Source organism: Streptomyces herbicida (genome assembly GCF_032656585.1).
Taxonomy (GTDB): domain Bacteria; phylum Actinomycetota; class Actinomycetes; order Streptomycetales; family Streptomycetaceae; genus Streptomyces; species Streptomyces herbicida.
In genome coordinates, this window is record NZ_JAUYWJ010000007.1 from 175580 (window position 1) to 232728 (window position 57149).

At 71.7% G+C, this 57149-nt stretch carries 49 protein-coding genes and 1 pseudogene; 23 read left to right on the forward strand and 27 right to left on the reverse strand.

Translation table 11 applies throughout. The features are described from left to right. Positions 1-544 precede the first annotated feature (544 nt). Positions 545-2737: a germacradienol/geosmin synthase Cyc2 gene (cyc2, locus tag Q8A52_RS16925; protein ID WP_316752883.1), complete on the forward strand. Its 2193-nt coding sequence runs from the start codon at positions 545-547 to the stop codon at positions 2735-2737. Here the strand turns inward: cyc2 and Q8A52_RS16930 are convergent. After that, positions 2730-2939 (reverse strand): hypothetical protein, encoded by a 210-nt coding sequence (locus Q8A52_RS16930; RefSeq protein ID WP_316752885.1) that lies wholly within the window; start codon positions 2937-2939, stop codon positions 2730-2732. The two genes, cyc2 and Q8A52_RS16930, sit on opposite strands and share 8 nt — an antisense overlap. A 190-nt stretch (positions 2940-3129) precedes the next feature. On the opposite strand from Q8A52_RS16930, the gene phsA reads away from it, so the two are divergent. After that, positions 3130-5022: an O-aminophenol oxidase PhsA gene (gene phsA / locus Q8A52_RS16935; protein WP_316752887.1), complete on the forward strand. Its 1893-nt coding sequence runs from the start codon at positions 3130-3132 to the stop codon at positions 5020-5022. Here phsA and Q8A52_RS16940 read toward each other — a convergent pair. After that, the gene (locus Q8A52_RS16940) at positions 5010-5744 is read right to left on the reverse strand and encodes a CTP synthase C-terminal region-related (seleno)protein (protein ID WP_316752889.1); all 735 of its coding nucleotides are present in this window, start codon (positions 5742-5744) and stop codon (positions 5010-5012) included. The genes phsA and Q8A52_RS16940 overlap by 13 nt on opposite strands. A 93-nt stretch (positions 5745-5837) precedes the next feature. Between Q8A52_RS16940 and Q8A52_RS16945 the strand changes: the two genes are divergently transcribed. The 4 genes from Q8A52_RS16945 (at position 5838) to Q8A52_RS16960 (ending at position 9748) form a co-directional block, all read left to right on the forward strand. Next, positions 5838-6713 (forward strand): LysR family transcriptional regulator, encoded by an 876-nt coding sequence (locus Q8A52_RS16945; RefSeq protein WP_316752894.1) that lies wholly within the window; start codon positions 5838-5840, stop codon positions 6711-6713. Positions 6714-6885: 172 nt separating this feature from the next. Continuing rightward, the gene (locus Q8A52_RS16950; RefSeq protein ID WP_316752896.1) at positions 6886-7473 is read left to right on the forward strand and encodes a PDZ domain-containing protein; all 588 of its coding nucleotides are present in this window, start codon (positions 6886-6888) and stop codon (positions 7471-7473) included. A 132-nt stretch (positions 7474-7605) separates the two neighbouring features. Next, positions 7606-8733 carry an aminopeptidase P family protein gene (locus Q8A52_RS16955; RefSeq protein WP_316752898.1) on the forward strand — a complete coding sequence of 376 codons (1128 nt, stop codon included), beginning with the start codon at positions 7606-7608 and terminating at the stop codon, positions 8731-8733. 70 nt (positions 8734-8803) lie between these two features. Then, positions 8804-9748 carry a phosphotransferase family protein gene (locus Q8A52_RS16960; protein WP_316752901.1) on the forward strand — a complete coding sequence of 315 codons (945 nt, stop codon included), beginning with the start codon at positions 8804-8806 and terminating at the stop codon, positions 9746-9748. Positions 9749-9758: 10 nt separating this feature from the next. Here Q8A52_RS16960 and treZ read toward each other — a convergent pair whose 3' ends face one another. Beyond that, entirely contained in the window at positions 9759-11504 is a 1746-nt protein-coding gene (gene treZ, locus Q8A52_RS16965) for a malto-oligosyltrehalose trehalohydrolase (RefSeq protein ID WP_316752903.1), read from the reverse strand. A 175-nt stretch (positions 11505-11679) separates the two neighbouring features. Between treZ and Q8A52_RS16970 the strand changes: the two genes are divergently transcribed. The 3 genes from Q8A52_RS16970 to Q8A52_RS16980 all read left to right on the forward strand — a co-directional run bounded on the left by Q8A52_RS16970 (position 11680) and on the right by Q8A52_RS16980 (position 14198). Further along, on the forward strand, positions 11680-12231 hold the full coding sequence (locus Q8A52_RS16970) for a DUF1707 and FHA domain-containing protein (protein WP_316752905.1): 552 nt from the start codon (positions 11680-11682) through the stop codon (positions 12229-12231). Positions 12232-12450: 219 nt separating this feature from the next. Further along, positions 12451-13776, forward strand: a complete 1326-nt coding sequence (locus Q8A52_RS16975; RefSeq protein WP_316752907.1) for a M14 family zinc carboxypeptidase — start codon at positions 12451-12453, stop codon at positions 13774-13776. Next, positions 13773-14198 (forward strand): SSI family serine proteinase inhibitor, encoded by a 426-nt coding sequence (locus Q8A52_RS16980; protein WP_316752909.1) that lies wholly within the window; start codon positions 13773-13775, stop codon positions 14196-14198. Before Q8A52_RS16975 ends, Q8A52_RS16980 begins: the two co-directional genes overlap by 4 nt. Before the next feature lie 91 nt (positions 14199-14289). Here Q8A52_RS16980 and Q8A52_RS16985 read toward each other — a convergent pair whose 3' ends face one another. The 3 genes from Q8A52_RS16985 to glgX all read right to left on the reverse strand — a co-directional run bounded on the left by Q8A52_RS16985 (position 14290) and on the right by glgX (position 20372). Continuing rightward, entirely contained in the window at positions 14290-15540 is a 1251-nt protein-coding gene (locus Q8A52_RS16985) for a M14 family zinc carboxypeptidase (protein ID WP_316752911.1), read from the reverse strand. A 186-nt stretch (positions 15541-15726) separates the two neighbouring features. Next, a complete protein-coding gene (gene treY / locus Q8A52_RS16990; protein WP_316752913.1) occupies positions 15727-18096 on the reverse strand; it encodes a malto-oligosyltrehalose synthase in 2370 nt (789 codons plus the stop codon). A 146-nt stretch (positions 18097-18242) separates the two neighbouring features. Next, positions 18243-20372, reverse strand: coding sequence for a glycogen debranching protein GlgX (glgX, locus tag Q8A52_RS16995; protein ID WP_316752916.1), 2130 nt, complete (start codon positions 20370-20372; stop codon positions 18243-18245). Positions 20373-20554: 182 nt separating this feature from the next. On the opposite strand from glgX, the gene Q8A52_RS17000 reads away from it, so the two are divergent. The 4 genes from Q8A52_RS17000 to Q8A52_RS17015 all read left to right on the forward strand — a co-directional run bounded on the left by Q8A52_RS17000 (position 20555) and on the right by Q8A52_RS17015 (position 24939). Beyond that, positions 20555-21367, forward strand: a complete 813-nt coding sequence (locus tag Q8A52_RS17000; RefSeq protein WP_316752918.1) for a Tat pathway signal sequence domain protein — start codon at positions 20555-20557, stop codon at positions 21365-21367. Between the two features lie 74 nt (positions 21368-21441). Further along, a complete protein-coding gene (locus Q8A52_RS17005) occupies positions 21442-22761 on the forward strand; it encodes a copper amine oxidase (RefSeq protein WP_316752920.1) in 1320 nt (439 codons plus the stop codon). Positions 22762-22864: 103 nt separating this feature from the next. Then, positions 22865-24103, forward strand: coding sequence for an SAV2148 family HEPN domain-containing protein (locus Q8A52_RS17010; RefSeq protein ID WP_316752922.1), 1239 nt, complete (start codon positions 22865-22867; stop codon positions 24101-24103). A 104-nt stretch (positions 24104-24207) separates the two neighbouring features. Next, positions 24208-24939, forward strand: a complete 732-nt coding sequence (locus Q8A52_RS17015; protein ID WP_316752924.1) for a 3'-5' exonuclease — start codon at positions 24208-24210, stop codon at positions 24937-24939. A gap of 179 nt (positions 24940-25118) precedes the next feature. On the opposite strand, the gene Q8A52_RS17020 is transcribed toward Q8A52_RS17015, so the two are convergent. Then, complete coding sequence (locus Q8A52_RS17020) at positions 25119-26120, reverse strand: DMT family transporter (RefSeq protein ID WP_316752926.1); 1002 nt, start codon at positions 26118-26120, stop codon at positions 25119-25121. 94 nt (positions 26121-26214) lie between these two features. On the opposite strand from Q8A52_RS17020, the gene Q8A52_RS17025 reads away from it, so the two are divergent. Continuing rightward, positions 26215-27123: a LysR family transcriptional regulator gene (locus tag Q8A52_RS17025; RefSeq protein ID WP_316752928.1), complete on the forward strand. Its 909-nt coding sequence runs from the start codon at positions 26215-26217 to the stop codon at positions 27121-27123. A 23-nt stretch (positions 27124-27146) separates the two neighbouring features. On the opposite strand, the gene Q8A52_RS17030 is transcribed toward Q8A52_RS17025, so the two are convergent. Next, positions 27147-28010, reverse strand: coding sequence for a phosphotransferase enzyme family protein (locus tag Q8A52_RS17030; RefSeq protein ID WP_316752930.1), 864 nt, complete (start codon positions 28008-28010; stop codon positions 27147-27149). 163 nt (positions 28011-28173) lie between these two features. On the opposite strand from Q8A52_RS17030, the gene Q8A52_RS17035 reads away from it, so the two are divergent. The 3 genes from Q8A52_RS17035 to Q8A52_RS17045 are packed head-to-tail and all read left to right on the forward strand — an operon-like array spanning position 28174 to position 31189. Beyond that, positions 28174-29082 carry a carbohydrate ABC transporter permease gene (locus tag Q8A52_RS17035; protein WP_316752932.1) on the forward strand — a complete coding sequence of 303 codons (909 nt, stop codon included), beginning with the start codon at positions 28174-28176 and terminating at the stop codon, positions 29080-29082. Beyond that, the gene (locus Q8A52_RS17040) at positions 29079-29912 is read left to right on the forward strand and encodes a carbohydrate ABC transporter permease (RefSeq protein ID WP_316752934.1); all 834 of its coding nucleotides are present in this window, start codon (positions 29079-29081) and stop codon (positions 29910-29912) included. The genes Q8A52_RS17035 and Q8A52_RS17040 overlap by 4 nt, the downstream gene beginning before the upstream one ends. Then, a complete protein-coding gene (locus Q8A52_RS17045) occupies positions 29912-31189 on the forward strand; it encodes an ABC transporter substrate-binding protein (protein WP_316752936.1) in 1278 nt (425 codons plus the stop codon). Before Q8A52_RS17040 ends, Q8A52_RS17045 begins: the two co-directional genes overlap by 1 nt. A 171-nt stretch (positions 31190-31360) precedes the next feature. On the opposite strand, the gene Q8A52_RS17050 is transcribed toward Q8A52_RS17045, so the two are convergent. Next, positions 31361-33604 (reverse strand): MMPL family transporter, encoded by a 2244-nt coding sequence (locus Q8A52_RS17050; RefSeq protein WP_316752938.1) that lies wholly within the window; start codon positions 33602-33604, stop codon positions 31361-31363. 372 nt (positions 33605-33976) lie between these two features. On the opposite strand from Q8A52_RS17050, the gene Q8A52_RS17055 reads away from it, so the two are divergent. After that, a complete protein-coding gene (locus Q8A52_RS17055; RefSeq protein WP_316752941.1) occupies positions 33977-34528 on the forward strand; it encodes a DUF1697 domain-containing protein in 552 nt (183 codons plus the stop codon). On the opposite strand, the gene Q8A52_RS17060 is transcribed toward Q8A52_RS17055, so the two are convergent. Further along, positions 34509-35369 carry a transglutaminase domain-containing protein gene (locus tag Q8A52_RS17060; protein ID WP_316752943.1) on the reverse strand — a complete coding sequence of 287 codons (861 nt, stop codon included), beginning with the start codon at positions 35367-35369 and terminating at the stop codon, positions 34509-34511. The genes Q8A52_RS17055 and Q8A52_RS17060 overlap by 20 nt on opposite strands. Before the next feature lie 76 nt (positions 35370-35445). Between Q8A52_RS17060 and Q8A52_RS17065 the strand changes: the two are divergent. From Q8A52_RS17065 to Q8A52_RS17075, 3 genes and pseudogenes are all read left to right on the forward strand, one after another. After that, positions 35446-36507 (forward strand): annotated as a pseudogene (locus Q8A52_RS17065) (ketopantoate reductase family protein). Positions 36508-36532: 25 nt separating this feature from the next. Continuing rightward, positions 36533-37144, forward strand: a complete 612-nt coding sequence (locus tag Q8A52_RS17070; RefSeq protein WP_316752945.1) for a TIGR03086 family metal-binding protein — start codon at positions 36533-36535, stop codon at positions 37142-37144. A gap of 80 nt (positions 37145-37224) precedes the next feature. Then, positions 37225-37842, forward strand: a complete 618-nt coding sequence (locus Q8A52_RS17075; protein WP_316752946.1) for a mycothiol-dependent nitroreductase Rv2466c family protein — start codon at positions 37225-37227, stop codon at positions 37840-37842. 156 nt (positions 37843-37998) lie between these two features. Here Q8A52_RS17075 and Q8A52_RS17080 read toward each other — a convergent pair whose 3' ends face one another. Further along, a complete protein-coding gene (locus Q8A52_RS17080) occupies positions 37999-38124 on the reverse strand; it encodes a hypothetical protein (RefSeq protein WP_316752947.1) in 126 nt (41 codons plus the stop codon). 223 nt (positions 38125-38347) lie between these two features. Next, positions 38348-39652 (reverse strand): MFS transporter, encoded by a 1305-nt coding sequence (locus Q8A52_RS17085; RefSeq protein ID WP_316752949.1) that lies wholly within the window; start codon positions 39650-39652, stop codon positions 38348-38350. A 56-nt stretch (positions 39653-39708) separates the two neighbouring features. Between Q8A52_RS17085 and Q8A52_RS17090 the strand changes: the two genes are divergently transcribed. Next, positions 39709-40692: an ArsR/SmtB family transcription factor gene (locus tag Q8A52_RS17090; protein ID WP_316752952.1), complete on the forward strand. Its 984-nt coding sequence runs from the start codon at positions 39709-39711 to the stop codon at positions 40690-40692. 60 nt (positions 40693-40752) lie between these two features. On the opposite strand, the gene Q8A52_RS17095 is transcribed toward Q8A52_RS17090, so the two are convergent. From Q8A52_RS17095 to Q8A52_RS17165, 15 genes are all read right to left on the reverse strand, one after another. After that, entirely contained in the window at positions 40753-41493 is a 741-nt protein-coding gene (locus Q8A52_RS17095; RefSeq protein WP_316752953.1) for a sirohydrochlorin chelatase, read from the reverse strand. 5 nt (positions 41494-41498) lie between these two features. Beyond that, complete coding sequence (locus Q8A52_RS17100) at positions 41499-42383, reverse strand: ABC transporter permease (RefSeq protein ID WP_316752955.1); 885 nt, start codon at positions 42381-42383, stop codon at positions 41499-41501. Continuing rightward, on the reverse strand, positions 42370-43155 hold the full coding sequence (locus Q8A52_RS17105; protein WP_316752956.1) for an ABC transporter ATP-binding protein: 786 nt from the start codon (positions 43153-43155) through the stop codon (positions 42370-42372). The genes Q8A52_RS17100 and Q8A52_RS17105 overlap by 14 nt, the downstream gene beginning before the upstream one ends. Positions 43156-43189: 34 nt before the next feature. After that, positions 43190-44296, reverse strand: a complete 1107-nt coding sequence (locus Q8A52_RS17110) for an aliphatic sulfonate ABC transporter substrate-binding protein (RefSeq protein ID WP_316752958.1) — start codon at positions 44294-44296, stop codon at positions 43190-43192. A 225-nt stretch (positions 44297-44521) separates the two neighbouring features. Then, positions 44522-45856, reverse strand: a complete 1335-nt coding sequence (locus tag Q8A52_RS17115; RefSeq protein ID WP_316752960.1) for a sulfate adenylyltransferase subunit 1 — start codon at positions 45854-45856, stop codon at positions 44522-44524. Positions 45857-45858: 2 nt separating this feature from the next. After that, positions 45859-46797, reverse strand: coding sequence for a sulfate adenylyltransferase subunit CysD (gene cysD, locus Q8A52_RS17120; protein WP_316752962.1), 939 nt, complete (start codon positions 46795-46797; stop codon positions 45859-45861). Further along, positions 46794-47330 carry an adenylyl-sulfate kinase gene (cysC, locus tag Q8A52_RS17125; RefSeq protein WP_316752964.1) on the reverse strand — a complete coding sequence of 179 codons (537 nt, stop codon included), beginning with the start codon at positions 47328-47330 and terminating at the stop codon, positions 46794-46796. Before cysC ends, cysD begins: the two co-directional genes overlap by 4 nt. Positions 47331-47364: 34 nt before the next feature. Beyond that, positions 47365-48075, reverse strand: a complete 711-nt coding sequence (locus Q8A52_RS17130; protein ID WP_316752966.1) for a phosphoadenylyl-sulfate reductase — start codon at positions 48073-48075, stop codon at positions 47365-47367. Further along, positions 48072-48251, reverse strand: coding sequence for a hypothetical protein (locus Q8A52_RS17135; RefSeq protein WP_316752968.1), 180 nt, complete (start codon positions 48249-48251; stop codon positions 48072-48074). The genes Q8A52_RS17130 and Q8A52_RS17135 overlap by 4 nt, the downstream gene beginning before the upstream one ends. Continuing rightward, entirely contained in the window at positions 48248-49948 is a 1701-nt protein-coding gene (locus Q8A52_RS17140; RefSeq protein WP_316752970.1) for a nitrite/sulfite reductase, read from the reverse strand. Before Q8A52_RS17140 ends, Q8A52_RS17135 begins: the two co-directional genes overlap by 4 nt. Positions 49949-50074: 126 nt before the next feature. After that, on the reverse strand, positions 50075-50158 hold the full coding sequence (locus Q8A52_RS17145) for a putative leader peptide (RefSeq protein WP_309486338.1): 84 nt from the start codon (positions 50156-50158) through the stop codon (positions 50075-50077). A 127-nt stretch (positions 50159-50285) separates the two neighbouring features. Further along, positions 50286-50858: a GNAT family N-acetyltransferase gene (locus tag Q8A52_RS17150; RefSeq protein WP_316752972.1), complete on the reverse strand. Its 573-nt coding sequence runs from the start codon at positions 50856-50858 to the stop codon at positions 50286-50288. A 17-nt stretch (positions 50859-50875) separates the two neighbouring features. Further along, the gene (locus Q8A52_RS17155) at positions 50876-52210 is read right to left on the reverse strand and encodes a hypothetical protein (RefSeq protein WP_316752975.1); all 1335 of its coding nucleotides are present in this window, start codon (positions 52208-52210) and stop codon (positions 50876-50878) included. A gap of 187 nt (positions 52211-52397) precedes the next feature. Next, positions 52398-53672 (reverse strand): GAF domain-containing protein, encoded by a 1275-nt coding sequence (locus Q8A52_RS17160; protein ID WP_316753240.1) that lies wholly within the window; start codon positions 53670-53672, stop codon positions 52398-52400. Between the two features lie 303 nt (positions 53673-53975). Then, positions 53976-55613, reverse strand: a complete 1638-nt coding sequence (locus Q8A52_RS17165; RefSeq protein ID WP_316752977.1) for an acyl-CoA dehydrogenase family protein — start codon at positions 55611-55613, stop codon at positions 53976-53978. 153 nt (positions 55614-55766) lie between these two features. On the opposite strand from Q8A52_RS17165, the gene Q8A52_RS17170 reads away from it, so the two are divergent. Then, complete coding sequence (locus Q8A52_RS17170) at positions 55767-56921, forward strand: YihY/virulence factor BrkB family protein (RefSeq protein WP_316752979.1); 1155 nt, start codon at positions 55767-55769, stop codon at positions 56919-56921. Positions 56922-57149: the final 228 nt, after the last annotated feature.

The following is a 57149-nucleotide window of genomic DNA, read 5'->3' on the forward strand; positions in this document are numbered from 1 at the left end:
CGAACAGCCGCGGTGGAGGAGTTGTGGCGGGGCAAGGGGAAGCCGCGGCTCGGCGTGCTGCCGTGGACCGCGGGAGGCCCGTCCGTGTGGATCGGTGGCCGGAGCGACGAGGCCCTGCGCCGGGCGCGGGCGCGCCGTGCGGACGAACAGCCGCGGTGGAGGAGTTGTGGCGGGGCAAGGGGAAGCCGCGGCTCGGCGTGCTGCCGTGGACCGCGGGAGGCCCGTCCGTGTGGATCGGTGGCCGGAGCGACGAGGCCCTGCGCCGGGCGCTGCGGCACTGCGACGCGTGGCACGGCTCCGGAGCGAGACCGCCTCGCTCACCTGGGCGCCCCGGAGAGCGCCGGTCTGTCCGCCGCCTCCCCGCGACTGCCGGTTGCCACCGACGCCATCGGGGACGCGCCGGTTCGGCCGCCGAAGTGTTCCTCGGCCGGTGAACGCCACGGCGCACGGGGCAAGTTGGCGGATTTCTGCCCGCTTCACGCGATGGTGTGATCATGTGTCGCCGGGCGGATGGCCGCCGGGGGCCACGGGTAGGGCCCCGGTCATGACGCAGCCGTTCGAACTCCCGCACTTCTACATGCCGTATCCCGCGCGGCTGAACCCGCATGTCGACGAGGCGCGTGCCCACTCGACCGGGTGGGCACGCGAGATGGGCATGCTGGAGGGCTCCGGGGTCTGGGAGCAGGCGGACCTGGAGGCGCACGACTACGGGCTCCTGTGTGCCTGCACCCACCCCGACTGCGACGGACCCGCCCTCTCGCTGATCACCGACTGGTACGTGTGGGTGTTCTTCTTCGACGACCACTTCCTGGAGAGGTACAAGCGCACCCAGGACCGCGCGGCCGGCAAGGCCCACCTCGACCGACTGCCGCTGTTCATGCCGCTGGACCTCGCGACTCCCGTACCGCAGCCGGACAACCCCGTCGAGGCGGGCCTCGCCGACCTGTGGGCGCGCACCGTGCCGTCGATGTCCGCCGACTGGCGCAGGCGCTTCGCGGTGGCCACCGAGCACCTCCTCAACGAGTCGATGTGGGAGCTGTCCAACATCAACGAGGGGCGGATCGCCAACCCCGTCGAGTACATCGAGATGCGCCGCAAGGTGGGCGGCGCCCCCTGGTCGGCGGGGCTCGTCGAGTACGCGAGCGCCGAGGTGCCCATCTCCGTCGCCGGATCCAGGCCGCTCAGGGTGCTGATGGAGACCTTCTCCGACGCCGTGCACCTGCGCAACGACCTCTTCTCCTACCAGCGGGAGGTGGAGGACGAGGGGGAGAACAGCAACGGCGTGCTGGTCCTGGAGACCTTCTTCGGCTGCACCACCCAGGAGGCCGCCGACACCGTCAACGACATCCTCACCTCGCGCCTCCACCAGTTCGAGCACACCGCGCTCACCGAAGTGCCCGCGCTCGCCCTGGACAAGGGCCTCACCCCCGACCAGGTCGCGGCGGTCGCGGCCTACACGAAGGGGCTGCAGGACTGGCAGTCCGGCGGCCACGAATGGCACCTGTGCTCCAGTCGGTACATGAACGAGGGCGCCGTGTCCGGCTCCCCGTGGCACGGCCTGACCGGCCCGGGCACCTCCGCCGCCGACATCGGCGCACTGCTCGCCTCGGCCGCAGCGATCGGGGTACCTCCCACGCCCTTCAGGCAGTGGGGGAGGCTGCACGCCTACTCCCACGTGCCCTTCCAGAAGGTCGGCCCGTCCCTGCTGCCCGACTTCTACATGCCGTTCCGGCTGGAGCTCTCCCCGCACCTGGACGGCGCCCGCGAGCGCCTGACCGGCTGGATGCACCGGATGGGCATGCTCCAGGAGGGGGTCTGGGACGAGGACAAGCTCACGGCGTACGACCTCGCGCTGTGTTCGGCGGGCCTCGACCCGGACGCGACCCCCGAGGCCCTCGACCTCAGCGCGCAGTGGCTCGCCTGGGGCACCTACGGCGACGACTACTACCCCCTCGTCTTCGGACACCGCCGCGACCTGGCCGCCTCCCGGCTGACCGCGCAACGGCTGTCCGCGTGCATGCCCCTAGACGGCGAGGCGGTCCCCGTCCCGGTCAACGGGATGGAACGCGGACTGATCGACCTGTGGGCCCGTACGACGGCGCAGATGCCTCCCGGCGAACGCACCGCCCTGAAGCAGGCGGTCGACGCGATGATCGAGAGCTGGGTGTGGGAACTCGCCAACCAGCTGCAGCACCGCATCCCCGACCCCGTCGACTATCTGGAGATGCGGCGCGCCACCTTCGGCTCCGACCTCACCCTGAGCCTGTGCCGCATGGGCCGGGGCCCCGCGATCCCGCCGGAGGTCTACCGCAGCGGGCCGGTGCGCTCGCTGGAGAACGCCGCCATGGACTACGGGTGCCTCCTCAACGACGTCTTCTCCTACCAGAAGGAGATCGAGTACGAGGGCGAGATCCACAACGGCGTCCTCGTCGTCCAGAACTTCTTCGGCGTCGACTACCCGACCGCGCTCGGTGTCGTGCACGACCTGATGACCCAGCGCATGCGTCAGTTCGAGCACGTCGTGGCGAACGAACTACCGGTCGTGTACGACGACTTCGACCTGCCCGCGGAGGCACGCGAGGCCATGCGGGGCTATGTCCTCGACCTGCAGAACTGGCTGGCCGGAGTTCTGCACTGGCACCGACGGGTCGACCGCTACAAGGCCTCCTACCTCGCCCGCCGCGCCCACGGCTTCCTCCCGGACACGCGGCCCGCGCCCGCGCTGCGGGTCAGCTGAGCTCGCGTATCCGCGCCGACGTCCGGGCGGCGAGCTCCCGCACGGCCCGCCCGGCCGCCTCCGACAGCTCGCCGTGTATCGCCTCCCCGGCGGCCGGCGCCGCGCGGGCCTGCTGGGGGCGGCCCGCGTCGGCCGGCGCACCGGTCAGCGTGTAGTGCTCCTCGGCGATGAACCGGAGCAGACGGGGGGTGAGATCGGTCATGTCACAGAACGTAACAGCCCCCACTGACAACGCGACTCCGCTGCCGCTGGGCCCGGCTGCCTCGCCCCTCGTAGACGGTTTCCGGACACTTTCGTGCGCAGTGGGACATTCGGGGAACGTGGATGGTCCGTCGTGAGTCTTCCGGGGCGAGGGGAGCAAAACACAGCAGAACGCACGGGGGTGTTCGAACGTGACCGAGATCATCGAGAGGATCACCGAGGCCGTCGACGGGGAGCAGCCGCCGGCTCCGGCCGAACTGACGCCGTACGTGGCGCCGTTACCCGTCCCGTCGGTCCTGCGGCCCGCGTCCACCGACGTGACGCACGAGACCGAGATCGCCCTGCGCCCGGCCTGGATCCGCCTGCACCCGCAGCTGCCGCCGACCCTGATGTGGGGGTACGACGGCCAGGTGCCGGGCCCGACCATCGAGGTGCGCCGCGGACAGCGCGTCCGCATCGCCTGGACCAACCGCATTCCCAAGGACAGCGAATACCCGGTCACCTCGGTGGAGGTGCCGCTGCGCACGGACGGCCGTCCGCAGGCCACCACCGAGCCCGGCCGGGAGGGTGTCGAGCCGAACAAGGACGTGGCCGCGCTGCCCGCCTGGACGGTGACGCATCTGCACGGCGCCCAGACGGGCGGCGGCAATGACGGCTGGGCGGACAACGCCGTCGGCCACGGCGACGCGCAACTGTCCGAGTACCCGAACGACCACCAGGCCGTGCAGTGGTGGTACCACGACCACGCCATGAACATCACACGGTGGAACGTCCACACCGGCCTGTACGGCACCTACCTGGTCCGCGACGACGAGGAGGACGCCCTCCACCTCCCCTCCGGGGAGCGTGAGATCCCGCTGCTGCTCGCCGACCGCAATCTCGACACCGACGAGGACGGCCGCCTCAACGGCCGGCTGCTGCACAAGACGGTGATCGTCCAGCAGCAGAACCCGGAGACGGGCAAGCCGGTCTCCATCCCGTTCACCGGCCCGTACACCACGGTCAACGGCCGCATCTGGCCGTACGCCGACGTGGACCCGGCCTGGTACCGCTTCCGGCTGGTCAACGCGTCGAACGCGCGCACCTACGACCTCGTCCTGGTCGACGAGGACGACAACCCGGTCCCGGGCGTGGTCCACCAGATCGGCAGCGACGGAGGGCTCCTGCCACGGGCCGTGCCGATCGACTTCGACGACGCACTGCCCATCCTGACCGCAGCCCCGGCCGAGCGCTTCGACCTGCTCGTCGACTTCCGCGGCCTCGCGGGCAAGCGGCTCCGCCTGGTCAACAAGGGCCGCAACCAGCCGGCGGGCGTGCCCGACCCGGCCGGTGACGTGCGCTATCCGGCCGTCCTGGAATTCCGGGTCCAGGACGGCGACGGCACGGACACCTTCGAGCTGCCCGAGGTGCTCTCCGGCTCCTTCCGCCGACTCACCCACGACGTCCCGCACGGCCACCGCCTGATCGTGCTCACCCCGCCGGCCACGAAGGGCGCCGGCGGCCATCCGGAGATCTGGGAGATGACCCAGGCCGAGGACGCCGGCGACGTCCAGGTGCCCACGGACGGGGTCATCCGGCTCACGGGTGCGGACGGCACGACGAAGACCTACCGGCGCACGTCCCGGACGTTCAACGACGGGCTCGGCTTCACCATCGCCGAGGGCAGCTACGAGCAGTGGAGCTTCCTCAACCTTGCCCCGATCGTCCACCCCATGCACGTCCACCTGGCCGACTTCCAGCTGCTCGGCCGTGACGCCTACGACGTCTCTGGCTTCGACCCGGCGGTCGGCGGCACGGTCAAGCCGGTGGCGTTCGACCCGGGCACGAAGCTACCGCTGGCCCCCAACGAGCGTGGTTACAAGGACGTGTTCCGTGTCCCCGGCGGCCAGATCCTGCGGGTCATGGGGCGATTCGACGGCGCGTACGGCCGGTTCATGTACCACTGCCACCTCCTGGAGCACGAGGACATGGGCATGATGCGGCCCTTCGTCGTGATGCCGCCCGAGGCCCTGAAGTTCGACCACGGCGCGACCCACGGCGGCCACGGCGAGGGACACACGGGTCACTCGGGTCATGCGGGCTGAACACGCGCGCGTGCGGCGTGTCGGGTGGCCGCTCGCGCCAGCGCCCGTACCACCGGGTGCGGGCGCGGGCCCTCGTCGGACAGCTCCGGCTGGAAGAGCGTGGCGAGGAAGAACGGATGGCCGGGCAGCTCGGCGACGCGCACCTGGCCGTCCTCGTCCTGGCCGGCGAAGCGCAGGCCGTGCGCGCGCAGCGTGTCGAGGTGACGGGAGGGGCCGTACGCGCAGAAGTACCGCTCCACCGTCTTCGCCGAGCCGATCACCGACTCGGCCAGCGAGCCCGGTGCGATCGTCACCGACGCCTCGTGACCCACCAGGGAGCAGGCCAGCGGTTCGATCAGCAGGTCCTCGGCGCCGGGGTCGTTCTCGGCGTGCGCGGCCCCGGTCAGGCCGCACACATTGCGGGCGTACTCGAGGAGCGCGTGCTGGAAGCCGCCACAGGTGCCCAGGAAGGGGATGCCCTCCTCGCGGGCGGTGCGGATGGCCCTGAGCACGCCCGCCTCACTGCGGTAGGGGCTGCCCGGCAGCACCCACACGGCGTCGAAACCGCGCACCGCGTCCGCGGCCACGGCGTCCTCGGACGGGATCCAGTACGCGTCCAGGACGAGCCGGTCGTGCTCGGCGAGCGCGTCGAGCAGGCGCGGGATCCGGGTGTGCGAGACGACGTTGGGGGAGCGGTCCCCGACCAGGGCGATCGTGGCGGTGTGCGCGGCGTTGTCCGTCATGACCCTCATCCTGGGCACCGGTCCGGGTTCACGTCCAACGATGATCCGTGCACGGTCGATAAGCATTGCTGATGCAGTGGGATGCTGTCCGGCATGGACCCGCACCTGCTGCGTACGTACGTCACCGTCGCGCGCCTCGCCTCCTTCTCGGAGGCCGCCCGCGAGCTGGGGTACACCCAGTCCGCGGTGTCCCAGCACATCGCCGCGCTCGAACAGGACCTGGGCACCCCGCTGCTCACCCGCCGCCCCGTCGCGCCCACCGCGGCCGGTGAACGCCTCCTGGACCATGCCCACCCGCTGCTGCTGCGCCTGGACGCGGCCCGCGCGGACGTCCTGCGGCTGGCCGCCGCGCCCGCCCAAGGACTGACCCTCGCCGCGACGGCGACCGCGCTCGGCCCCCGGGTCCTCGCCGCGCTCCCCGTCGCGGGGCTGACCCTGCGCGTCCTCGCCCGGGACGAGATCCCGGCCGCTGTCGCCACCGGCGCCGCCGATCTGGGCCTGGTCGACGGACTCGCCGCGCCCAGCGACCCGCTGCGGCTGCCCGACGTGGCGCCGCTGACCGCGCACGGCGTCGCCGAGGAGCCCGTCAGCGTCCTGCTGCCCGCCACGCACCCGCTCGCCGTCCGCCACGGCACTGCGGGGCTGCGCCTCGGCGACCTCGCCGACGCCCGCTGGCTCGACGCCCCCGACGCGGGACTGCCCCTCGCCCAGCTGCGCGCGGCCAACGGCGGCGGCGCCTTTCGTACGGCCCTGCGCTACGAGGGAACCGACGTCCACGCCCTCACCGCCCTCGCCGCCGCGGGCCACGGACTGACCCTGCTGCCCGACTCGGCGGCCGGCGGGGTGCGCGGGACGGTCGCCGTTCCGCTCGCCGCGCCACGGATCGTGCACCGCACGGAACTGCTCTACGGCGGGACACCGGGCGGAGCCGCGGCGGCTCTCGTGCGGCGGCTGACCGACCGGGGCTGACCGACGGGAGCTGACCGACGGAATCCGAGCGACGGAATCCGACCCTCGCGAGCGCGGCCTGTTCCGTGCCGTGACGCCTATGACTTCCCGGTGCTGACCCGGGGTCAGTCTCACTCGTTCGTGGCTCGTCGCACCCGCGCACGCCGGGTAGAGCACCAGCCGGAGGCGATCCATGGAAGACACTGCACTGCGTCCCAAGCCGATGCCCGGTCAGGAGCGGCGGGACGGCGGCACCCCCAGTACCCCTGGCACCCCCGGCAGCCCGGGCAGCCCGGGCACCGCACAGCGCCCGCACGCCGCGCGCCGACGCCGAAGGCGGCTAAGGACCATGCTGCTCGGCCTGTTCGTCGGGACGGTCCTGGTGCTGTCCGGAGTCGGACTCGGCACGGTCGGCGCGACGGTGATCGGCATGAGCCGACTCGCCCAACTGCGACACCAAGCGCCGCCCCCGGACGCGAAGGCTCCTGCCGCCCCCTCGGCCGCGCCGGCACCGGCCGGCGCGAGCCTCGGCGTGGTGGCCGTGGACGCCGGGACATCCGGGGCGCTGGTCGTCGGCGTCCACGAGCCCGGCCCCGCCCACACCGCGGGCCTGGTCGTCGGCGACGTACTCCTGAAATTCGGCAGGACACGCGTCGACACGGCCGCCGACCTCGCGCGGGCCGTCTCCCGCGTCCGCCCCGGAGCCGAGGTCACACTCACGGTGCGGCACCGCGGTGGCGGCTACCAGCGGCTGACGGCCGTCCCCGGCGTCGCCACATGACCTCCCGCAAGGACCCGCGGTCGGCGACATCGTGGCGGCGGGACCCCGTAACCGGCTCGCGCAGCCCTCCGTGTCCGGGCAGGATGCTGCCCGTAATCCTTTGCCCCTCCCCAGACGTCCTCGGAGGCCTGGATGACCGGTAGCACGCCCGCACCCTTCACGGCCGACGACTACAGGGCCCGCACGGAGCGCGCCGCGCGCTCCGCCGCCGAGGCCGGGCTGGCGGGCCTGCTCGTGGCGCCGGGACCGGACATGGTGTGGCTCACCGGCTACGCGCCCACCGCGGTCACCGAACGGCTCACCGTGCTCGTCCTCGCCGCCGGACGGGACCCCGTGCTGGTCGTACCGACCCTGGAGGCCCCGGACGCCGACAAGGCGGCCGGCGCGCCCGCCCTGACCCTGCGCGACTGGACCGACGGCACGGACCCCTACACGGTCACCGCCGCCCTCCTCGACGCCGGCGGCCGCTTCGGTATCAGCGACAACGCCTGGGCGATGCACCTGCTCGGCCTGCAGAAGACGCTGCCCGGCACCTCCTACGCCGCCCTCACCGACGCGCTGCCGATGCTGCGCGCCGTGAAGGACGCGGCGGAACTGGAACTGCTCGCGGCCGCCGGAGCCGCCGCCGACGCCGCGTTCGAGGAGATCCGGAAGGTCCCCTTCGCCGGCCGGCGCGAGTCCGACGTCGGCCGCGACCTCGCCGACCTGCTGCGACGCTTCGGGCACGCACAGGTCGACTTCACCATCGTCGGCTCCGGTCCCAACGGGGCCAATCCGCACCACGAGGTCGGCGACCGCGTGATCCGCCTCGGCGACATGGTCGTCCTCGACTTCGGCGGACTCAAGGACGGCTACGGCTCCGACACCACCCGCACCGTGCACGTGGGGGAGCCCACGGACGAGGAGCGGAAGGTCCACGCCATCGTCCGCGCTGCGCAGGAGGAGGGCTTCCGGGCGGTGCGCCCGGGCGTCGCCTGCCAGGAGATCGACCGGGCCGCCCGGGCGGTGATCACCGACGCCGGGTACGGCGAGTACTTCATCCACCGCACCGGTCACGGCATCGGCGTCACCACCCACGAGCCGCCCTACATGATCGAGGGCGAGGACCAGCCCCTCGTGCCCGGCATGTGCTTCTCCGTGGAGCCCGGCATCTATCTGCCCGGCCGCTTCGGAGTGCGCATCGAGGACATCGTCACGGTGACCGGGGACGGCGGCCGTCGCCTCAACAACACGACTCGTGACATGGTCATAGTGGACTGACCGGGCGGCCCCGGGCACCAGGAGACGTACGCACCCTCGACGACACCACCCCGAACGGCAACGGCGCGACATGACCCAGGCACCGACACCCACCGCGGACACCGTCCGCAGACTGGTCCGTACGCTGCTCAAGGAGAGCGCGGACAGCACTTCGGGGCCGGACGTGCGGCCCGTCGCGGAGGGCGGCGAGCACTCCACGTGGTGGGTCGGCACGCGCCATGTGCTGCGCCTCGCCCCCGACCGCGACGCCTCCGCCCGTCAGCGCCGCGAACTGCGCCTGCGCGACCTCGTCCGGCCGCACGTCCCCGTCACCGTCCCCGTCAGCGTGGCGCACGGCGAGTGGGCCCCGGGGCTGACCTACACGCTCGACACCAAGGTGCCCGGCGGCACGGGGGAGGAGCACGACGTCTCCGCCGTCGGCGAGGCCGACCTGGCCGGCCTGCTCACGGGACTGCGCGAGGTACCGGTACGGCAGGCGGAAACGCTCGGCGTCCCGCGTGTCGCCCCGCGCTCCCTGGAGGCGCTGCGCCGGATGGCCGTGCGGGCCGCGGAACGTCTCGGCGCCGCCGACGAGTTCGACCCCGCCCTCATCCTGCAGCTGACCCCGGCCGGCGCCGCCCAGCTGGCCGCACAGCCCGGCACGGCGGTCCTGGTGCACCACAACCTCAAGGGCGAGCACCTCGTGGTGAGCGCCGACGGCAGGGTGCGCGGCATCCTCGACTGGACCGGCGTGGCCGTCGCCGACCCCGCCGAGGACATCGCCGGGCTCGCCCTCGCCGTCGGCTCCGGGGCGGCCGTACGCGCCGCGACCCTCGCCGGCTACGGCGCCCGCCCCTGCCTGCGCGGCCTGTGGCTGGCCCGCTGCGACACGATCGTCCGGCTCATGGACCGCCTGGACGGCCGGGACACCGGTCCGCTGCCGCTGCTGCGCACCCAGCTGCGGCGCGCCTGGGAGGCGATCCTGCTGGAGCGGGTGACCGAGTTCCGGGACGAGGAGACGGGCGAGGAGCTGTAAACCCGCCGGGTCAGCCCTGCGTCAGCACCACGCACGACTCCCCGGGTACCAGCAGCAGCCCGTCGGCGCCCGGCGCCACCACCGGGTCCCAGGCGGCGAGGACCCGCACCTGGCCGGTGCCCAGGGGGATCGCCGCCGACTCCTTGCCCAGGTTCACGGCCACCCGGACGTCCCCGCGCCGGAAGGCCAGCCAGCGGGCCTGCTCGTCGTACGCCACCTTGGTGTCGGCGAGGTCGGGATCGGTGAGATCCGCCTCCTCCCCGCGCAGGGCGACGAGCCGGCGGTACCAGGCCAGCACGCGCGCGTGGGGCTCGCGTTCCGGCTCCGACCAGTCCAGGCAGGAGCGCTCGCGGGTCGCCGGGTCCTGCGGGTCGGGCACGTCCTCCTCGGCCCAGCCGTGCGCCGCGAACTCCCGCCGCCTGCCCTGGCGAACGGCCTGGGCGAGCTCCGGGTCCGTGTGGTCGGTGAAGAACTGCCACGGGGTGCCCGCGGCCCACTCCTCGCCCATGAACAGCATCGGTGTGAACGGCGCGGTCAGCGTCAGCGTGGCGGCACAGGCCAGCAGACCGGGGGACAGGGACTGGGAAAGGCGGTCACCCTGGGCGCGGTTGCCGATCTGGTCGTGGGTCTGGGAGTAGCCGAGGAGCCGGTGCCCGGCCACCGCCGCGCGGTCCAGCGGGCGGCCGTGGTGGCGGCCCCGGAAGCTGGAGTAGGTGCCGTCGTGGAAGAAGCCGCCGGTGAGGGTCTTGGCGACGGCGGCGAACGGGGCGCGCGCGAAGTCGGCGTAGTAGCCCTGGGACTCGCCGGTCAGCGCGGTGTGCAGGGCGTGGTGGAAGTCGTCGTTCCACTGGGCGTGCAGGCCGAGACCGTGCTCTCCGCGCGGGGTGATCAGCCGCGGGTCGTTGAGGTCGGACTCGGCGATCAGGAACAGCGGTCTGCCCAGCTCGGCGGAGAGGCCGTCCACGGCGGCCGAAAGCTCCTCCAGGAAGTGGCACGCGCGCGTGTCCCGCAGCGCGTGCACGGCGTCCAGCCGGAGCCCGTCGATCCGGTAGTCGCGCAGCCAGGCCAGCGCGCTGCCCACAAGGTACGCGCGCACCTCGTCCGAGCCGGGCGCGTCCAGGTTGACCGCGGCCCCCCAGGGCGTGTGGTGCGTCTCCGTGAAGTACGGCCCGAACGCGGGCAGATGGTTCCCGGACGGCCCGAGGTGGTTGTGCACGACGTCCAGGACCACGCCCAGACCGAGTTCGTGCGCCCGGTCGACGAACCGCTTCAGCGCCTCCGGGCCGCCGTACGGTTCGTGCACCGCCCACAGCGAGACTCCCTCGTACCCCCATCCGTGCTGCCCCGGGAAGGGGCACAGCGGCATCAACTGCACGTGTGTGACGCCCAGTTCCACCAGATGCCCGAGCCGCTCGGCGGCCGCGTCCAGGGTGCCCTCGCGGGTGTACGTCCCCACGTGCAGCTCATAGAGGACCGCCCCCGGCAGCGGGCGCCCCGGCCACTCGGCACGCCAGACGTACCGTTCCTGGTCCACGACCGCGCTCGGGCCGTCCGGGCCGTCCGGCTGGCGGCGCGAGCGCGGGTCGGGCAGCACGGGGCCGTCGTCCAGGGCGAACCCGTAGCGCGTCCCGTCATGCGCCTCCGACTCGCCGGACCACCACCCCGCCCGCTCGGGATCGCGCTCCAACGCGCGCGTGGCGCCGTCGCAATGGAGCGTCACACGGTCTGCCTGCGGTGCCCACACCTCGAACTGCACGGACGGTTCCCCTTCGTCTGTTCACCGTGATGTAGTCCGTCCATCGTGCCGTGACCGGGACGGACGCGCTTTTGAATCTTTCCTTTCTCCGCAGGTGTCGCCAGGAGTACGCGCGCGCGGTGGTCGTTTCCCCGTTTTCTGGACACCCGCGGTTCACTGACCGACAATCACGAGCGTGACGTCGTCCTTCGAGTTCAACACGTACCCCGCGCGGCTGTCCGACGCGGAGCGCGACAAGGCGCTGCAGGTGCTCCGTGACGGCGTTGCCATGGGCCGGCTGTCGCACGACACGTTCGTGCGCCGCATGGAACTCGCCCTGACCGCGCGCCGGGCCGACGAACTCGCCGCGCTCACTGCCGATCTGCCCAGGGATAACCGCCTCTCGCGTGTCCTCCTCGGCACCGTCGAGGCGGTCTCCGGCTTCACCGTACGGCTGCGCACCGCATGGCAGGCCGAGCGGCTGCCCAAGCTGATGCTGCCGCACGCCGGCAACGGCCATCCGCTGCGCATAGGCCGCGACCCCGCCAACGGACTGCGGCTCAACCACGAGACCGTCTCCCGCGTCCACGCCGAACTCCGCCGTCAGGGCGGGATGTGGGTCCTCAGGGACCTCGGCTCGACCAACGGCACCACCGTCAACGGGCGCCGGGTGATCGGCGCCGCCGTGGTCCGCGACGGCGACCAGGTGGGTTTCGGGCGGATGGCCTTCCGGCTCTCGTCGAACTGAGCGGCGTTCCCTCTCGGACCGAGAGGCTCTCCTCGGACCGAGCGGGGGTCCCGGCACCGGCCCGGGCGGCATCGGACACGGTGGCCGAAAACGTGTTGTCCGCCGCGGTGTTGACGTACCCCTGAACTCGTGACTGACTGTGCGTACACCATGCACACCAGGTGAACCGTCGGCACCACATTGTGGAGGTGTGCCCTGCCGCTCCTCCGCTACCCGACCGTGGACGAGCTGGGTGCCCGCGCGGCCGCGCTCGTCGCCCGCCGCCCCGAGGACGCCCGGCTGCGCCGCATCGGCACCTCCCGCGCGGGCGCGCCCCTGTGGCTGCTTTCCGTCGGTCACGGCAGCCGGCAGGCCCTCGTCGTCGCCGGGCCGCACGCCAACGAGCCGGTGGGTGGCGCCACCGTCCTGCGGCTGGCCGAGCGCACGCTCGCCGACTCCCGGCTCACCGAGGCCGCCGACACCACCTGGAACCTGCTGCTGTGCCTCGACCCCGACGGCTCGCGCCGCAACGAGGGCTGGCTGTCCGGTCCGTACACCCTGGACCACTACTTCCGGAACTTCTTCCGGCCCGGCTTCCTGGAACAGCCCGAATGGCTGCCCGACGGCGCGGCCGCCGCCGTGCTGCCCGAGACGCGCGCCCTGCTCGAGCTGCAGGACGAGCTGCGGCCCTTCCTCCAGTGCTCCCTGCACGGCGTCGACGTCGGCGGCGGCTTCGTGGAGCTCACCCGCGATCTGCCGGGCCTGGCCCGGCGCGTCGCGCACTCCGCGGCCCGCCTCGGCATCCCCCGTGAACTCGGCGCGTACGACACCCTGTACTGGCCCAGCGTGGGACCCGCCGTCTACCGGATCCCGCCGCCGCGCCGGGGCGACCTGGCCGCGGCCATCACGGAGGCCGCCGTCGAGTCGACCTGGTTCCACCCGCACCGGTACGGCACGGTGACCGCGATCGTCGAGGCGCCGATGTGGGGGGTGGCCGCCGTGGAGGACGGCTCACCGCCCGCCGACCGGGACGCGGTGCTGCGCACCGTCAGCGGCACCCTGCGCCACGACACCCGGCTCCTGGACGGCGTCCTCGCCCGGATCCGGCCCCAGCTGGCCGCCGTGCCCGACGCCGGCAGCCTGCTCGCGCCGGTCGACGACTATTTACTGGTCTGCCCCGGCCTGGCCGACTCCTGGGACCCCGACACCGACGACGGCAGCGCCCGCCGGCTGCCCGCGCTCAACACCGCCCACCTGGCTGCCCTGCGCATCTCCGGGCGCCGGCTGGCCCTGCGCACCGCCGGGCTGCTGCGCCGGCTCGTGCTCAGTACCGGGAACGATCCGGCCGGCGTCCTGCCGGACCTGGACCGGCTGATCGACGAGTGGTGCGCGGACTACCGCGACGGCTGTGGGGCGCGCTGGATCCCGGTGGCCCGCCAGGCCGAGTACCAGGCGCGTGTCGTGCTGAGCGCGTTCGAACTGGCGCGGCGGCACGCGCGCGTGCCGTCCCGTTCGGGTGAGTCGGGCTGGGGTGCCGAGGCCGCTGTGCCGATGCACCGGGAATGACGTACTCCACGCAAGCGACCGCCGTACGCGGCGCCCTGCTGGCGGCGGCCGCGCTGCTGGCCGCCTGCCCCGCCCCGGCCGCCCGGGCGGTGGCCCGGGACGCCCACTCCGGCAACTGGCTCTACCTCACCGTCACCCGGGGCGACACCCGGTCCGGCGACCCGCGCGGCACCCTGCTGCTGTGCGACCCGCCCCTGGGCCATGCCCACGCGGCCGAGGCCTGCGCCGAACTGGAGGCGGCGGACGGCGACATCGGCAGCATCCCGGCGAAGGAGGAGGCCGTCTGCCCGATGATCTACGCCCCGGTCACCGCCCGTGCGTTCGGGCAGTGGCACGGCCGGTCCGTCGAGAACGAGAAGACGTTCTCGAACGCGTGCGCGATGGAAGCGGGGACGGGGTCGGTGTTCCGGCTCGACGACTGAGTCCGGGCCGGGCCGCGCGGGCACGCGTGTGCGGGACGTGACGGTGTCCCACGCGCGTGTGCCCGTCTCGGCCCGCCGCGCTCCCCGTGCCTCACGCCACCCTCTCGCGCGCGTACTGCGCAGCCACGAGGACCGTGCGGGACTGGTGCTCCACCTGGTGCTCCAGCGGCACCCAGCGGGCCGCGAAACGCTCGGCGAAGGCGTCGCACCAGGAGGCGACGAGCTGTTCGAGCCCGGGAGCGGCTCGGTCGTCGGCCTCCTGGAGGACCCGTAGCAGCATCGCCGCCGCCCGCAGCGGCAGCCGTCGGCCGAAGGCGTCCACGCTGCCCACGTACGCCCGGGTGGTGTCGACGGGCGGGGTGTGGATCCAGTCCTCGGCCAGGCCCGGGATGAGCTCCAGCGCCCACTTCGCGGCCCGCAGCAGTGGCCCCTCGGCGCCGTCCAGCCGCGGCAGGGCCTCGGCCAGCACGCGCTCCACCTCCAGCGCGTCCCGCTGCAGCCGGCGGGCCAGCTGCCGCATCGCCGCCACGGGGGCGGGGTGCGGAACCGGGTCGTCCACCAGGTCGCTGGCCCACATCGGCACCTCCACCACCGCCGTCAGGCCGCCGTACCGGTGGGCGTGGTACCAGGTGCTGTGCCGTGCGTCGTCCGGCATGCTCGGGTAGGGCACGCCGGACTCCGGTCCGGGCATCACATGCACGCCGGGCCCGGAGGCGGGCCAGCCTGCGGCGTCCGAGGCGCCCGTCTCCACCGGAATGTGCAGCTCCGCCGCCGACTTGGCGAACGGCTCGGCGAGCCCCGGCACGTCCTTGGTCAGCTGCACCCAGCTGCCGCCCAGATCGGTCCCGTGCAGGGTCACCTGGAGGAAGGGGCGCAGTTCGTCTATCACGCCGGTCAGGGTCCGTGTCTCGGGCGGCAGCCGGTCGGGCGGCAGCACCGACGGCGACCACTCCGGCTGCTCGGGGCCGGCCGGCCGGTAGAAACCGAGGTGGTAGTCGAGGAGGCTGCGCGGCGCCGGGGTCACATGCAGGCTGGCCCCGTCCGGGTCCGCGCAGAGCAGGAAGTGCCAGGAGGTGTCGGCGCGCAGATCCGGGGCGCGTACGACCCGTTCGGCGAGCGCGAGGAGGGTGCCGCCCCCGGCCGGCTCGTTGGCGTGGGCGCCCGCCACGACCAGGACGGCCGGTCGGGCGTGGCCCACCGACAGCAGGTGCAGGGGTCTTCCCGCGCGTGAGACCCCCACCTGCCGCAACGTGCACAGACCCGGCCGGTGAGCGGCCAATGCCCGGGCGGTTGCGACCAGTTCGGGAACACTGGGGTAACGCAGCTCCGGCAGGAGACTCACCCCCGTCTTGTCCGCCCGGCTTCGCAATCCCCAGTGCCGCACGGCATAGGTGAACTGTCAAGCACAGCGCGGGGGAGCCTCCAGGGGGCGCCCAGTTGCATTCCAGGTTGAGGCAACGGCGACGGGTGGTGCCGAACGGCTGCCCAGCGGCCGGCGCCGAGCTCCACCTCTGGCGGGCGGCCGTCCTCAGACCGCGCCCCCGACCCGCTCCAGCAGTGCCACCGGCATCAAGCCGAACAGCTCGTGCACGCGCGCGTGCTCCGTGAACTCCCGTTCCGGTGCGAGTACGTCGGCCCAGCGTCCCGGGGGCAGTGGCAACCGGGTGTCGCGCCAGCCGCCCGCCTCGGCCAGCCGCAGCGACAGCCGTGTCACGGCCGTCACCACGTCCCCGGAGCGCGCGAACGCCACGCAGTGCGCCGCGGCCGGGCCCTGGGCGTCCAGGGGGGTATACGTGGCCGTGTCGCCGAAGGTGTCCGGCCGGCGGGCGCGCAGCCGGAGCGCCGCCGCCGTCAGTGCGGCCTTCTCCCCGGACGCGCCGGCCTCCTCCGCGGGCGGGAACCGCACCGGCCGCCGGTTGTCGGGGTCCACCAGCGCCCGGTACTCGTCCTCCGTGCCCTGGTAGAGGTCCGGCACCCCGGGCATCGTCAGATGGACCAGGGCGGTGCCCAGCACGTTCGCCCGGATGTGGGCCTCCAGGGAGCCGCGGAAAGCGGCCACGCGCTCGCCGGGGGTCCCGCACGGCCCCTCCGCGACGAACGCGGCCACCGCCTCCTCGTAGGGCGGCTCCTGCTCCGTCCAGCTCGTGTACAGGCCGGCCTCGCGGACGTGCTTCAGCAGAGCCTCGCCGACCCGTTGTCCGTCCGCCGGGCCGAGCCCGAACACCGTCTGCCAGGCGGCCCAGGCCAGCTGCGCGTCCGGCACGCCCTCGCCGTCCCGGGTCACCTCGGCCAGCACGTCCGCCCAGCGCCCCGGGCACTCGGTCAGCACGGCGAGCGCCGCGCGCACGTCTGCGCTGCGTTTGGTGTCGTGCGTCGACACCACGGTCCCGGTGACCGGCCAGTCGCGCTGCACGCGCGCGCAGTACGCGTGGAACTCCGCCGGGGACACCCCGGGGCGGCCCGGGTCGCCGCCCACCTCGGTCGCCGACAGCAGGGGCACGTAGCGGTAGAACGCCGTGTCCTCCACGGACTTGGCCCGCAGGGCCGACGAGGTCTGCGCGAACCGCGCGCGGTACTCCGCGAGCCCGGGACCGTCACCCGCGGCCCCGACCAGCAGGCCGCGCACCACATCGACCGCCCGCCCCTCCTCGGGCACGACGAAGGCACGGCGGGCCTCCTCGGCGGCCTCCTCGGTGACCACGGCAGCCGCGTCACCGGAGGCGTACGGCCGGTAGACCCGCAGCCGGACCAGCAGCTCCTGCAGCGCGGTGCGCAGCGCCCAGGGGGCCCGGTCACGCAGCGCCGGGTCCGGCGAGCCGGCGCACAGACGGTTCGCCACCCGGGTCAGCCGGTCCGTCTCCGCGGCCAGCTCATGCGTGAGCACCTTGTACGCCGCCCGCCGCACCGTCGCCTCCCAGTCGCCGCCCCGGTCCGTCTGCGGAGCCGCGAACCTGCGGTACTGGCCGAGCAGTTCACCGGCTCCCACGGGGTCCGTGAACAGGCCGTCGACGTGCCGGAGGGCGTCGTAGCCGGTGGTGCCCGCGACGGGCCAGGAGGCGGGCAGGGGCTCCCCGTCGGCGAGGATCTTCTCCACGACGGTCCAGCGCCCACCGCTCGCCTCGTGCAGCCGCTCCAGGTAGCCGTCGGGGTCGGCGAGACCGTCGGGATGGTCGATGCGCAGCCCGTCCACCACGCCCTCGTGCAGCAACTGCAGGATCTTGCCGTGCGTGGCGTCGAAGACCTCCGGGTCCTCCACCCGCACCCCGATGAGCTCCGAGATGCTGAAGAATCGCCGGTAGTTGAGCTCCGTACGGGCCAGCCGCCACCACACCGGGCGGTACCACTGCGCGTCCAGGAGCTGCGGCAGCGCAAGCTCTTCGGTGCCCTCGCGGAGCGGGAACACATGGTCGTGGTAGCGCAGCACGTCGCCGTCGACCGCCAGCTGCCCGAGCTCCGCGCCGACCGGCCCGCCGAGCACCGGCAGCAGCACCTGGCCGCCCTGCGCGTCCCAGTCGATGTCGAACCAGCGCGCGTACGGCGACTTGGGGCCCTCCCGCAGCACCTCCCACAGGGCCCGGTTGTGGCGCGGGGCCATGGCCATGTGGTTGGGCACGATGTCCACCACCAGGCCGAGTCCGTGCTCACGCGCGGTGCGCGACAGCGCGCGCAGGCCTTCCTCGCCCCCGAGTTCGCCGCGCACGCTCGCGTGGTCCACCACGTCGTAGCCGTGCGTGGAGCCCGGGACGGACTCGAGGACGGGGGACAGATGCAGATGGGAGACGCCGAGCGACGCCAGGTAGGGGACGGCCGCCGCAGCGGCCGCGAACGGGAACTCGGGCTGCAGCTGCAAGCGGTAGGTGGCCGTCGGCACCACCGGTTCGGGTCGCTCAGATGTCATGCAGACCTACGTACCCATCCCGCCGCCTTTCGTGTCACGGCACCCGGCACGTGGCCCACGCGCGCGACCGGCATTCGAGCGAAGCCCCGGCACGCGCGCGTGGGCGACGAACCCACAAGGGCCGACGAGGGCCCGCAGGGACCGTCCTAGGCGGGCCGCTGGAGCACGGTCAGGCTCCGGTCCACCAGGGTCAGCCGCTCCCCGGCCTCCACCTTGGGACCCGTGCCCGGCGATACCCCGTCGACGCGGGCGGTGTCGACCACGACCTGCCACTGCCGGCCATGGTCGACCGGCACCACGAAGTCCAGGGACTTCGGCGAGGCGTTGAACATCAGCAGGAAGGAGTCGTCGCCGATGCGCTCCCCGCGCGGGCCGGGCTCGGAGATCGCGTTGCCGTTGAGGAAGACCGAGAGCGCCGACGCCTGCGCCGAGTCCCAGTCCCGCTGGGTCATCTCCCTGCCCTCCGGCGTGAACCAGGCGATGTCGGACAGCTCGTCGTGCGTGCCCTCGACCGGACGCCCGTGGAAGAAGCGCCGCCTGCGGAAGACCGGGTGGTCCTTGCGCAGCCACACCATCGCGCGCGTGAAGTCCACCAGTTCGCCGACCCGCTCGTCGGCGGGCTCGTCGGCATCGGGCCACTTCAGCCAGGCCAGTTCGTTGTCCTGGCAGTAGGCGTTGTTGTTGCCGCGCTGCGTGCGCGCGAACTCATCCCCGTGGCTGATCATCGGCACGCCCTGGGACAGCATCAGCGTCGCGACGAAGTTCCGCATCTGGCGGCCCCGCAGCTCCCGTACCTCGGGGTCGTCGGTGTCGCCCTCCACACCGCAGTTCCAGGACCGGTTGTGGCTCTCGCCGTCCCGGTCGTCCTCGCCGTTGGCGCGGTTGTGCTTGTGGTTGTACGACACAAGGTCGTGCAGGGTGAACCCGTCGTGGCAGGTCACGAAGTTGATCGAGGCGAGCGGGCGCCGCCCGTCGTCCTGGTAGAGGTCGGACGAGCCGGTCAGCCGGGAGGCGAACTCCGCGAGCGCCCGCGGCTCACCCCGCCACAGATCCCTTACGGTGTCGCGGTACTTGCCGTTCCACTCGGTCCACAGCGGCGGGAAGTTGCCCACCTGATAGCCGCCCTCGCCGACGTCCCACGGCTCGGCGATCAGCTTGACCTGGGAGACCACCGGATCCTGCTGCACCAGGTCGAAGAACGACGACAGCCGGTCCACCTCGTGGAACTGCCGGGCCAGGGTCGCCGCGAGGTCGAAGCGGAAGCCGTCGACATGCATCTCGGTGACCCAGTAGCGCAGCGAGTCCATGATCAGCTGCAGGACGTGCGGGGACCGCATGAGCAGAGAGTTGCCGGTGCCCGTGGTGTCCATGTAGTAGCGCGGGTCGTTCGCCAGGCGGTAGTACGACGCGTTGTCCAGGCCCCGGAAGGACAGGGTCGGGCCCAGGTGGTTGCCCTCGGCGGTGTGGTTGTAGACCACGTCCAGGATGACCTCGATACCGGCCTCGTGCAGCGCCCGTACCGCCGACTTGAACTCGAGGACCTGCTGGCCGCGGTCGCCCCAGGAGGCGTACGCGTTGTGCGGGGCGAAGAATCCGATGGTGTTGTAGCCCCAGTAGTTGTTCAGGCCCATGTCGACCAGGCGGTGATCGTTCACGAACTGGTGTACGGGCATCAGTTCCAGGGTCGTGACGCCGAGTTCGGTCAGGTGTTCGATGACGGCGGGGTGGGCGAGCGCCGCATAGGTGCCGCGCAGTTCCTCGGGCAGCCCGGGGTGGCGCATGGTGAGGCCCTTCACATGGGCCTCGTAGATCACCGTGTGGTGGTACTCGGTGCGCGGGCGCCGGTCGTCGCCCCAGTCGAAGTACGGGTTGACCACGACCGACGTCATCGTGTGCGGCGCCGAGTCCAGGTCGTTGCGTTTCTCGGGCGCGTCGAAGTGGTAGCCGTAGACCTCCTCGCCCCACCGGACGGACCCGCTGACCGCCTTCGCGTACGGGTCGAGCAGCAGCTTCGCCGAGTTGCAGCGCAGCCCGCGCCCCGGGTCGTACGGGCCGTGCACCCGGAACCCGTACCGCTGTCCCGGCATGACGCCCGGCAGATACGCGTGCCGAACGAACGCGTCGCTCTCGCGCAGTTCCACCGCCGTCTCCGAGCCGTCGTCGTGCAGCAGACACAGCTCTACTCGGTCCGCGGCCTCCGTGAAGACCGCGAAGTTGGTACCGGCGCCGTCGTACGTGGCGCCGAGCGGATACGCCTCTCCAGGCCAGACCTGCATGGAAACGACTCTTCCAGGTGTCCCGCACCGCTGGGGGTGCCTTGGCCACGAGTCTGCCCGAAAGTGATGGAACCCCCTGTGACTTACGTCCCTCTTATCGATCGACCAGTGCATACGAGGTATGCCGAATCCAGTGGGGCAGACACGTACTCCCGGGGACACAGGGGGAGTAGGGGGAAGATGTGCGCAGAATAGTGCACCGCCATCTGGGCAAGGTGGTGGCCGGTGCGGCCATAGCGGTGGCGGGCACTGCCGTAATGGTCGGGATCACCCTGCCGGGGACGGCAGGGGCGGACGAAACTGGAGGGACCAACCAGAATTCGCGGTCCGCCCAGCAGGCCGGGCAGGGCTCCGGCGCCGTGCAGCCGGGCGTCGTCGAGCAGGCGCCGGCCGAGGGCGAGAAGGGCAAGGGCCGCGACCCGCTGACCGACGACGAGATCAAGCGGGTCGAGCGGATCGCCGTGAACCGGCAGCTGCTCAACACGAGCGAGGACGTCGACGGGAGCCACGGTCCGCAGCGCCTGAGCGTCGACCTGGCGGACCCGGAGTCCGACGAGGTGGACAACCCCGACGCGCCGCGGCGGGCCGACGTCACCTTCTACGACTACAAGACCGACACCCTCGTCACCAAGACCGTCAACCTGGCGACGGGCAAGGTCGAGCAGACCAGCAGCCAGCACGGCGTCCAGCCGCCGCTGAGCCGTGCCGAGAACGCCGAGGCGGCCAGGATCCTGATCGCCGACCCGCTGGGCGCGGGTCTCAAGGCCGACTACAAGGACGCCACCGGCCACGAGCTCACCTCGCCGGACCAGCTGCTGTTCAACGGCGCGGTCTACCGGGCCACTCCGGGTGCCCAGCCCGCCGTGCTCGACAAGTGCGGCGAGCACCGGTGCGTGCGGTTGTTCCCGAAGGTCAAGAACGGTCCGTGGATCGATGCCAGGTCGCTGATCATCGACCTGAGCGCTCGCAAGGTCGCAAGGCTCGACCGCGGCTGATCCACGTCCGGCGAGCGGCCGTGCGTCCCTTTCACCTTTCCAACCTGCTTCTCCTGCAAGGGAGTCATTTCTTCATGCGCGCGAACAGAATCAGCCGTGCCCGCAGGCGGGCGGCCGTGGGCCTGTCCGTGGCCGCGCTGGCCGCCGGTGCGACGACCGGCGCGGGACCGGCCGTCGCCCAGCCGAAGGCCGCCGGGGCGGCCGCCGCCGACTGCAGTGCCGCCTACAAGATCGAGCAGAAGCTCGCCAGTGGCACGACCTGGCGGATGTGCTGGCGCTACGACAGCAAGGCCGGGCTGGTCCTGGAGAACGTCTCGTACCAGCCCAAGGGCGAGACCAAGCCGATCAAGGTCCTCAACAGCGCCCGGCTGGCCCAGATCGACGTCCCCTACGACGACGGCAGTGTCGAGTACGACGACCTGACGGGCTTCGGCTTCGCCCAGGGACTGGTGAACCTGGCGCCGGGCGAGTGCCCCGGCGGCACCATCAAGACCGTCCGGGTCCCGGAGTCCTGGGACCCGCAGCACGCCGACGTCAAGGGCCTGTGCACCACCACCCGCTCCCGCGGCCACGCCTACCGCATGCAGGGCAACAGCGCGAACAAGGTCTACCAGGCCCAGGGCAAGGACCTGCTCGTCTACACCGTGAACCAGGTCGGCTGGTACGAGTACATGACCGAGTGGCGCTTCCAGGACGACGGCACGGTCAACATGAACGTCGGCGCCACCGGCAGCCTCTCCTACGAGGACTACGACGCCGGTGACGGCCGCGGCTGGCCCATCGGCAAGGGCGCCAAGGCCTACGCCACCAGCCACAGCCACAACGTCTTCTGGCGGCTGGACTTCGGCCTGGACGGCTCCTCCAAGACGAAGGTCGAACAGTACGACTCGGCCGTCACCGCGCCGGCCCGCGGCCAGGAGGCCCCGACCAACAAGACCACCCGTACCAAGGTCACCAAGGAACTCGCGGGCGACGCCAGGACCTACCGCTGGTGGCGGGTGGTCAGCGCCACCGGCAAGAACAAGGACGGGCACGCCCGTTCGTACGAGATCGTCCCCGGCCCGACCACCAAGTATCCGGGGCGCAGCTTCACCAAGCACGACGTCTACTTCACCGAGTACAACAAGTGCGAGCAGTTCGCCAGCAACAACCCGGGCAACTGCCCTGCCGACGCCGGTAAGTCCGTCGACAAGTGGGTCAACGGCCAGACGCTCACCCACCCGATCGTCTGGATGAATGTCGGCTTCCACCACATCGCCCGGGACGAGGACCAGCAGCCCATGCCGGTCCACTGGCAGGGCTTCGCCATCGCTCCGCGCGACGTCACGGCTATGAATCCGCTCACTCCCGACGAGCTGGCATGGCAGAACGGCCACTGGCAGCCGCGTAGTTGAGAAAAGGACCCGTCCATCCGGCTGCACCGCCGACCGGTCCCGGAGTACCCTTCCTTGATCGTTGGCACGGGGAGAGCTCGGGGGAGCGGAAGGCGGTGCACGGGTGGGCTCGGGAGGGCTGGAGTTGCCCCCTGGTGACGAGGGTCACGAGGGGAACTCCACAGAGGTCCCGCCCGGCGCGGTGTCCCTGGCGCGGCCCATGGACGCCGGTGCCATCGGGCCGGAACTGGACTGGAACGCCGACGCCTGGCTCGAGGTGCGTACGCGCGCCCAGCGGGCCGGCCGGGCCTACATCTGGCTGAACCTCGTCGAACAGCGGCTGCGCGCGGTCGTGGCCGCTGTTCTGCGTCCCATCTATGAACCCGTCCACGGCGACGAATGGGTGGTCGCCGCGGCCGGCCCCGCCGGACAGGAATGGGTCCAGCGCGCCGTCGCCGTGCGCGAAGTCAGCCGTCGCAAGGGCTACTTGCTCGACCCGGCGGACGACAACGTCCTGAGCTTCCTCACGCTGCCCCAGCTGCGCGAACTGATGGTGCAGCACTGGCCGTGCTTCGAGCCCTACTTCGACGAGCGCCGGGACGTCGAACTCGCCCTGGACGAGCTCGAGGTCACCCGCAACGTCGTCTCCCGCAACCGGGCCCTGTCCGAAGCCGTCCTCAACCAGGCCGAACGCGCCTCCGCCAGGCTGCTGGAGATGCTCGGCGCGGGCAGCGACGTGCCGTCCTCGCGCCGGCTGCCCGTCGACGCCGTCGAGGACCTGGTCGGCGACCGGTACGCGGACGTGGTCGCGGTACACCCCGACCGGGTGCGGCTGCTGCGCCAGTTCCCCGCCGAGGACATCTTCGGCAGGGCCCGCCGCCTCGACGCCATAGGCATCGGGCTCAACCTGCTCGTGCAGAACTTCTCCGGACGCCGGCTGGTGCGCCTGGCCGAGTCCGGCTGCCGGGTGCGGCTGCTCTTCCTGAACCCGGCCTCCAGCGCGGTGAAGCGGCGCGAGCGCGAACTCGGGATGAAACGGGGCGAACTGAGCCGCTCCGTCGAGATGAACATCCTCCACATGCGCCGGGTGCGGTCCCGGCTGCGCGATCCGGGGGCCTTCGAGATCCAGGTCTACGACGAGACACCGCGCTTCACGGCCTACCTCGTGGACGGTGACGGCGCGGACGGCGTCGCCGTGGTGCAGTCCTATCTGCGCGGAGCGCGCGGGATGGAGGTGCCGGTGCTGGTGCTGCGCAACGGGAGCCGCGTGGTCAAGTCGGGCGATACGGATGAGGGCGGCCTCTTTCCGACATACCGCGAGGAGTTCGAGCTGACCTGGGCGGATTCACGGCCTGTGTCCTGAGCCGTCCTCGGCGGGTGAAGCGGAATGCCGTCCTCGGATTGTCAGTGGCGCATGCGATCGTGGAGACCACTGGGGGAAAGCACCACCAAGAAGGGGGGCCGCCCATGGGCTGGCACCGGGAGCTGCTGATCGGCTTCGACCTGGAGACGACCGGGACCGATCCGCGTGAGGCGCGTATCGTCACGGGGGCCGTGATAGAGGTCAGGGCCGGACAGCCCATGGGACGCCGGGAGTGGCTGGCGGACCCGGGCGTGGAGATCCCGGCCGACGCGGTGGCCGTGCACGGCATCAGCAACGAGCGTGCGGCGGCCGAGGGCCGGCCGGCCGACCAGGTCGCGGACGCCATCGCGGACGTCCTCACCGGCTACTGGAAGACCGGTGTGCCCGTCGTCGCCTACAACGCCGCCTTCGACCTCACCCTGCTCTCCGCCGAACTGCGGCGGTACGACCTGCCGTCGCTGTCCGACCGCCTCGGCGGCATCGACCCGGCGCCGGTCATCGACCCGTACACCATCGACCGCCGGGTCGACCGATACCGCCGCGGCAAGCGCAACCTCGAAGCCGTCTGCGCGGAGTACGGCATCTCCCTCGACACCGCCCACGACGCGTCCGCCGACGCCCTGGCCGCGGCCCGGCTGGCCTGCGCGATAGCCGACCGCCACCCCAAGATCGCGGCCGTCGGCCCGGCGGAGCTGCACCGCCGTCAGATCGGCTGGTACGCCGAGTGGGCGGCGGACTTCCAGAAGTTCCTGCGCGGCAAGGGCGACGCGACAGCGGTGGTGGACGGCGTGTGGCCGCTGCGCGACCCGGCGGACCTGGCGGACGAAAAGGTCTGAGCCGGGCGGTCACGCCGACGCCGGGCTCGCGATGCGGGCCGGCCGGGAGTTGGAGGAGGGGCCCCGAACACCGCCCGCACGGCCTCCAGATCCACCCGCCGGTCCCCGGGGACCGGTGCGAGGACCTGGCGCGTGGTCGATGAGCCGGTGGTCGACGCGGGAGGAGTCGAGCAGGGAGATCAGGTGCTGGTAACCGCCGTGGTCCGGCATACGGCTTCCTCTCCGGTCCTCTCGGGGAGTGTGGCGGGCGCGAACGCCCCCGGTGTATCGGCGGTCTTGGGGCAGCCGACGGCCCCGGCCATCCCGGCGGCCCGGTGGGCACGTTCCACGGCCTGGCCCCAGTACGTGCCGGTGACCATCAGGGCCGCGCCCAGGGCGGTGAGCGGGGTGAGATGCTCGCCGCCGAGGGCGATGCCCACCGCCGCCGCCCAGACCGGCTCGGTGCCGAGCAGCAGACTGGCCCGGCTGGCGGACGTGCGCTGCACCGCCCAGGTCTGGACGAGGAAGGCGAACACGCTGCAGAAGAGGGCGAGATAGGCGAGCTGCACCCAGGTCGCCGCATCGGCTCGGGCCAGCGACGGAAGGTCGCGGACGGCGGGGGCGAGGAACAGCCCCGCGCCGACCAGGGTCTGTATCGCCGTCAGATGCAGTGGGCGGATCGTCCTCCCGGCGGTGAGTCGGCCGACGAGGGCCACGTGCACCGCCCGGACGCAGGCCGCGGCGAGCATCAGCAGGTCCCCGAGGCGCGGCGCCTGGAAGCCGTTGCCCCACATCAGCAGACCGACGGCCAGGACACACAGGCCGGCCGCGGCGAAGAACACGGGAGGCGGACCGCCCCGGCGGCCGGTGCGGTCGAGGAGCGGGGTGAGCACGATGGTGAGGCTGATGATCAGACCCGCGTTGGCGGCCGTCGTGTGGGCGACGCCGTACGTCTCCACGACCAGGACCGCGGCCTGGGTGACCCCGAGCGGCAATCCGGCGCGGACCTCGTCGCGGGTCCACCGCAGCCCGCCCCGGGCGGCGACCAGAGCGAAACAGGGGAGCGCGGCGAGGGCGTAGCGCGCGAACAGGACGAGGAGGACGGGCAGGGCGGCCACGGCCGTCTGGGCGGACAGATAGCTGGAACCCCAGACGAGCGCGACCAGGAGGAGTACCGCGTCGGTACGGCGGGCGTCGGTCACCCGCCCACGGTGCACCGCCGACGTACCTGAAGCCCAGAACCACTTTCTTAAACGATCTTTTAGGGAGGCTACATGGTCGTCCTAGACTGACAGCGTGGACGAAAGGCAGCTGAGGATCCTGCGGGAGCTGGGCGAGCAGGGCAGCGTCACCGCGGTCGCCGAGGCACTGCTGGTGACACCGTCGGCGATCTCGCAGCAGTTGCGGCTGCTGCAGCGCTCGATCCCCGTGCCGCTGACCGAACGGCACGGGCGGCGCCTGGTGCTCACCGACGCCGGGCAGGCGCTGGCGGACGCGGCCGTCGGGGTGGAGTCGGCGCTGGCCCGGGCCCGGCACGCGGTCGAGGAGTTCGTCGGCAGGCCGGACGGCGAGGTGTCGGTGGCGGCGTTCCACAGCGCGGGCGCGGCCTTCTTCCCGCTGCTGCTGCGCGCCCTCGCCGGGCCGGACGCGCCGACGGTGGCGCTCGCCGACGAGGACGTACCGCAGGAGGACTTCCCGCGGCTGACCCGCGCGTACGACCTCGTCCTCGCCCACCGCCTGGACCACGCCCCGCCCTGGCCGCGCACGGTGACCGTGACCACCCTGCTGCACGAGCCGCTCGACGTGGCGATGCCGGCCGGGCATCCGCTCGCCGCCAAGCGCCGGGTGACGCCGCGCGACGTCGCCGACCAGTCGTGGATCACCGTGCACGACGGATTCCCGGTCATGGCCACCATCGAGGCCATCGCCGCGGCGGCCGGCCGACGGCTCCGTCTGGCCCATCGCATCAACGAGTTCGCGGTGGTCGCCGAGGCCGTCGCCGCCGGGGGCGGGATCGCGCTGATGCCGCGCTGGACGATGCGCCCGCATCCGGCGCTGGTTCTGCGGCCGCTCAGCGGCGTCCAGGCCACGCGGCACATCGACGTCCTGTGCCGCCCCGAGCGCACGGCGAGAAAGGCGGTCCGCACGGTCCTGACGGAACTGAGGCGAGCGGCAGGCACCATCCGGGGCGAGGCGACTCCCTGACGGGCGCGGGGCTCAAGTGGCGCTCAGAACGGATACCACCGCACCGTCTCGTCCCCGTCCCGCAGCGACGCCACCCGGCGCCGGAACTCGGCCAGCGCCTTGGGGTTGGCCGGGGCGTGCTGGGCGACCCAGGCGCAACTGGCAGTCTCGCGGGCGCCGCGCAGCACCGAGCAGCCCTCCCAGGCGCGCACGTCCCAGCCGTAGGCCTCGGTGAAGGAGTCGTAGGCCTCGGCGGGCAGGCCGTACCGGTCGCGGGACAGGGCCATGACCACCAGATCGTGCTCCCGCAGATCGGCAGAGAAGGTCTCCAGGTCGACCAGTACCGGCCCGTCCGGACCGATGTGCACATTGCGGGGCAGCGCGTCGCCGTGGATCGGCCCCGGCTGCAGATGGGGCGTCAGCGCGGCCGCGGCCGCCGCGAAGCCGTCGCGGCGCTCACGCAGACAGGCGGCGTCCGCCGGATCGATCGCGTCGCCCGCGAGCCGCAGCCAGCGCTCCACACCGCCCAGCAGCTCGCGGGGCGGCAGCGCGAAGGAGGGGGAGGGGAGCGCGTGCACCAGCCGTAGCAGTTCGGCCAAATCCCGCGGTTCGGCGGGCCGTACGGGCTCGGGCAGCCGGTGCCACACGGTCACCGGGTGCCCCTCCACCAGCAGCGGCTCGGACCCTGCCGCCCGCACCGCCGGCACACCCGCCTCGGCCAGCCAGCCGGCGATCTGCAGCTCGCGGCGGGCCCGGTCCAGGAGCTCGGCGTCGCGGCCCACCTTGACGGCCAGGTCACCGGCGGCGAACACCGCGTTCTCACCGAGGGCGAGGAGCCGCGCGTCCCGCGCCGGACCCGGCAGCACCCCTGCCGCGGCCAGTACGTCCCGCGCCCGTGCCTCGTCCATCGTCCGCCTCCGTGTTCGGCCTCGGGACGGCGTCAGGATCTCGCCATCCGACCGTCAGTCTCGCATCCGTACAGGTCGGACCGGGTGCACGGTCCCTTGACGCGACCCACCGCCGTCACGACCATGACCGGGCCCGGCCGTGCCGTGCAAAGGGGGAGATGCCGTGGCATCGGCGACCGATGCGAGGAGAGCGGTGGGGCGTCCCGCCGATCACGGCGCCTGGTTCCTGGTGCTGCCCGCCCTGATTCCGATCCTCGTGCTGAGCGTCGGCCCGCTGCTGTACGGGATCCTGCTGGCGTTCACCGACTCGCAGTCCGGCCGGACCGCGGCCACCCGGTGGACCGGCGCCCTCAACTTCCGGGACCTGCTGCACGACACGCTGTTCTGGGAGTCGTTCCGGATCGGGCTGGTGTGGGCGGTCGGGGTGACCGTGCCGCAGTTCCTGCTGGCGCTGGGGTTCGCCCTGTTGCTCAACCAGGACCTGCGCCTGCGATGGCCGGCCCGCGCCCTGGCGATCGTCCCCTGGGCGATGCCCGAGGTCGTGGTCGGCATCATGTGGCGGCTCGTCTACAACCCGGACGCGGGCGTCCTCAACGAGACCCTGCGCGACCTCGGCCTGGGCGACGGCCGGGACTGGCTCAGCGGTCTCGCCACCGCCCTGCCCGCCGTGATCGTCGTCGGCGTCTGGGCCGGAATGCCGCAGACGACGGTCGCCCTGCTCGCCGGACTGCAGAACACGCCCCGTGAACTCCACGAGGCGGCGGCCGTGGACGGCGCGGGCGCCTGGCGCCGGTTCCGCACGGTCACCTGGCCCGCCCTCAGACCCGTAGCCCTGGCCATCACCGCGCTCAACCTGATCTGGAACTTCAACTCCTTCGCCCTGGTCTATGTGCTGACCAACGGCGGACCCGGCGGCCGCACCCGGCTGCCCAGCCTGTTCGCCTATGAAGAGGCCTTCCGCTACGGCCAGTTCGGCTATGCGGCGGCCATGGGATGCGCGATGGTCGCGGTGATCTCGGTGCTCCTCGCCGTCTTCCTGGTGGGCCGCTTGCGGGGAGGCGAGGACACATGAGGACCCGTACCGGGGCACGTGCCGGCCAGTACGCCGCCCTGCTCGCGTACCTCGTCTTCCTGGCCTTCCCCTTCCTGTGGCTGCTCTCCACCGCCTTCAAGTCGCCGCGCGAGCTGGGCAGTCTGCACCCCGGCTGGATCCCCGAGGACCCGACCCTCGCCAACTTCCGTCAGGCCTTCGACGAGCAGCCGCTGCTGCGCGCCGCGCTCAATTCGCTGCTCGCCGCGTTCGGTTCCGCCGTCATCGCCGTACTGCTCGCGACTCCGCTCGCGTACGTCGTGGCCCGGCGCCGCACCCCGCTGTCCCGGGCGGCGACGGGGTGGGTGGTGGTCAGCCAGGCGTTCCCGTTCGTCCTGGTGATCATCCCGTTGTTCCTGGTGCTGAAGAACCTGCGGCTCATCGACTCCCTGCCGGGACTGGTCATGGTCTATGTGGTGTGGGCTCTGCCGTTCGCGCTGTGGATGCTCGTCGGGTACGTGCGGGCGGTGCCGGCCGAGCTGGAGGAGGCTGCGGCGGTCGACGGCGCGGGGCGGCTGCGCACGCTCGTGTCGGTGACGGCACCGCTGCTGGCGCCGGGGATCGTGGCGACGGCGCTGTTCGCGTTCGTCACCGCGTGGAACGAGTTCTTCTTCGCGCTGGTGCTGCTGAAGACACCGGAGAAGCAGACCCTGCCCGTCGTCCTGACCCACTTCATCGGCGCGGAGGGCGTCGCGGACCTCGGACCGCTGGCGGCGGCCGCCTTCCTGGCGACGCTGCCCTCACTGGTGGTCTTCGCGGTCGTCCAGCGGCGGATCACGGGCGGGCTGCTCGCCGGGGCGGTGAAGAGCTGATGCGGACCAGGATCGTGGCGGCGGTCGCCCTGCTCACGCTCCTCGCGGGCTGCTCCTCGGGAGGCGGGTCCGGCGACGGCCGGATCACCCTGCGCTTCCAGTCCCTGGCCTGGCAGCAGGAGTCCGTCGCCGCCAACAAGGAGCTGGTGAAGGAGTGGAACGCGGCCCACCCGGACGTGCAAGTCGAGTACGTCCAGGGGAGCTGGGACGGCGTCCACGACCAGCTGCTCACCTCCTTCGAGGGTGGTGAGGCGCCGGACGTCGTCCACGACGCCTCCGACGACCTCGCGGACTTCGCCTACGGCGGCTGTCTCGCCGATCTGACCGACCTGCTGCCCGCACGCCTCAAGTCCGATATTCCCCAGAAGAGTTGGGAGACGGCCACGTTCGGGGACGGGATCTACGGCGTTCCCTTCCTCCAGGAGCCCCGCGTGCTGATCGCCAACACGGCCTGGCTGCGGAAGGCCGGTGCACGGACACCGACGCCGGAACACCCCTGGAGCTGGGCCGAGTTCCGGCAGATCACCAAGGACCTCAGTGGCGGCGGCCGCTACGGTGTGGCCTGGCCGCTGAAGGAGCCGGTCTCCGCCACCCTCAATCTGTCGCTGTCGGCGGGCGGGCGGCTCTTCCACCGGGGCGCCGACGGCAAGGTGACCGTGCGGGTCGAGGCGGGCGACCAGGTGGTGCCGCGCACCGTCAACGAGCAGATCGGCACCGATCGCAGCGCACCGGCCTCGACGCTGGGCAGCGGCGGCTCGGACACGCTCCCCGGCTTCTTCGGCGGCAAGTACGCGATGGTGCCGCTGGGCTTCTCGTACCGGCAGCAGATCGTGCGGCAGGCCCCGAAGGGCTTCGACTGGGAGGTGCTGCCCGCCCCGGCCGGTGCCGACGGGCTCACCCAGGGCGTCAGCCCGCAGACGTTGTCCATAGCCGAGGACAGCCCCCACAAGAAGGAGGCCATGGAGTTCGTCGACTTCCTGCTCCGGCCGCGGAACATGGTGCGTCTGGCCCTGGGTGACTGGATGCTGCCCACCGGCACCCAGGCCCTCCAGGACCGGGCCCTGCACACCGCGAGATACGGCTGGGCCACCGGCACCGCCCTGGCCGGGCAGCTGCGCTCGGCGCCCGCCCAGTCCGTGCGCGGCTACCCGGAATGGAAGGACAAGGTGGCGACCCCCGCCTTCCAGGAGTACTACAGCGGGGCCATCGGGCTCGACGAGCTGCGCCACCGCCTGGAGCGGGACGGCAACCTGGTCCTGGCCCGCTACCAGCGCTGAGCGGCGCGCGGCGCTCGGGCCCCCTGGAAGTCGGCGGTCGCTGAGCGCGGCCCCCGGCGGGCGGCCGACCTCAGCGAGGCCGAACTGTCCGCGCGCCGGGCACGAGCGAAGGCCCGTTGGTTCCCCCGGGGAGACCAACGGGCCCTCGTGTCACAGAGGTTCGGCCCAGACTCAGACCCGAACCGGCTCACCCTCCTCCGGCACCACCGGTGCCACCGCCTCCGGCGACTCGTCGTGGGTGAGGTCCGGCATCCGGTGCAGCCACTTCGGCAGGTACCAGTTGCGCTCGCCGAGCAGTGCCATCACCGCGGGAAGGAGCACACCGCGGATGATCGTCGCGTCGATCAGCACCGCGGCCGCCAGGCCCACGCCCATCTGCTTCATGGACTGCATGGACAGCGTGCCGAAGATCGCGAACACGGCGACCATGATGACCGCGGCGCTGGTGACGACACCGGCCGTGGTGACCACACCGTGCTGGATCGCGTCCTTCGTCGTACGGCCGCGCAGCCGGGCCTCGCGGATCCGGGACACCACGAACACGTGGTAGTCCATCGACAGGCCGAACAGGATCACGAAGAGGAACAGCGGCAGCCAGGTCACGATGGCGCCGACGCCCTCGGCGCCCACCAGCGAGGCGCCCCAGCCGTGCTGGAAGACGGCGACGAGGATGCCGTAGGCCGCGCCCACCGACAGCAGGTTCAGCAGGATGGACGTGATCGCGACGGTCAGCGAGCGGAACGACAGCAGCATCAGCAGGAAGGCGAAGACCACCACGAAGGCGAAGACCGGGACCACGGAACCGATCAGCTGGTCGTTGAAGTCGTGGTTGCCCGCGACCTGTCCGGTGACCGGTGCCTCGACCCCGTCGACCTTGCCGAGCGTGGCGGGCCGCACCTCGTCGCGCAGCTTCTCCAGGCTCTCGGTCGCCTTGCCCATGTCGGAGCCGCCGACCAGGGGCACGGACACCAGGGCCACGTTCTGCGCGTCGTGCAGCTTGATGTCGATCGGGCCCTGCGAGGCGCCCGACTCGATCGCCTGCTTCTTGAAGTCGGCCAGCGCCTGACGCACCTCGGGCGCGTTGATGTCCTTCGCCTTGACGACCACCGAGGCCGGCTCGGAGCCGCCCGGGAAGGCGTCGTTGAGCCGGTCGTACGTCTGCACGATCGGCAGCGAGTCACCGAACTCCTGGTCCAGCGTGAGCTGCGAGGTCTTCATCCCGAGGGCGGGAGCCGCGACCGCGAGCAGAGCGCCCGTCGCGACGACGACCGATACCACGGGCTTGGCGAGCACGCCCCGCAGGACGGCGGTCCAGAACCGGCTCTCCGAGCCGCCGGAGCGCTTACGACGGCGCAGGAAGGGGATCCGCCCCTTCTCGACCCGCTCGCCCAGCAGCGACAGCAGCGCGGGCAGGACGGTCACGGAACCGACCATGGCGACCGCCACGACCATCAGCGAGGCCAGGCCCATCGCCTCGAACTCGGGGAGCCCGGTGAACAGCATGCCCGCCATCGCCACGCACACCGTGACACCGGACACGATGATCGCGCGGCCGCTGGTGGCGGCGGCGATCCGCAGCGCGGCCCCCGCGTCGCGCCCGGCCTCCCGCTCCTCGCGCTCGCGGCGCAGGTAGAACAGGCAGTAGTCGACGCCGACCGCCATGCCGACCAGCAGCATCACGGAGTTCGCGGTGTCGCTCATCGGCTGCAGATGGCTGACGATGCCCATCAGGCCCATCGTCGCCATGATCGCGGTGACCGCCAGCGCCACCGGCAGCAGCGCGGCCACCAGCGCGCCGAAGGCTATGAGCAGAATGCCGAGCGCCACCGGCACGGCGGAGAGCTCCGCCTTCTGGAAGTCGTCACCGAAGGCGTCCTTGTACTGCTTCTGCATGCTGGCGGAGCCGATCTCCTCGACCCGCACCGTCTCGTGGTCCTTCTGCACACCCGCGACGGCCTTCAGCACCGGCTCGACCCGGTCGGCCGCGGTGTCCGTCTCGCCGCGCATGTCGAACTGCACCAGCGCGCTGCGGCCGTCCTTCGAGATGCTCCGTGTGTCGTACGGCGAGGTGACGCCGGTGACCTTGCCGGTGCCCTCGACGGCCTTGACGACGTCGGCGACGGTGGCCCGGAACTCGGCGTCGGTGGCCTTGACCGATCCGTCCTTCGACTGGATCAGGACCGTCTCGCTCGCCGGGTCCTTGATGCCCGCGTCGTCGATGATCTTCGCGGCGGTGTGGGTCTCGCCCTTCAGCTGGTCGGACTCGTCCACGTCGACGCGGCCCGCCGCCGAACCGAGTCCCATGGCCAGGACGACGAACAGCACCCAAATGCCGACGGCCGCCCAGCGGTGCCGGGCGCTCCATCCGCCGGCCCGGGCGGCCAGGCCCCGCACCCGCGTGTCTCCGTTCCCCATGACGGGATTGCCCCCTCGTGTGCGGTGACGGCCCCCGCCGCCACGTCTTCGCTGCGTTCGATTCGAAGGTATGGGGCGGATAAGGAGGTCTCGTCGTGCTGCCCGGTGAAGTGCGCAGCCTTGTTCTCATCGCTGAGGAGGATGTTGGGCCCTTACATCTATCCGCGCTTCTCGGGGGTGATGATCAGGGCTGTCCGTTCCGTCGGCAGAGATCCACTTTGTGATTACGAAACCTTGTTGAACAAATCACAGCTGCGTGTAGTGGTTGATTCGCACCCACCTGATCGGCCAGAGTTTCGCGCAGCCCGGCCTTGGGCGAGCGGCTGTCGTGCCCACCCCCACGGGGCACGACGGCCGCCTTATGGTGTCTGGATGACGACGTATGCGGCGCTGCTGCGCGGGATCAACGTGGGTGGCCGGAAGAAGCTCCCGATGGCCGAACTCCGGCAGCTCATGGACGGCCTCGGTCATCAGGGCGTACGCACCCATCTGCAGAGCGGGCAGGCCGTCTTCAGCACCGGCCGCGGCGACGAGGAGTCCCTGGCCGCGGAACTCACCGAGGCGATCGAGAAGCACTTCGGGTTCTCCGTCGACGTGATCGTGCGTGATCACGCCTATCTGGAGGCGGTGGTTGGCGCCTGCCCCTTCCCGGCGGCCGGGCTGGAGGCCAAACAGCTCCACGTCACGTACTTCTCGGCGCCGGTCACCGCCGACCGCTTCGCGGAGATCGACGCGGCCGCCCACCTCCCCGAGGAGTTCCGGCTCGGCGACCGCGCGCTGTACCTGTACGCTCCGGATGGCCTCGGCCGCTCCAAGCTGGCGGAGGTCCTGTCCCGGCCGCGGATCAACAAGGGGCTGATCGCCACGACCCGGAACTGGAACACCGTCGTCAAGCTGGTGGAGCTCACCGCCGGGGAAGAGTGACCGTGCGCAGGCCGAGGAAGGGCGACAGGGAGAGGATCTCGCGGGGTACGGCGAGCCGTGGGTCCTCGTGGAGGTGCTGGAACTCCTCCGTCGTGCCGGCCGCGGCCACGGCGTCGATCAGGGCCAAGTCGTCCTCCGCCGGCGACGCGTAACTCTCGGGGCCCGCGAGCCCCCAGCCGTCCCAGGGCAGCGGCTCGGTGCCGTTGAGGGCCGCGAGGTCCAGGACGACGGAGTTGCACACCAGCCACATGCCCCGCAGTCCGGGATCGACCCAGACCCCGAACGTCTCCGGATCGGCCTCACCGGCCCGGCACGCCCGCCACGCCTGCCCGGCCACGAGGAACCGGTCCCGGGGCACGTCCAGCGGGTCGAAGGGCAGGTCGTAGAAGTCGGCGGACACCTGTGGGTCGACCAACCGCCAGGTGCCGTCCGGCAGTTGGTACTCGGTCACCCAGTGGTCGTCGTGGAAGCCGTCGACGAAGTACGTGCCGTAGCCGCCCCGGACGCGGGCCGGGGTACCCGTCGCCCGCAGCAGCGAGCACAGCAGGAGTGCGTAGTCGCGGCACGTGCCGACGAACTGCTCGTCGTAGGACCGCTTCTCGGTCAGCGGAGCGTCCTTGCGCTCGCGCAGGATGCGCAGGATCTCCGTGACGTACCGGGACTCGCCGTCGTGGTGCAGCCGTTCCTCGGGGATGTCGTACCCGGTCCGCTCGCCCTCCAGCCGATGGAGGATCACACCGCGTACCAGCGCGGTGAGTTGGCGCGGATCGCGTGGCAGGTCACTCACGTCCAGGTCGCCCGGGGCGCTGTACGGCGTCTGTTTCAGGTAGAAGTCGTCCATGCCCCGGACCCTCGACCCTGCCCCAGGGCCAAGGTCAACCCGGCCGGCCGCGCACGGATGTGCCAGGCTCTTCGGCATGCGTTACATCATCATCGGGGCAGGGGCGGTCGGTGGCACCGTCGGGGGACGGCTGGCCCAGGCCGGACGCGAGGTCGTGCTGGTGGCGCGGGGCAAGCATCACGCGGCACTGAGCGAGGCCGGGCTGCGGCTGCGGGTGCCCGAGGGCGAGCTGACGTACCGGATGCCCGTCGTCGACGGACCGGCGGCGCTCGGCGAGCTGCGCCCCGACGACGTCCTGGTGCTGGCCGTGAAGACGCAGGACAGCGTGGCCGCCCTGGACACCTGGGGCCCGGCGCCGGTGGCGGGCGGCGGCACGGCGGCCATGGGGGTCCCCCCTGCTTGAGCGAAGTCGAAAGCTTGGGGGAAGCTGCCGTTGGTGTGCGCGCAGAACGGGGTGGAGGGCGGGCGGCTCGCCCTGCGCCGGTTCCGGCACGTGTACGGCGTCTGCGTCTGGCTGCCCTCGGCCTTCGTCGAACCCGGAGTCGTCTCCGCGGCCGGCACTCCGCTCACCGGCATCCTGCATCTGGGCCGTCTTCCGCACGGCACCGACGACACCGCACACCGCATCGCCGCCGACCTGGCGGCGTCCCGCTTCGAGGCGCCGGTGGTGGCCGACGTGGCCCGCTGGCAGTACGCCAAGCTGCTCGGCAACCTCGGCAACGCCATCGAGGCGGTCGGCGGCCCGATCGCGGACGAGGCCGGCCGCGGGCTCTACGCCCGGGTGCGGTCCGAGGGCGAGGCCGTGCTCGACGCCGCCGGGATCGCGCACGCGAGCGCCGGGGAACAGCAAGCGGCACGCGGCGACAAGGTCACCCTCGTCCCGCTCGACGGCGTCCATCGGGGCGGCGGCTCCTCCTGGCAGTCCCTCAACCGTGGCACCGGCACCATCGAGGCCGACTACCTGAACGGCGAGATCGTCCTGCTCGGACGTCTGCACGGCGTGCCGACCCCGCTGAACGTGCTGCTCCAGCGGCTCGCCAACCGGTTCGCGCGGGAGCGGCGGGCCGCCGGATCGATGCCGGCCGCCGAGCTCGTACGGCTGGCGGACGACGCTGTCGCGTTTGTTCAAGAAGGCTGAGCCGAGCCTCCCTAGCGTGAGGGGCATGACGTACGACGACATGCACCCGTACATGATCGAATGTGCCGCCGAGGCGGCGCGTGTCGCGCGCGGTGTCGCGGCGGCACAGCTCGACGAGAAGAGCCACTGCACCGACTGGGACGTCCGCGCCCTGGTCAACCACTGGGTCCTGTACACCTCGCACGGCCTGGAGCACCGCGCCCTGCGCAAGCAGCTCCCCGAGGAGCTCACCGCCCGCGACTTCACCGCCGACCCCGACTGGGCCGAGGCGTACGCCGCCCAGCTGGACCGCGCCGTCGCCGCCTGGGCGGACCCGAAGGTGTGGGAGGGCGAGGTCGATCTCGGTATGGCGAAGATGCCGGCCGCCGAACTCGCCTCGATGATCATCAAGGAGATGGCGGTGCACGGCTGGGACGTCGCGACCGCCACCGGCCAGGAGTACCGGGTCTCCGAGGATGCGGCCCGGCTCGTCCTCGACGTGGTCGAGACCCATGGCGATCTCTACCGCCAGTACGACGGCTTCGCCGAGCCGGTGCCGGTGCCGGACGACGCGCCCGTCTTCGAGCGGGCGCTGGCGGCAAGCGGACGGGACCCCCGACCGGCCACGCCGTCCCGTCGTTCCGTGTCCCCCGAGTGAACGGATCGTCGAATCGGGTCAGTGAAAGTGTGAGGGATTGGGTCAAGACCATGTGCCATTCGCGGACTAGCGTCAGCGGCATGACGCACTCCGCGACCACCAGGGTCGACTTCCACTTCGACCCCGCCTGCCCCTTCGCCTGGATCACCTCCCGCTGGCTGCTGGAGGTCGAGCGCGAACGCCCGCTCGACCTCCGCTTCCATGTGATGAGCCTGTACCTGCACAACGCCGGCAATGAACTCCCCGACTGGTACCGGGACTTGGTGGACCGGTCGATCGGTCCGGTACGGGTCGCCGTGGCCGCGGCCGAACGGCACGGCGAGCAGGTGCTGCGCGATCTGTACACCGCGCTCGGTACGCGGATCCACGACCGGGGCATCAAGGACTTCGACGGGGCCGTCGCCGAGGCGCTCGCCGAACTCGGCCTTCCGGCCGACCTCATGGACGCGGCGCACGACCCGTCGTACGACGCCGCGGTGCGCCGCAGCCATGACTGCGGTGCCGAACCGGAGACCGGCACCTATGTGGGCACACCCACCCTGCGCGTCGACGGAACGGTGTGGTTCGGCCCGGTGCTGCGCGCCATTCCGCGCGGGGCGACGGCGGCAGAACTGTTCGACAGCTTCCGGGTCCTGGCCGCCCACCCGGACTTCTTCGAGCTCAAGCGCACCCGTACGGGAGCGCTCCGCTTCGAGTGATCGGATGATGACCGGGGCGGGCGGGGGATCTGAGTCATTTCCGGTCTGGCACGCCCGACGGCGACACCAAGGGGCTGGTCACCACGGGCAACCGGATCACGGGGTCCCCTCCGACGTCCCACCGGAGATCCTGCTCAACGCCGGACTGGAGCAGCCCTACCGCACCTTGCTCGGGCGCACCGTCATGTTCCGGGTGATCGGCGGGCTGCGGCCCGGCACGTCCTCCACCGTGGCCGTCGCGGCGGTGACGGCGGCCGGTACCGGACCCGCGGCCACGGTCACCGCGACGACCCGAGCAACTGCCCTGTAATGCCGCGCTGTTGGCCATTTCGGTGCGACTGCGACGGAAAACTCCCCTGGTGTGACACGTTCGGCGTCAGAGACGCAGTATCAAAAGCGGGACACGGCAATGGGGCTCGCGTGAGCCGGTAGCCGTGTGCCGGCCGGTCGTCCGCGGCCCGACGTCACAGGGGAGCGCCGGACCGCGGACGGCCCATCGGCCCTGTCAGGCGGGCTCGCCCCGCCAGTCACCGTCGCGTCGGGCCCAGCGCACGGCGGGACGCACCGCGAGACCGGCCGCCGCGAACAGCACGCCCAGCACCGCCCAGCCCGCCGTGCCGTGCTGGATCGCGGTCACCGTGACCAGCGCCGGGCCCGCCATCATCCCGGCGGACATGCCCGCTCCGAACACACCCTGGTAGACGCCGTGGGCGCGGGCGTCGGCGAGTTCGTAGCCCAGCGTCCAGCCGCCCGCCGCGGACAGCACCTCGGCGAGGACGTGGACCATCGCGCCCACGGTCAGCGCGAGAACGGCCCACACCGCGGACAGCCCCGCCGACGCGGCGTACGCCGCGCAGGACGCCGTGAGCAGCGGGCCCGCCCAGACCATCGCCCGTACCGCGGAAGGGACTTGGGAGGCACGCCGGGCCACGCGCACCTGGAGCAGTGCCACCAGCACACAGTTGACGATCAACAGCAGGGCCGCCGTCCAGCGCGGCGCCTCGGTCCGCTCGACGATCCACAGCGGCAGGCCGACCTCGATCAGGGTGTACTGCACGCACAGCACCGCGTTCAGCACGGTCACCGCCAGATACGGCAGGTCCCGCACCGCACGCCAGCGGTCGGCGGCCGGTGCGTCGGCCGCGTGCGACTGCCGGTCCCGTGCGTGCGGCGCCAGCGGCAGCCGGGGCACCATCAGGGCGGGCCCGAGGAACGACAGCGCGTTCAGCACGATCGCCGTCACATACGCGGCCCGTGTGTCGAGTTGGAGCGCCACGGCCCCGAACCCGCCGCCCACACCGATGCCCACGTTCGTGACCATCCGCAGATAGGCGCGCGCCTCCACCCGGGTCGCCGCGGGCAGCACGTCCGCGTAGATCGCGCCCTGCACCCCTCGACTGGCCATCTGCAGCCCGGTCGCGCACACCACCGAGAGGAGGAAACCGGCGTACGAGTCCACCAGGACGTAGGCCGCCGTGGCCAGCCCGGTGCCGCCCCACAGCAGCGCCCCGACCTGCCGGGCGCCCCACCGGTCGGCCGCCCGTCCCGCCGGGACGCCCGCCGCGACCCCGACCAGTCCCGCGACCGTCATTCCGAAGCCGACCGCGGTGGCGTCGAGGCCGACGATGCGGGTGAAGTACAGGACGCCCAGAGGGAAGTAGAGTCCATTGCCGAGGGAGTTGACCACGGTGAGGAGCGTGGCCCTGCGCAGGGCAGGGTCGGCGGGGAGCAGTCCGGCGGCTCGGGTGGCACGCTCCGGGCGCGCGTCCGTCACTGGGCCGGAGGCCGGGGATTCCGGTGTCGTCGTCATGGAACCAGCGAACCGCTGGGCCATGGGATGCCGACAATCATTTAGCGTGGCGCTCAATGATTGAGTTCCGCTTCGCCGTCGACGACCTCGCCACCACCTCCTTCGCCTACTCCCCGCTGCAGGAGGCGGTGTTCTCCCTGCGCTGTCTGCACGACCCGGCCCGCTATCCCCACCACCGTCCCTGGCTGCGCCGCATCCGCCCGCGCATGGAGTCCCTCGACCGCGAACTGCTCACCGCGCTCGTGGCTCCCTGGCTGTGGCTGCCGGACTTCGTCACCCCGCGCCCCGAACGGGCCCGCCCCGCCTTCGCCGACGAACTGGACCAGGTCCGCGCCACCCCGGCGGACGTGGTCGTCGCCGACTTCCTGGCCACGTACCGCACCGAGGACGCCCTGCCGCCCGTCGTCGCCCGCGGCCTCACCGACCCCGCGGCGTTCCTCTCCCGGCTCGCGGACGCGGTCGACGCCTACTGGCGCACCTGTCTCGCCGCCGACTGGTGGCCGCGGGTGCAGACCATCCTGGAGGCCGATCTCGCCCACCAGGCGCGGGTGCTGGCGGAACAGGGCGCGGGCGCGTTGTTCTCCGGGCTCGATCCGCGGCTCGTGTGGAGCGACGAGCATCTGTCGCTGACCCGCCCGCCCGACACCGCCCCCTGGCCTTCGGGCGACATCCGCATCGCCGGCCGCGGACTGGTGCTGATGCCGACGATCTTCGCCAAGGGCGCGCAGACGGTGCTCGACCACTCGCTGCCCCCGGTGCTCATCTATCCGGCACGCGGCCGGGCCATCCTGTCCGAGGAACCGCCCCCGGTCACCGACCGCGCCCTGAAACGGCTCCTGGGCCGCCCCCGCGCCCGTCTGCTCCTGCTGCTCGCGGAACCGGCGTCCACCACGGAACTCGCCCACCGCCTCGACGTCACCCCGGGCGCGGTCAGCCAGCACCTGGCCGTCCTCTACGACGCGGGCCTCCTCACCCGCACCCGCAGCGGCAGGATCGTCCGCTACGCACGGACCCGGCTGGGCGACGAGCTCTGCCGTTAGGCACCCATGGCAGGCGCGGGAACCGGTACGCGCGGGCCCGGCTGGGGGCGCGTTGTGCCGTCAGGCGCCGATGGCGGCGAGTATCGGGGCGCGTGCCGTGTCGTAGCGCTCGAGCAGGAGCTGTGCCACCTCTGGCGCCGGGCCGAGGACGTCGGCCAGGACGTCGGCCTCGGCCGCGCCGCGCGCTATGCGGTCCGGCAGGAAGCCGGGGGCCAGGACGTACGGGGCGACGGCGACGCGTTTGCAGCCGAGGGCCCGGAGTTCGCGGACCGCGTCCTCGGTGCGGGGAAGGGATGCGGAGGCGAACGCAGGTCGCACGGCGCACCAACCGGTGTGCCGCCACTCCCGCGCGATTGCTGCGATCACTGCGATCGCCTCCGGGTCACTGGACCCCGCCGAGGCCAGTACGACCCCGGTCGAGGACTTGTCGGCGGGCGTCAGCCCCGCCTCGTACAACCGCCGTTCCAGCGCCGACAGCAGCAGCGGGGACGGACCGAGCACCTCGGCCTGCCGGATCCGCAGCTGCGACGGGGCGTCCCGCAGCACCGCGGGGATGTCCGCCTTCGCATGGAACGCGCGGGTCAGAAGGAGGGGAAGGGCCACGACGTCCCGCACGCCCTCCGCCGCCAGCGACTCCAGCACCCCGTGCGCGGACGGGATGTTGAAGTCCAGGAAGCCGGTCTCCACGCGCAGCCCCGGCCGCAGCGACCGCACCCGCCGCACCAGGGCGTGCACGGTCGCGGCGTGCCGCGGGTCGCGGCTGCCGTGGGCGACGACGAGAAGAACCGGCTTGCGGGACATGGGTATCAGCTCTTCACCAGCAGGCCGCGGCTGCGCAGTACCCACCGCTCCAGCGGGCTGAAGATCAGCAGGTCGATGGCGATGCCGACGAACAGGATCAGGAAGATGGCCTCGAACACCATGGACATGGAGCTGGCGTTGCGGCCGTTCTCCAGCAGCGCGCCCAGACCGATGCCCAGGTCGGGGGAGGAGGCGATGATCTCCGCCGCCATCAGCGAGCGCCAGGAGAACGCCCAGCCCTGCTTCAGGCCTGCCAGATAGCCCGGTAGTGCGGCCGGCAGCACTATGTGCCAGGCGCCCTTCAGGCCCGTCGCCCCCATGGTGCGGCCGGCCCGCAGGAACAGCGGCGGCACCTGGTCGATGCCGGACACCAGACCGTTGGCGATGGACGGGACCGCGCCGAGCAGGATCACCGCGTACATCATCGAGTTGTTCAGGCCCAGCCAGATCACCGCAGGCGGCACCCACGCCACGGACGGCAGCGACTGCAGGCCGGACAGTACCGGGCCGATCGCCGCGCGCACGAACTTCACCCGCGCCACCAGCAGGCCCAGCGGGGTGCCGATCGCCAGCGCGAAGGCGAAGCCCAGCAGACCGCGCGAGACACTCGTCCAGATGTAGCCGAGCAGCTTGCCTTCCAGCCAGGCGTTCTTGAACTCGTTGCCGACATCGGCGGGCGACGGCAGCTTCGTCGGATCGTCCACGATCTTGAACGAGATCAGCGCCTGCCACACGACCAGGACCACCGCGGTGGCGACGAGCGGCGGCAGGATCTTGCTGGTGAACGTCTGCCGGAACGGCGTCCGGCCGGTGACGGCGGTCTCCAGCGCGTCCAGGCCGGCCTCGACGCTTCCAGCGTCCGTGACGGTCTTCGTCTCAGTGCTGGCCATGACGGCGGATCTCCCCACGCAGTACATCGGTGATCTCGAGGGACAGTTCGGCCACCGGCGCGTCCTCGATACGCCGCGGCTGGGGGATGTCCACCCGCCACTCGCGGGCCACCCGGCCCGGCCGGGACGACAGCAGCACGACCCGCTGCGCGAGCCGCACCGCCTCGCGCACGTTGTGCGTGACGAACAGGACGGACAGCCCCGTCTCCGCCCAGATCCGGGTCAGTTCGTCATGCAGCAGGTCGCGGGTGATCGCGTCGAGCGCCGCGAACGGCTCGTCCATCAGCAGCAGCCGGCTGTCCTGCGCCAGCGCACGGGCCAGCGCCACGCGCTGGCGCATACCGCCGGACAGCTCGTGCACCCGCTTGCCGTACGAGCCCCCCAGCCGTACGAGTTCGAGCAGCTCCTCGGCCCGGCCGCGCCGCTCGTTCTTCGCAACTCCCCCCAGCTTCAGGGCGAGTTCGATGTTCTTGCCCGCGGTCAGCCACGGGAACAGAGCGTGCTCCTGGAACATCAGGGCGGGCCGCCCATGGGTCGCGATGCTGCCGGCGGAGGGCTGGTCCAGCCCCGCCACCAGGTTCAGCAAGGTCGACTTGCCGCAGCCCGAGGCCCCCAGGAGGGTGACGAACTCGCCTGGCGCGACATCCAGCGTGATGTCGTCGAGAACCAGCTGCTGCCCGGCGGGCCCGGCGAAGGACTTCGAGACGTGCTCGATGCGGGCGGCGTACTCGACCACATCGACGTCATCGGCCTTGGCGAGGGCGGTTGCCATGATCGTCACCTCCTGGGAACTCTCGGATCCGGACTTACTTGACGCCGAGACCGGCGTCGCTGACGGTGCTCTCGCCCTCGGCCTTGAGGACCTTGTTCAGCAGGGTGAGGTCGTAGATGCCGGCCAGCTTCGGGTTCTCCAGCAGACCCGCCTTGACCGCGTGCTGCGCCTCGGTGTTGAGCGTGGCGGCCAGGGGGTCGTCGGTGATCTGGATGGACTTCCACGCCGGGTCCAGGACGTCGGCCGGCAGCTCCTTGCCGGAGTCGGTCCCCAGCTGCTTGTTGGCCGCGGCCTTCGCCTGGTCCGGGTTGGCGTTGATCCACTTGTTGGTCTCGGCCGAGGCCTTCAGGACCGCCTCGACGGCCTTCGGGTGCTCCGTGAGGAACTTCTGCGACACGATGATGTTCGTGATCACGAACTTCTTGTCCGGCCACAGCGCCGACTCGTCGAGGAGCACCTTGGCGCCCTCGGCGACCAGCTTGGACGCGGTCGGCTCCGGCACCCAGGCGCCGTCGATGGAGCCGGACTTGTAGGCGTCCGGGGTCACCTTGTTGTCGGTGCGGACCACCGACACGTCGCCCTGGCCGCTCTCCGCGTCCACCTTCCAGCCCTGCTCCGCAGCCCAGTTGAGGAACGCCACGTCCTGCGTGTTGCCGAGCTGCGGGGTCGCGATCTTCTTGCCCTTGACGTCCTTGAGGGACTTGATCTTCTTCGGGTTGACCACGAGCTTCACACCGCCGGACGCCGAACCGCCGATGATGCGCAGATTCTTGCCGTCCGACTTGGTGTAGCCGTTGATCGCCGGGGAGGGGCCGATCCAGCCGATGTCGATGGAGCCCGAGTTCAGGGCCTCGATCTCGGACGGGCCCGCGTTGAAGATCTGGTACTTGGCCTCGGTGGCGCCGAGCTCCTTCTGGAAGAAGCCCTTCTGGTTGCCGACCAGCGCGGTGGCGTGGGTGAGGTTGCCGAAGTAGCCGATCTTGACGGAGTCGAGGCCGTCGGTCTTCTCGGCTCCGGCGGCGACCTTCGCGCCCGCGGTGTCGTCATCGGTCTTGGAGCCGTAGCCGCAGGCGGCGAGGGTGAGCAGGGGAAGCGCGGCTATGACCGCGAACGTTCGACGAAGGGCGGTACTGGCAGGCACGGGAGGCGTTCCTCTCGTCGGCCCGGCGGTCACGGTCTCTCAGGTCGTGGCCGGGAGATCGGCAGGTCTTCGTTTGCGCAGGCAGTGGGGGGTGAAGGCGCGCAGGCAGTGCGCGTACGTCACCGCACACATCGCGCCACTCCGCCCTGCCCGCTGCCGAGGGCACCGCTGCCGACGCGGCCGCCCTCCTTCGCGAACAGCGAGAAGAAATCGGTGGTCTTCATCTCAGAAGTCCCAACCGTCGTCGTCGGTCTGGTCCTTGACCGGCTCCGGGGAAGCGAAGGACTCGCCGACCATGCCCGCGGTGAGCGTGGTGCCGTCGCTCGGGTCGATCAGGATGAACGAGCCGGTGCGGCGGGAGTCGGCGTAGGAGTCGACCGGCAGCGGCTCGGCGGTGCGGATCTTCACCCGGCCGATGTCGTTGGCGACGAGCTGTCCCGGGTGCGGGTGCAGGGACAGGTCGTCCAGCGTGAGCCGGGACGGGATGTCCTTGACGATCGCCTTGACCGTGCGGGTGCCGTGCTTGAGCAGCACCCGGTGCCCGACGGTCAGCGGCTGGTCGGCCACGTGGCACACCGTCGCCTCCACGTCCTGCGTGGTCGGCGGGGCGTCCTTGCTGGGCACGATCAGGTCACCGCGCGAGACGTCGATGTCGTCCTCCAGCAGGACGGTCACCGACTGCGTCGTCCAGGCCACGTCGACCGGCTTGCCCAGCAGGTCGATGCCGGAGATCCGGGTCGCACGGCCGGACGGCAGGATCGTCACCTGCTCGCCCACACGGAAGGTACCGGCGGCGATCTGGCCCGCGTAGCCCCGGTAGTCCGGGTGCTCGGCGGTCTGCGGCCGGATCACGTACTGCACGGGCAGCCGCGCGTGGCAGTGCGCCAGGTCGTGGCTGACCGGGACGGTCTCCAGGTGCTCCAGCACCGTCGGGCCGCCGTACCAGTCCATGTTCGCGGACGCCTCCACGACGTTGTCACCGGCGAGCGCCGAGATCGGGATCGCGGTGACCTCCGGGACGCCCAGCTCGATCGCGTACGCCGTGAACTCCTCGGCGATCGCGGCGAACACCGACTCCTGGTAGTCGACGAGGTCCATCTTGTTGACCGCGAGGACCACGTGCGGGACGCGCAGGAGGGCGGCGATGGCGGCGTGCCGACGGGTCTGCTCGACGACGCCGTTGCGGGCGTCGACCAGGATCACCGTGAGCTCTGCGGTGGAGGCGCCGGTGACCATGTTGCGGGTGTACTGCACATGGCCGGGGGTGTCGGCGAGGATGAAGCGGCGGCGGGGCGTGGCGAAGTAGCGGTAGGCCACGTCGATGGTGATGCCCTGCTCGCGCTCGGCGCGCAGACCGTCGGTGAGCAGTGCCAGGTCGGGGGCGTCCTGACCGCGGTTGCGGGAGGCGTGCTCGACGGCTTCCAGCTGGTCGGCGAGGACCGACTTGGAGTCGTGCAGCAGCCGGCCCACGAGGGTGGACTTGCCGTCGTCGACGGAGCCCGCGGTGGCGAACCGCAGCAGGGTGGTGGCCGAGAGTTCCTCGGTCGTCGTCGTGCTCATGCTTAGAAGTACCCCTCGCGCTTGCGGTCTTCCATCGCGGCCTCGGAGAGCTTGTCGTCGGCCCGCGTGGCGCCGCGCTCGGTGAGCCGGGAGGCGGCGATCTCGGCGATCACGGCGTCCAGCGTCGTGGCGTCGGAGTCCACGGCGCCGGTGCAGGACATGTCGCCGACGGTGCGGTAGCGGATCTGCCGCTTCACGACGGTCTCGTTCTCGCGGGGGCCGCCCCACTCGCCCGCCGTCAGCCACATCCCGCCGCGCTGGAACACCTCGCGCTCGTGCGCGAAGTAGATCTCGGGCAGCTCGATGCCCTCGCGGGCGATGTACTGCCACACGTCGAGCTCGGTCCAGTTGCTGAGCGGGAAGACGCGGACGTGCTCGCCGGGGGCGTGCCGGCCGTTGTAGAGGTTCCACAGCTCGGGGCGCTGGCGGCGCGGGTCCCACTGGGAGAACTCGTCGCGCAGGGAGAAGACGCGTTCCTTGGCGCGGGCCTTCTCCTCGTCGCGGCGTCCGCCGCCGAAGACGGCGTCGAACCGCTCGCTCTGGATCTTCTCGGTGAGCGGGACGGTCTGGAGCGGGTTACGGGTCCCGTCGGGGCGTTCCTTGAGCACACCGCGGTCGATGTAGTCCTGTACGGAGGCCACATGGAGGCGCAGCCCATGTGCGGCGACCACACGGTCCCGGTACTCCAGCACCTCGGGGAAGTTGTGTCCGGTGTCCACATGCAGCAGGGAGAAGGGAACGGCCGCCGGGGCGAACGCCTTCAGCGCGAGGTGCAGCATGACGATGGAGTCCTTGCCGCCGGAGAACAGGATCACCGGCCGCTCGAACTCGCCCGCCACCTCACGGAAGATGTGCACCGCCTCGGACTCCAGCGAGTCCAGGTGGGAGAGGGCGTACGGCGTGCCCGTGCCCTCCTCGGCCGTCGCGACGATCGCCGTCATGCCAGTCCCCTCTCGCTGAGCAGGGCGTGCACCGACGCCGCGGACTCCTGCACGGTCTGGTTCTGCGACTCGATCCGCAGATCGGGCGTCTCGGGCGCCTCGTACGGGTCGTCGACCCCGGTGAGCCCCGACAGCTCGCCCGCGGCCTGCTTGGCGTACAGGCCCTTCACATCGCGTACGGAGCACACCTCGACCGGGGTGGCCACGTGCACTTCCAGGTACGTCGTCCCGTTCTCGTGGTGGCGCTTGCGCACCGCCTCGCGGCTGTCGGTGTAGGGCGCGATGACCGGGACGAGGGCCTTGACGCCGTTACGGGCCAGCAGTTCGGCGAGGAAGCCGATGCGCTGCACGTTGGTGTGCCGGTCCTCGCGGCTGAACCCGAGGCCCGCCGAGATGAACTCGCGGATCTCGTCGCCGTCGAGCACCTCGACGAGGTGGCCCTCCTCGCGCAGCCGGCCGGCCAGCTCGTACGCGATGGTGGTCTTGCCGGCGCTCGGCAGACCCGTGAGCCAGACGGTGGCTCCGGTCGTCACGTCGTTCTCCAATGTCGTAGTAGGCACGGTCATGTCAGCCGTGCAGCCCGCACTCGGTCTTGGCCCGGCCCGCCCAGCGGCCGGCCCGCGTGTCCTCGCCCTCCAGGACGCGGCGGGTGCAGGGGGCGCAGCCCACGGAGGTGTAGCCGTCCATCAGCAGGGGGTTGGTCAGTACGCCGTGTTCGGCGACGTACGCGTCCACGTCCTCCTGCGTCCAGCGGGCGATGGGGGAGATCTTGACCTTCCGGCGCTTCTCGTCCCAGCCGACGACCGGGGTGTTCGCCCGGGTCGGGGACTCGTCGCGGCGCAGACCGGTCGCCCAGGCCCGGTAGTCCTTCAGGCCCTCCTCCAGCGGCTGGACCTTGCGCAGCTTGCAGCACAGGTCCGGGTCGCGGTCGTGCAGCTTCGGGCCGTACTCCGCGTCCTGCTCGGCCACCGTCCGGCGCGGGGTGAGGGTGATGACGTTGACGTCCATCACGGCCTCGACCGCGTCACGGGTGCCGATGGTCTCGGGGAAGTGGTAGCCGGTGTCGAGGAAGACGACGTCGACGCCCTTCATCGCGCGGGAGGCGAGATGGGCGACCACCGCGTCCTCCATGGAGGAGGTCACGCAGAAGCGCTTGCCGAAGGTGTCCGCCGCCCACTGGAGGATCTCCAGCGCGGAGGCGTCCTCCAGCTCGCGCCCGGCCCGCTCGGCCAGCGCCTTCAACTCCTCGGTCGTGAGCTCGTCCTGAGCCGTCGTCATGTCTGATCCCCTCCGTTGTCGGCTCGCTGAACTCCCCGGGCCAGCAGCCCGAGGAACTTCAGCTGGAATGCGCGGTTGCAGGCCGCGCATTCCCAGGCGCCGTGGCCCTGCTCGCTCGGACGCAGGTCCTCGTCGCCGCAGTAGGGGCAGTAGAAGGGGGCGGCCCGCTCGCTCACGACAAGGCCTCCTCTGAAGCTCGCGCGGTCCAGGCGGCGAACCGCTCGCCGGCTTCGCGCTCGGCCTGGAAGCGCTTCAGCACCCGCTCGATGTAGTCGGGCAGTTCGTCCGAGGTGACCTTCAGACCGCGGACCTTGCGGCCGAAGCCCGCTTCCAGGCCCAGCGCGCCGCCCAGGTGCACCTGGTAGCCCTCGACCTGCTCGCCCTGGTCGTTCACGACGAGCTGGCCCTTGAGACCGATGTCCGCCACCTGGATACGGGCACACGCGTTCGGGCAGCCGTTGAGGTTGATGGTGAGGGGCTCGTCGAAGTCCGGCAGGCGGCGCTCCAGTTCGTCGATCAGCTGCGCGCCGCGCTGCTTGGTCTCGACGATGGCGAGCTTGCAGAACTCGATGCCGGTGCAGGCCATCGTGCCGCGCCGGAACGAGGACGGCCGGGCGGTGAGGTCCAGCGCCTCCAGGCCCTCGACGAGCGAGTCGAGCTGCCCCTCCTCGACATCGAGGACGATCATCTTCTGCTCGACGGTGGTGCGCACCCGGCCCGAACCGTGGGCCTCGGCCAGGTCGGCGATCTTCGTGAGCGTGGCGCCGTCGACGCGGCCGACACGCGGGGCGAATCCGACGTAGTACCGGCCGTCCTTCTGCCGGTGCACACCGATGTGGTCACGCCACTGCTGGACGGGCTGCTCGGGAGCGGGTCCGTCGATCAGCTTGCGCCCGCCCAGGTACTCGTCCTCCAGCACCTGCCGGAACTTCTCCGCGCCCCAGTCGGCGACCAGGAACTTCAGGCGGGCCCTCGTACGAAGCCGGCGGTAACCGTAGTCACGGAAGATCGAGATGACGCCCTCGTAGACGTCCGGCACCTCGTCGATGGGCACCCACGTGCCGAGCCGTACGCCCAGCTTGGGGTTGGTGGACAGACCGCCGCCGACCCACACGTCGAAGCCCGGTCCGTGCTCGGGGTGGCGCACACCGACGAACGCGACGTCGTTGATCTCGTGCACCACGTCCAGCAGCGGCGACCCCGAGATGGCCGTCTTGAACTTGCGGGGGAGGTTGGAGTACGCCTTGTTGTTCAGGACGCGCCGCTTCATCTCCTCCAGCGCGGGCGTGGCGTCGATGATCTCGTCCTCGGCGATGCCGGCGACCGGCGAGCCGATCATCACACGCGGCGTGTCGCCGCAGGCGGTGACGGTGGACAGGCCCACGCCCTCCAGCCGCTCCCAGATCGCGGGCACGTCCTCGATCCGGATCCAGTGGTACTGCACGTTCTGCCGGTCGGTGATGTCCGCGGTGCCGCGCGCGAACTCCTGGGAGATCTCACCGATGACCCGCAGCTGCTGGGTGGTCAGCGCACCGCCGTCGATCCGCACCCGCAGCATGAAGTACTCGTCGTCCAGCTCCTCCGGCTCCAGGATCGCGGTCTTGCCGCCGTCGATCCCGGGGCGCCGCTGGGTGTACAGCCCCCACCAGCGCATACGCCCGCGCAGGTCGTTGGGGTCAATGGAGTCGAAGCCACGCTTGGAGTAGATCGTCTCAATGCGTGTCCGCACATTGAGACCGTCGTCGTCCTTCTTGAACTGTTCGTTGCCGTTGAGCGGGGTGAAGTGACCCGCGGCCCACTGACCCTCGCCGCGGTGACGGCTCACCTTGCGGTGGGGCGCGGAGGCGGCAGGGTTCTGCGGGGTGGCGGCCATGGTTCTACGTCCTTCGGGACAGGCGGAAAGCGGCTCTGACCTGCGCGTATGGGCACATCTGGGCATACGTGCGCGGCTTTGCGCAGGAGGCGGGGAATGTCAGTGATGTCGGCGCTGCTGGGACTGTCAGCTCGCCGGACAGATGGCGCTGGACATGCGGCCGAGGTCGACGTGCCGCCGACTCACCAAGGCAATTCCAGTTCCAGACATGACGGAAGCGTGTCATGGCAATCTGGACTCAGTCCAGCTTCGTCCGTCATGTGGACACCCTTGTCTCGGTATGCGGGACAAGGGTGTCGTCGATCACATAGGTTGTGCAGGGTCTTGTCGATGCAGGTCAGACCGGGTATGCGCCAGGCCAGGGCCCCGGGGCGGGCTGCTCCTGCTCCAGTTCGACCTTGGTGTCGAACAGCTTGAAGCCCCGCCGCTGGTAGTTGTCCATCGCGAACTCGCCGTCCTTGCTGCACGTGTGCAGCCACACCCGCTTGGTGGGTACGCGCTGCGGCCAGCGTCCCGCCAGGTCCCAGGCCCGGGCCGCCCCGTACGAGAGCAGATGACCGCCGATGCGCCGGCCCCGGAACGCGGGGACGAGACCGAAGTAGACGATCTCCACGGCGCCGTCGTCCTGGGGGTCGAGCTCGACGTAGCCGGCGGGGGTGCCGTGGTCGTAGGCCACCCAGGTCTCCACGCCCGGCCGGTCCAGGTGCTCCTGCCACCGGTCGTAGGGCCAGCCGAGCCGGTCGGTCCAGAGGATGTCGCCGCCGACCGAGGCGTAGAGGAAGCGGCTGAACTCGGGGGAGGGCACCTCGGAGCGGACGATCCGGACGTCGCCGTCGGGAACGGCGGCGGGGAGGAGGTCGGCCGGGGACGTCTGCTCCAGGGACCAGGTGGTCACGGTGATGCTGCTCATGCAGGCCAGGGAACCATCTACCGCAGCGAACTGTCGATCGAGCTCAGCGGGGCGGAGAAGAGCATCCGGTCCGACAGCGACCACACCTCGCCGGTCGCCTGCCAGTAGGAGAGCGAGCCCGCGCCCCTGGCCCAGCAGTGGTGTGTGGTGTCCGAGCCGCAGCGGGCGGCCTTCGCTCCCGAGGTGTCCTGGCGCCACAGGCTGCCGCGGCGGTCCGGGGAATCGGCCAGGCGTCCGACGTACCAGGAGGTTCGTGTCGTCCCGGGCGGGTGGTAGGCCAGTACGCCCCGGATCCCGGTCGCCCGCGTCTCGAGGGCCTCGACCGCGTCCACCCGCCCCGCCGAGTCCGCGGCGAGCAGACCGCCCCGGGCGGGGTCGTCGCTGAGGGCGTAGCGCCACAGGCGGGCGTGCCGGTTGCTGCCGGCCGGGGTCCACTCGCTCATCACGAGGCTGTCGGGCGCCGATCCGCGGTCCAGGGAGAGGCCGCCGGGGCAGGGCGGCCCGTCCGTGCCACACCGCCCGGCGGGCAAGCGGTAGGTGCCCACCGCGGGCATCACGTACCGGTAGCCGTCGGCCGACCAGCCGCCCGGCACCCGGCCGATCGCCGGACCGTCGACGGTGGTGCGCTGGATGCGGTTCAGGTCGTAGACGTAGAGCGCCTCGGACGTCCCCGTACCGGCCGTGACCAGCAGTTTGTCCTGGTACCAGACCATGCCGGAGACAGTCGAGGCCAGGCCCCGGTAGTCCCGGCCGTCGGCGCTGGGGACCACGAGCAGCACCCAGCTGTACGCGAGGCGGGCGGGGTCGTCGGCGTCGACGAAGGCGACCCGGGCCAGTCCCCGCTCGGCGGCGGGGCCGGTCCTCGTGCTGTGCGTCCAGCCGGACAGGATCACCCGGTTCTCGCCCCAGACGCCGTCGTCGTCGGCGTCCCCGGACGTGGTCACCGAGGCCGGACGCCAGTCCGGGGTGGCGGTGTCGGAGGGGTCCCAGCAGTACGCGTGCGCGGCGCGCGGTGCGACGGGCAGCGACTCCCGCTGGGCGGCGGTGCAGTCGCCGGCGTCGAGCAGGGCGCGGTCGGCGCCCTTCAGTACGGCGGAGACGCCGACCGGGCGACCCATCGCGCCGGCCAGCCGGTCGAGCGTGCCCTGCGGCACCAAGTGCTCCTGGAGCCGCAGGGGCCCGGTCTCGGCGGAGGAAGTTATCGGCTTGAGCGCGCCCGGATTGTCGGCGACCGTGGCCTGCGAGGCGCTGATCATGGTGGCGGCCGCGGTGAGCGCGAGGGCGGTTCCGGTCAGGAACGCGCGCAGGGCGCGGCCCCGCTTGCGCCGGCGATGTCTGCCGCGATGCTTCATGCTTCCTCCTCGGCGAGCCAACTGCGCCTGATGGTCCGTACGTTGACCGAGGAGCAGGTGGGGAGGCCCGTAGAGGGGATGCTACGGCAGCAAGCTGCGACAGAGGCATAAGACCCTGCAAATATGCGGAAGATGCCCCCCGGATGTGCCGAATCGGTACACGGCATATGCCCCCGGCGGTACCCTCTTACGGCGTGTGCGCAGCCGCCCACCGCTGTGTGACCGCCGGTGCCGTCGAGTGCGGAAGCAGGTCACGGGGGTCGTCGGGCAGCAGCACCTCGACCTCGGCGTCCTCGCAGAAACGATACGGCCGGTGTTCCAGGAACTCCCCCAGATACCGCCGGATCCGCGACATCTCCGCCCGTACCGTCACGGTACGGGACGGATCGCCGAACATGTCCTCGGCCAGACCCGCCGCGCTGCGCCCCGAGCGGCGCACCGCCAGTAGATAGAGCAACTCGGCGTGCCGGGGGCTGAGTTCACGGGACCAGGCGCCCGCACCGCCGGAGACGGACACCGACCAGCGGCGCGGCTGCGTCAGGTCCAGCACGACCCGGGAGGCGTCCGAAGGCAGCGGCTCGTCCACCGCGCGCACCAGCCAGCCCCCGGCCAGCGGCTCCACCGAACACAGACCGAAGGCCGGTAGCCACCGGCGGCCCGCCGACATCGACTTGGGCAGCGCGAGGCGCCGTACATACGGCATCCCCGTGACCGCCGCCGTCCAACCGTGCCGGTCCACCGCCAGTGCCTGCCCGTCCAGCCGCGCCAGCACCGGCGCCGCCACCGCGCGCAGCCGCTCCAGCGAGGTCAGATGCAGCTCCCGCAGCCGCGCCTCGGCGAGTTTCGCCACCGAGTCGACCCAGGCCAGCGTGGCCGGATGCATCGTCTCCAGCGGGCCGCTGACGTCGACCACACCGAGCAGCCTGCCGTCCCGGGGATCGGTGATCGGGGCGCCCGCACAGGTCCAGGACGTGTGCGACCGGGCGAAGTGCTCGGCGGCGAAGACCTGGACGGGCTTGCGCACCACGGCCGCGGTGCCCACGCCATTGGTGCCGACGACCTCCTCCCGCCAGTCCGCGCCCAGTTCGAAACCGATCCCGTCCGCCTTGCGCAGCACCGGTGAACTGCCCTCGCGCCACAGCACCCTGCCGTCCGCGTCGGCGACCACCATGATGTGGTGGGCGACGTCGGCGACCGAAAGCAGACCCTCCCGCAGCACCGGCAGGACGTGCCGCAGCGGCGACTCCTCCCGTCTGCGCCGCACCTCCTCGGGACTGAGCAGACCCGATCTGGCGTCATGGTCCGGATCCACCCCGTTGCGCAGCATCCGCCCCCACGACTGTTCGATCACGGGGCGGGGCGCGATCCGTGCAGGTTCACCGGCGAGTGCGGCCTCGCGCACCTCGCTGAGCAACCGAGCCGCCTGTGCCACGTCGACGGCCGCGAGCTGCGCCACGTTCATCGGCGGGTTCGCCACTGGGATCCTCCCGGAAACGCTTACGACCACATGAGTGTCAAGCCGTCCGGGCGGCGGTTTCCGGTCCGACTGTTGGTCTCATAGTGCCGTTCCGGCGCCGGGCAGGGGCACGCTCCGCGCATATATGCCAACAAGTTGCAACCCCTTGCAACCCTGGTGGACGGGCCGAGGGTGTCTGAAACTTGAGCAGCGCCGCCCCGAGCGGCGTTCGTGGCCTCGAACGGGGGCCGTGAAGCGGGGGTGGTGCCGTGTCGGCGCAGCATCACCCCCGCGACCCGTGCCCGCAGGTCAGCGCACCGTCCGGGCCCGGTCCACCACCGACGCCAGATCCAGGGTGTACGGCAGCGTCCCGAACGACGCGCCCCAGTCGCCGCCCAGCCGCGACGCACAGAACGCGTCGGCGACCTCAGGCGGCGCGTACCGCACCAGCAGCGACCCCTGCAGCACCAGCGCCATGCGCTCCACCAGCCGCCGGGCCCGCCCCTCGACGCCCTCCAGGTCGCCCAGTTCGGCCAGCAGATTCTTCACCGCCGCGTCGAGACGGTGGTCGGCGCCGCGCGCCCGGCCCACCTCCAGGAGATAGGCGTTGAAGGCCTCCGGCTCCCGCTGGAGCGCCCGCAGCACATCCAGCGCCTGGACGTTCCCGGCGCCCTCCCAGATGGAGTTGAGCGGCGACTCGCGCACCAGCCGAGGCATCCCCCACTCCTCGACGTAGCCATTGCCGCCCAGACACTCGGCCGCCTCCACCGCCACCGGCGTACAGCGCTTGGTCACCCAGTACTTGGCGGCCGGCACCGCCAGCCGGAGGAACGCCCGCTCCTGCTCGCTCCCGTCGTCGTAGGCGGCCGCCAGCCGCAGCCCGAGGGCCGTCGCCGCCTCCGACTCCAGCGCCAGGTCCGCCAGGACGTTGCGCATCAGCGGCTTGTCGACCAGCTTCCCGCCGAACGCCGCACGGTGGGTGCAGTGGTGCACCGCCTGCGCCACGGCCTGCCGCATCAGCCCCGCCGAGCCGAGCACACAGTCCAGCCGGGTCGCCGCCACCATCCCGATGATGGTGCGCACCCCGCGCCCCTCCTCGCCCACCCGGCGCGCCCAGGTCCCGTCGAACTCGACCTCCGCGGAGGCGTTGGACCGGTTGCCCAGCTTGTCCTTGAGCCGCTGGATGAGGAACGTGTTGCGCGTGCCGTCCTCCAGCACCCGCGGCACGAGGAAACAGGTCAGCCCGCCGGGCGCCTGCGCGAGCACCAGGAAGCCGTCCGACATCGGCGCCGAGCAGAACCACTTGTGCCCGGTCAGCTCGAACGTCCCGGCCTCGGCCAGCGGCCGCGCGGCGGTCGTGTTCGCCCGTACGTCGCTGCCGCCCTGCTTCTCGGTCATGCCCATCCCGAACACCACCCCGGCCTTCTCCCGGGCGGGGCGCAGCTCGCGCTCGTAGAGGGTGGAGGTCAGCAGAGGCTCCCACTCGGCGGCGAGGTCCGGGTCGGTGCGCAGCGCGGGCACCGCCGCGTGTGTCATCGACAGCGGGCAGCCGTTGCCCGCCTCGACCTGGGTCCAGACCAGGAATCCGGCCGCCCGGCGCACATGCCCGGCCGGACGCACCCAGGCGGTGGTCAGCCCCGCCCCGAGCCCCTTGCCGAGCAGCCGGTGCCAGGCCGGATGGAACTCGACCTCGTCGATCCGGTTGCCGTACCGGTCGTGCGTGCGCAGCCGGGGCGGGTTCTCGTTCGCCTGCACCCCCCACTCCTGCACCTGCGCCGAGCCCGCGCTCCTGCCCAGCGCGGACAGCTCGTCGAGCACCTCGTCCAGCACGGCGGCGTCGGTGTGCCGCTCGACGGCCTCCACCAGGGCCCGGTCGGCGCCGAAGACGTCGTATCCGACCAGCGGTGGAGCCTGGTTCGTCACGGTGTGGGTGGTGGTGCGTGCCATGTCTGCGAACCTACCCCGGGGGCGACGGCGGTCGTCACCAGACTGACACAGCGGCCGGACCGGACGCGTCCGCTCCGGCCGGCGCCCGCCGGAGCGGTCCGGTGATCGCCCGGGAAGGTGAGGACGGTGCGGCACGGCGGATACCTTTAGGTCGTGCAGCCAGCAAGCGAACCCCCCGAGCAGCCGGCCGGTCGGCTCCACCGGGCCCGAGCCCTCTACCGGAACGTCTCCAAGCGCAGGACCGCCTGGCTGCTGCTGAAGGACACGGTGGACTCGTGCATGGAGTACCGCATCCTCGGCCTTGCCGCCGAGGCGGCGTTCTTCACGCTGCTGTCCGTGCCGCCGCTGCTGCTCAGCCTGATCGGGCTGCTCGGTTACGTCGACGACTGGACCGGCGCGGACACCATCGCCAGCCTGGAGAACAACCTCCTGGAGGCGTCGCGCACCGTGCTGTCCGACAAGGGCGTGCGGGAGATCGCGGAGCCCATCCTGCACGACGTGATGAAGGGAGGTCGGCCCGACGTCATCTCCATCGGCTTCCTGTTCGCCCTGTGGTCGGGCTCGCGTGCGGTGAACGTCTTCATCGACACGATCACCGTGATGTACGGCCTCGACGGCGTCCGGGGCATCGTCAGGACCCGGATCATGGCGTTCCTGCTGTTCATCGTGGCGCTGCTGATCGGCTCGGTGGCGCTGCCGCTGATGGTGGCGGGACCGGACGCGGTGGTGCGGATCGTGCCGTGGTCGGAGACGGTCGTACAGGTCCTGTACTGGCCCGTCGTGATCATCCTGTCGATCGTCTTCCTGACGACGCTGTACCACGTGTCCGTGCCGGTCCGCTCCCCGTGGATCGAGGACGTGCCGGGCGCGCTGGTCGCCCTGGCCATGTGGGTCCTGGGCAGCTTCCTGCTGCGGATCTACCTCACGAACACCATCGAGGGCGCCACGATCTACGGCTCCCTCGCCGCCGCGGTCGCCGTACTCCTGTGGATCGGTGTGTCCGCCTTCGCGGTGCTGGTCGGCGCCGCGGTCAACGCCGCGATCGACCGCGTCTGGCCGGCCGCCGCCACGGCCGCGGCCCGCGCCGCGAACGAACGCCTCCGGGAGGCGGAGGTCGCCGAGTACGTGGCCCGCGTGGCCGCGGCCCGCGAGGCCGACCCCGACGACCCCGACATGCCGTCGGAGTTCCCGGAACGCTGGTCCCGCTTCCTGCCTCCGGAGGACGTGACGGCCCGCCTGCGCACCCACGTGAAGAGCACACACCACACGCACAAGCCGAGCAGGGACGGCTCACACCAGGACAAGTGACGCTGCCGACGGCGTTGGCCGGCTGCCCGACGGGGCCGTTGCCGCCGGCGGCTCGTGCCGGCCGGGGAAGGGGCAACCTCTTCGCCACCGGCCGCCGGCGGCGAGCATGGGGCCGGGCGGGCTCCTCGCTGCCGGTCGCTCGCGTCGGCCGCGCGGCCTGCCGGGATCTCCGGCGCCAGACCGCCCTCCACCGCCGCAATCGCGCGCAGCGGGGCCGTGGCGTCCCGT

Excerpts from the sequence above, each read along its gene's own strand:
- cyc2 (WP_316752883.1), top strand. The coding sequence starts at position 545 with ATGACGCAGCCGTTCGAACTCCCGCACTTCTACATGCCGTATCCCGCG.
- Q8A52_RS16930 (WP_316752885.1), bottom strand. The coding sequence starts at position 2,939 with ATGACCGATCTCACCCCCCGTCTGCTCCGGTTCATCGCCGAGGAGCAC.
- Q8A52_RS16940 (WP_316752889.1), bottom strand. The coding sequence starts at position 5,744 with ATGACGGACAACGCCGCGCACACCGCCACGATCGCCCTGGTCGGGGAC.
- Q8A52_RS16945 (WP_316752894.1), top strand. The coding sequence starts at position 5,838 with ATGGACCCGCACCTGCTGCGTACGTACGTCACCGTCGCGCGCCTCGCC.
- Q8A52_RS16950 (WP_316752896.1), top strand. The coding sequence starts at position 6,886 with ATGGAAGACACTGCACTGCGTCCCAAGCCGATGCCCGGTCAGGAGCGG.
- Q8A52_RS16955 (WP_316752898.1), top strand. The coding sequence starts at position 7,606 with ATGACCGGTAGCACGCCCGCACCCTTCACGGCCGACGACTACAGGGCC.
- Q8A52_RS16960 (WP_316752901.1), top strand. The coding sequence starts at position 8,804 with ATGACCCAGGCACCGACACCCACCGCGGACACCGTCCGCAGACTGGTC.
- Q8A52_RS16980 (WP_316752909.1), top strand. The coding sequence starts at position 13,773 with ATGACGTACTCCACGCAAGCGACCGCCGTACGCGGCGCCCTGCTGGCG.
- treY (WP_316752913.1), bottom strand. The coding sequence starts at position 18,096 with ATGACATCTGAGCGACCCGAACCGGTGGTGCCGACGGCCACCTACCGC.
- glgX (WP_316752916.1), bottom strand. The coding sequence starts at position 20,372 with ATGCAGGTCTGGCCTGGAGAGGCGTATCCGCTCGGCGCCACGTACGAC.
- Q8A52_RS17005 (WP_316752920.1), top strand. The coding sequence starts at position 21,442 with ATGCGCGCGAACAGAATCAGCCGTGCCCGCAGGCGGGCGGCCGTGGGC.
- Q8A52_RS17015 (WP_316752924.1), top strand. The coding sequence starts at position 24,208 with ATGGGCTGGCACCGGGAGCTGCTGATCGGCTTCGACCTGGAGACGACC.
- Q8A52_RS17030 (WP_316752930.1), bottom strand. The coding sequence starts at position 28,010 with ATGGACGAGGCACGGGCGCGGGACGTACTGGCCGCGGCAGGGGTGCTG.
- Q8A52_RS17040 (WP_316752934.1), top strand. The coding sequence starts at position 29,079 with ATGAGGACCCGTACCGGGGCACGTGCCGGCCAGTACGCCGCCCTGCTC.
- Q8A52_RS17045 (WP_316752936.1), top strand. The coding sequence starts at position 29,912 with ATGCGGACCAGGATCGTGGCGGCGGTCGCCCTGCTCACGCTCCTCGCG.
- Q8A52_RS17050 (WP_316752938.1), bottom strand. The coding sequence starts at position 33,604 with ATGGGGAACGGAGACACGCGGGTGCGGGGCCTGGCCGCCCGGGCCGGC.
- Q8A52_RS17055 (WP_316752941.1), top strand. The coding sequence starts at position 33,977 with ATGACGACGTATGCGGCGCTGCTGCGCGGGATCAACGTGGGTGGCCGG.
- Q8A52_RS17060 (WP_316752943.1), bottom strand. The coding sequence starts at position 35,369 with ATGGACGACTTCTACCTGAAACAGACGCCGTACAGCGCCCCGGGCGAC.
- Q8A52_RS17070 (WP_316752945.1), top strand. The coding sequence starts at position 36,533 with ATGACGTACGACGACATGCACCCGTACATGATCGAATGTGCCGCCGAG.
- Q8A52_RS17075 (WP_316752946.1), top strand. The coding sequence starts at position 37,225 with ATGACGCACTCCGCGACCACCAGGGTCGACTTCCACTTCGACCCCGCC.
- Q8A52_RS17085 (WP_316752949.1), bottom strand. The coding sequence starts at position 39,652 with ATGACGACGACACCGGAATCCCCGGCCTCCGGCCCAGTGACGGACGCG.
- Q8A52_RS17090 (WP_316752952.1), top strand. The coding sequence starts at position 39,709 with ATGATTGAGTTCCGCTTCGCCGTCGACGACCTCGCCACCACCTCCTTC.
- Q8A52_RS17095 (WP_316752953.1), bottom strand. The coding sequence starts at position 41,493 with ATGTCCCGCAAGCCGGTTCTTCTCGTCGTCGCCCACGGCAGCCGCGAC.
- Q8A52_RS17100 (WP_316752955.1), bottom strand. The coding sequence starts at position 42,383 with ATGGCCAGCACTGAGACGAAGACCGTCACGGACGCTGGAAGCGTCGAG.
- Q8A52_RS17105 (WP_316752956.1), bottom strand. The coding sequence starts at position 43,155 with ATGGCAACCGCCCTCGCCAAGGCCGATGACGTCGATGTGGTCGAGTAC.
- Q8A52_RS17115 (WP_316752960.1), bottom strand. The coding sequence starts at position 45,856 with ATGAGCACGACGACGACCGAGGAACTCTCGGCCACCACCCTGCTGCGG.
- cysD (WP_316752962.1), bottom strand. The coding sequence starts at position 46,797 with ATGACGGCGATCGTCGCGACGGCCGAGGAGGGCACGGGCACGCCGTAC.
- Q8A52_RS17130 (WP_316752966.1), bottom strand. The coding sequence starts at position 48,075 with ATGACGACGGCTCAGGACGAGCTCACGACCGAGGAGTTGAAGGCGCTG.
- Q8A52_RS17140 (WP_316752970.1), bottom strand. The coding sequence starts at position 49,948 with ATGGCCGCCACCCCGCAGAACCCTGCCGCCTCCGCGCCCCACCGCAAG.
- Q8A52_RS17145 (WP_309486338.1), bottom strand. The coding sequence starts at position 50,158 with ATGTCTGGAACTGGAATTGCCTTGGTGAGTCGGCGGCACGTCGACCTC.
- Q8A52_RS17150 (WP_316752972.1), bottom strand. The coding sequence starts at position 50,858 with ATGAGCAGCATCACCGTGACCACCTGGTCCCTGGAGCAGACGTCCCCG.
- Q8A52_RS17155 (WP_316752975.1), bottom strand. The coding sequence starts at position 52,210 with ATGAAGCATCGCGGCAGACATCGCCGGCGCAAGCGGGGCCGCGCCCTG.
- Q8A52_RS17160 (WP_316753240.1), bottom strand. The coding sequence starts at position 53,672 with ATGAACGTGGCGCAGCTCGCGGCCGTCGACGTGGCACAGGCGGCTCGG.
- Q8A52_RS17165 (WP_316752977.1), bottom strand. The coding sequence starts at position 55,613 with ATGGCACGCACCACCACCCACACCGTGACGAACCAGGCTCCACCGCTG.